This is a genomic window from uncultured Sulfitobacter sp., from assembly GCF_947500075.1.
Taxonomy (GTDB): domain Bacteria; phylum Pseudomonadota; class Alphaproteobacteria; order Rhodobacterales; family Rhodobacteraceae; genus Sulfitobacter.
This window is the reverse complement of record NZ_CANMQS010000002.1, coordinates 338,329-392,742: the sequence shown is the minus strand read 5'-3', so window position 1 is coordinate 392,742 and position 54,414 is coordinate 338,329. Positions and strand designations below refer to the sequence as shown.

Genomic DNA, 54,414 nt, shown 5'->3' with positions numbered 1-54,414 from the left:
TCAGCATGATGCGAGGCCGTGGGGCCAGTGCACGGGCCAATGCCACACGCTGTTGTTCACCGCCCGACAGCTGGTGCGGGTAGCCGTCGATGAAGCGCAGAAGGTCCACCCGGTCGAGCAATTCTGCAATGCGCTCGCGTTTCTGCCCTTTGGTGCCCTGGCGCAGGCCATAGCCGACGTTGTCCGCCACGCTCAGGTGCGGAAAAAGCGCAAAGTCCTGAAACATCAACCCGATTTCGCGCTGCTCCGGCGGCAGCCGGAAAATGGTGTCGCAAATCAGCTTGCCATCCACGTGGATGGTGCCGCTGTCCTGCATCTCAACCCCGGCGATCATCCGCAAGGTGGTGGATTTGCCGCAGCCCGAGGGGCCCAGCAGACAGGTCACCTGCCCCGGCATGATCCGCAGCGATACGCCGTCGACCACGGTACGCCCCGCAAAGCTGCGGCGCAGGTCCTTGATTTCGAGCCGGGGCGTGGGGGCGTGCATGGGTTTCCGAGTAAATGACTTGGGAATGCAGCTATCAGCCCGGGACTATGCCCGCAAGTATCGGCAGGTGTATCCAGCTGCAATCGCAGTGCAGGGATATTTTTGGCCAAAAAGAGGAGCCAGGACAGTGGTAAGGCGGCAAGCGTGATTGCGCGCGGCCGTGTGGAGGGCACCGGCGGAGAAGGGGTGAGGCCATTTCTGGGCGGTCTGCGGAAGCGGGGTCAGGGGATCAGGGTGAAATCGCTGTGCGCCACGTCGACACCATTGACCTGCAACACCACCTCATGTCGGCCGGGGTGGAGCGTGAAGGTGGTCGCATCCCCTTTGAGCTTATGTGCCTTGCCGAGGGTCAGGGGTTTGCCTGCTGTGATTTTGGCCACCTTCAGTTTGAAGACTTTTTCAGCCGTCTTGCCATCGGGGCGGGCGAAGCGGATGCGGTAGTCCACGATCACCGGCAGGTCCTGATCTGCGGTGAGCGTGCAGGACAGCGGCAGTGCCGTGCCAATCGCGATGTCTGCGGGACCGGTATCAAGGCTGGCCGTGACCGGCACATCGCCACGGTACCCCAGATGCGCCAATGCGCCCTGATGCCCGACCTTGATCAAGGTGCGCAGCGCGTGGCGGGACATCCAGTCCAGTTCCTTGGGCGTTTGCCTGCCCTGCGCGTGCCAGTCTTGCAGCAGGTCCAGCACCACATCGGGGTCGGTCTTGGTGATATCATTCAGGTGGTTGGCGACAGATCTTGTCACATAGCGGGTCGGGTCCGCGTGCAGTATCCTGATCAGCGGCACACGCTGTTCGGTCGCCAGCGTCACCGCACTGGCCCATGGCAGGCGGGGGCGTGTGCCTTCGCTGACCAGTCGGCGGACATGGTAGTTGTCGTCCGTGGCCCATTGGTTGAGCCGCGCCAGCGTCTCGCGCGGCCAGCGGTTGAGGAAGGGGCGGATGTAGAACTCCATCGAGAACCGCTGCGTGCCTGCGTAGAGCAGGTCAAGCGCGCGATCACGGTGGTCCTCCAACCCGTGCCGCACGGCGAGGATGCCGGGAAGCGCGTGGATGAAATGGCCGAAGTCATCGTCTGTCAGCGTGGGATCGAGGGGCGCAGGCATGGCCGCTTCAAGCTGGGCGGCCATGGTGGGAAAATCCGCCGACAACTGCGGCTCCAGACAATCGGCCATCCAGTCAAGCCGCCCCATCAATTCCCGGTCGGGAAAGCCCGACAGCGCCTCTGACACGAAACGCTCTGCGTCAAAATCGGGCAGGCCAGCGGCATATTCTGCCGCCAGTTGCGCCACCGTGTCCGCGTTGAAGAGATGATCCTTCAGCAGAAATTTCTCAGCCATCGTAACACCTTACATGGTGATGTTGGTGCCGCCGCCATCCAGCAGGATGTTCTGGCCCACGATGAAGCCCGCATGCACCGAACACAGGAAAGCGCACGCCTGGCCAAACTCCTGCCGCGTGCCGTAGCGGCCTGCGGGGATTGTGGCCTGGCGGGCCTGGCGTGCTTCATCCAGCGTGATGCCCTGGGCTTTGACCACAGCCCCGTCCAGCGCATCGGCACGGTCGGTGGCGTGGATGCCGGGCAGCAGGTTGTTGATCGTCACGCCCTTGCCTGCCACCTGCCGCGACGTCCCCGCGACATAGCCCGTGAGCCCGGTGCGCGCGGCGTTGGACAGGCCCAGCACCCCGATGGGCGCGCGCACGGATTGGGAGGTGATGTTCACCACCCGGCCCCAGCCGCGATCCATCATCGCGGGCACCAGCCCTTTGATCATCGCGATGGGGGCCAGCATGTTGGCGTCCAGCGCTGCAATGAAGTTTGAACGATCCCAGTCATGCCACATGCCGGGAGGGGGGCCGCCTGCGTTATTGACAAGGATATCAACGCCCTCTGCGGCTTTGAGGACCAGCGCCTGCCCCTCTTGCGTGGCGATGTCGGCGGCGACTGTGGTGATGGTGACGTCATATTCCTGACGCAGCCGGTCGGCGGAGGCGTCCAGCGCCTCGGCCCCGCGTGCATTCAGGACGAGGTCCACCCCCGCTGCCGCCAGCGCCTCTGCGCAGCCCAGCCCGAGGCCTTTGGAGCCTGCACAGACAAGCGCTTTTTTCCCTTTGATGCCGAGATCCATCAGACGATTCCTTTTGCTGTTTGCCAATTGGTATCACGGGTCTGCCCAGATGCCAGCAGAAGGCCGCATTGTTGACCGAGACGGGCCATCTTCATAGGCTATCCCGTGGCGCAGCCACAGCCATACGGAGAGATCATGGCCCACACCCGCCCTGCCCCTGCTCAAAGCGTGCCGGTTTTCCGGGCGTCGGATATGGTTGCCACGGATGGGGCGAATATGGGCGATACGTTGTCCTTTGCGGCTGAGCTGATGCTGGACGATATTTACGAGCTGCAAAGCGGTGCGGCGCAGGCGCGGCTGTCCCTGCTGCCGTTAGGCCCCACTCGGTTCCGGGTGGCGGATGACACGCTGATCAGCACACCGGGCGCGGAGATTTTTCTGGACAGTGCCTTGATGTTCATGTCGCCCGACGGGCAGACGCAAGAGGCGCTGTTGCTGGTCGAGGTCGATGATCAGGGCGATGTGGCCGATATTTTCCTGCTGCCGCTGGCCGGGTTGGAGACAAAGACGGAATACCGGATTGTCGGCATTGATACGGAAACGGCGGAGCAGAAGTTCGGGCAGGTTGCCTGCGTGTCCTTCACCCGTGGGACGCATATCACGCTGGCTTCCGGCGAACAGCGGCTGATTGAGGATCTGGTTGTCGGTGACCGGGTGCTGACCCGTGATGATGGCGTGCAGCAGATCCGCTGGATCGGGCAGAGCACGGTGCGCGCGGTCGGGGCCTTTGCGCCCATTGTGATCGAGGCCGGGACGCTCAACAACGATCAGGACCTGATCGTCAGCCCGACGCACCGGTTGTTTATCTATCAGCGTTCCGATGAGGTTGGCGCGGGGCGGTCGGAGCTGCTGGTGCAGGCCAGCCATCTGGTGAATGGCGACACGGTGCGCGTTCAGGATGGCGGGTTTGTGGATTACTTCCAACTTCTGTTTGACAGCCATCAGATTATCTATGCCGAAGGGATTGCCGCGGAATCCATGCTGATCGACACCCGCACGCGGGTTGTGTTGCCGCAGGATGTGTCGGCGGCGATGGGAGAGGTCATTCCCGGCCATTCAGATCTGCCGCATGCCGGGCTTGAGGTGTCGGAGAGCCTGCTGGACCGGCCCGATGCAGCGGAATTGCTGCGCAAGGCCAGCGCGCGGTGATGGTGGCCACAGCGGTGGGATAAATCCCACCCTACGCTTGCCGCATCAGACTGCCCCGGATATACGCGCCTCATGTTGGATACCCCGAATAACCGCCCGCCTTTGCCGCCTGAAATTGCGCGCCGCAGGACTTTTGCGATCATCAGCCACCCGGACGCCGGCAAGACCACGCTGACGGAGAAATTCCTGCTGTTTGGCGGCGCTATTCAGATGGCCGGACAGGTGCGCGCCAAGGGCGAAGCGCGGCGCACACGGTCGGATTTCATGGCGATGGAGAAGGATCGCGGCATTTCCGTTTCAGCCTCCGCCATGTCGTTTGATTTCTTGAGCGGGCCCACGAACTACCGGTTCAATCTGGTGGATACGCCGGGCCACTCGGATTTTTCCGAAGACACCTATCGCACGCTGACCGCCGTAGACGCCGCCGTGATGGTGATTGACGGGGCCAAGGGTGTGGAAAGCCAGACGCAGAAGCTGTTTGAAGTCTGCCGGATGCGGGACCTGCCGATCCTGACGTTTTGTAACAAGATGGACCGCGAAAGCCGCGATGTGTTTGAGATCATTGACGAGATTCAGGAGAACCTCGCCATTGACGTCACCCCCGCAAGCTGGCCCATCGGCATCGGGCGCGACTTTATCGGGTGTTATGACATCCTGCGCGACCGGCTGGAACTGATGGACCGCGCGGACCGCAACAAGGTGGCTGAGAGCATCGAGATCAACGGGCTGGACGACCCGAAACTGGCTGAACATGTGCCAGCGGCCCTGTTGGAGAAGTTGCAGGAAGATCTGGAGATGGTGCGCGAATTGATGCCGCCACTGGATGCGGAACTGATGGCGGAAGGGTCTTTGACGCCCATTTGGTTCGGCTCTGCGATCAATTCCTTCGGTGTGAAGGAACTGATGGAAGGCATCGCGCGCTTCGGGCCAGAGCCGCAGATCCAATCCGCAGAACCACGTCAAATTCTGCCCGAGGAAACAAAGGTTTCCGGCTTTGTCTTCAAGGTGCAGGCGAACATGGACCCCAAGCACCGCGACCGGGTGGCGTTTGTGCGTCTGGCGTCGGGACACTTTCAGCGCGGCATGAAAATGACCCATGTGCGGTCGAAAAAGCCGATGACGATCAGCAGCCCGGTGATGTTTCTGGCCTCAGACCGGGAGTTGGCGGAAGAAGCCTGGGCCGGTGACATCATCGGCATTCCCAACCACGGGCAGTTGCGCATTGGCGACACGCTGACCGAAGGCGAGGCATTGCGGGTGACGGGTATTCCATCGTTTGCGCCGGAATTGCTGCAAGGGGTGCGCGCGGGCGATCCGTTGAAGGCGAAACACCTTGAAAAGGCGCTGATGCAGTTTGCCGAGGAAGGTGCTGCGAAAGTGTTCAAACCCTCCATCGGGTCGGGGTTTGTCGTGGGCGTTGTGGGGCAGTTGCAGTTTGAAGTGCTGGCCAGCCGGATAGAGCTGGAATACGGGCTGCCGGTGCGCTTCGAAGCCTCGCAGTTCACCTCCGCCCGGTGGGTGAACGGTGAGCGGCAAGCGGTTGATAAATTTACCGAAAGCAACAAGCAGCATATCGCCCATGACCATGACGGGGACATTGTTTACCTGACGCGGCTCCAGTGGGACATTGACCGGGTGGAGCGGGATTACCCGGATGTGCGCCTGACGGCGACGAAGGAAATGATGGTGTGAGCGCCGCGCCTGACCTCCATCAGGGCGGTTTTGCAGGTCTGCTGAAAGCGCTGGAGAAACGCCAGCGGCGGTTTGATGGTATTGGTGATGTTTTGCCTGCGCCCGAATGCGATCTGCGGGGCATGTTTGACCAGAAAACGGCACCGCCCCTGTCACCGCCCGGCATGATGCCGCGCTATTCGGCGGCGCGCAAATGGGTCAAATTGCAGGAGGAATTCGAAGGGCAGCCAGAGATATTGCACCTGCATGCAATGCTGATTGCCATCGCGCGGCGGGCTGATCCACCCGCCGAAGCGCTGACACTGTTTTTTCGGATCTGGGAAGAACATGGCGCGCGCCTGACCCCGCTGTTAACCGTGCGTTGGCTGATTTCCAGCGCGACGACCTTTGCCGACATCGGCAAGACGGGCGATCAGCGGGCTTGCGGCATGGCCCTGTCGGTGATGTTTGACATGATCAAACTACACGACAGTGAACGCAGGCTGTCCGGGCAACCGGGACGCAAACCTTTCCAACATGTGCGGGCGCGGAAGGTGTTTCCGGTCGCCTTCGGCATGCCGGCCTATTCCTTTACCGGCGGCGATCTGGATCAGAACATGCTCGCCCGGATCTGGCAGCTGTGCGAACGCGATGCGACGATTGAACCGCTTGGCAAGGCGATGCTGCATCATGTCATGACCGACCCCCGCAGCATTTTCGCGCGGGTTCAAGAACTTAAGCGACAGCGCATGGAACGCGGTAAATGAGCGACCGGGGTGTTACTTGGGGCCTCAGCGCCACGATCCTTGCGCCCGCCCAGGACATCCTCGCCTTTGCCGCCTACCATCTGGATGCGGGCGCACATCGCCTCTACCTCTACCTTGATGCCCCCTGCCCGGAGGCCATGGCGCATTTGCAGGCCCATCCCAAGGTGCGCGTCACGCTGTGTGATGCGGCCCATTGGCAAAAGGTGAACGGCGGGCGGCCGGCCAAACACCAGGTCCGCCAGACTGTGAATGCCACCCATGCCTACAACAGGCGGGCGGAGGTGGATTGGCTGATCCATATGGATGTGGATGAGTTTCTGGTCTCTGACCGGCCGGTCGCGGCGCATCTGGCAGGCCTGCCTGCCGATGTCCCCATACTGCGCGTGCGGCCGATGGAGCAGCTTTCCGGTGATGGCACTGTTTTCAAGGGGTTTATCCCAGCCGATGGGCAGCGCGCGGCGATTGTCAGAACGCTTTACCCGAGGTTCGGGGCGCATCTCAAAGGCGGGTTTCTGAGCCATCTGGCAGGCAAGGTGTTTACCCGCACGGGTCTGGACGATGTCACGGTCAAGATCCACAACGCCTTTCAGGACGGGGTGGAATTGAAGGGCGCGGATGTGGTCGCGGGTCTCGATCTGGCCCATTGCCACGCCAAAAGCTGGGACGACTGGCATGCCGCCTACCGCTACCGGCTGGAGAAAGGCGCATACCGCGCGGAACTGGGCCCCAACAAGCCACGCAATCAGGGCGGGATGAGCCTGCATGAGGTGTTTGCCGCCATCGAGGCGAAGGATGGCACGGCGGGCCTGCGCGCGTTTTTTGATGAGGTTTGCGCCGATACGCCCAGCCTCCGCGAGAAATTGGAGGCGAAAGGGTTGCTGAGACGGATCAATCTGGACCTAAATGCAACACTGTCCACGCATTTCCCAAACTGGCGCGGCTGACACGGCATCCATTTGACCGATCAGCATAATCTTGCTATGCCGCGCCATTGTGGAGCGGGTTCTGTCCCGCTGTGAGCCATGCGGGTTCCCACGTGTTGCTGCCGCGGGCCGAGATGTGTCCGCTTCTTACCGGACATATATGACCAAATTTACCGATCTGAAACTGAATCCCAAAGTACTCAAAGCCGTTGAAGAGGCGGGGTACGAAAGCCCAACTCCCATTCAGGCGGGTGCCATTCCGCCTGCCCTTGAAGGGCGCGACGTGTTGGGCATTGCCCAGACAGGCACGGGCAAGACGGCAAGCTTTACGCTGCCGATGATCACCCAGCTGGCACGCGGACGTGCGCGGGCGCGGATGCCGCGGTCACTGGTGCTCTGCCCCACGCGCGAACTCGCCGCACAGGTGGCGGAGAACTTTGATACCTATTCCAAATACGTAAAGCTGACCAAGGCGCTGCTGATCGGGGGCGTGTCGTTCAAGGAACAGGACACGCTGATCGACAAGGGCGTGGACGTGCTGATCGCCACGCCGGGCCGCCTGCTGGACCATTTCGAACGCGGCAAGCTGATCCTCAATGACGTGAAAGTCATGGTGGTGGATGAAGCCGACCGGATGCTCGACATGGGCTTTATCCCTGATATTGAACGGATTTTCGGCCTCACGCCGTTTACGCGCCAGACGCTGTTCTTCTCTGCCACCATGGCGCCTGAGATTGAGCGGATCACCAATACCTTCCTGAGCAATCCTGAGCGTATCGAAGTGGCCCGTCAGGCCACGACGAGCGAGAACATCACCCAAGGCGTGGTGATGTTCAAAGCCTCCCGCAAGGACCGCGAAGGGTCGGAGAAGCGCAAATTGCTGCGCACGATCATCGACGCTGAGGGCGAAAAATGCACTAACGCGATCATCTTCTGCAATCGGAAGACGGATGTGGATGTGGTGGCGAAATCGCTCAAGAAATACGGCTATGACGCTGCACCGATCCATGGCGATCTGGATCAGAGCCAGCGGACACGGACCCTGGACGGTTTCCGGGGCGGTGATCTGCGCTTTCTTGTCGCCTCTGACGTGGCGGCGCGGGGGTTGGATGTGCCTGCGGTGAGCCATGTGTTCAACTTCGACGTGCCCAGCCATGCGGAAGATTATGTCCACCGGATTGGCCGGACGGGTCGCGCGGGCCGCGATGGCACCGCGATCATGATTTGTGTGCCACGGGATGAAAGGAATCTCGAAGACGTGGAACGTCTGGTGCAAAACGCGATTCCCCGGCTCGACAATCCATTGGGTGGTGGGAAGAGGGCCGAGGAAGCTGCGGTTGAGGCGGATGAAAAGCCCAAGACCCGCAGCCGGTCGCGGAAAGCCAAGGTTGAAGAGGTTCCTGCGGTGGAAGATGCTGTGGTTGAAGAAGCCGCGCCAGAGGACAAACCCAAGCGAACCCGCCGCAGCCGCAAAAAAGACGATGCGCCTGCGGAGGCTCCCGTTGTGGAAGCGGAAGCTGAGGCACCCGTGGAGGAGGCTGAGAAGCCGCGCGGTGAGGAGAAGCGCCGGTCACGCGGTGGCCGTGGTCGGGGCCGCGATGGTGGCGGCGGTGGACGCGACAACAAGGTTGTCGGTCTGGGCGATCACACGCCGGAGTTTATCGGGCTGAGTTTTGCGGAGCGGCCGAGCTGAGCAAGCGGTTGATTTAGGGTTTGAAAGGGAGCGGTTTCGCTCCCTTTTTTGTTTTGAACTTTGCCAGCAAACCGATTTTGGCCCCGCAACCCACGCACCGCGCCCCGGGATATCGTCTGCCCCGGGAAGGCGATCTATCTTGTGTTCTCTGCCACTTTATCTTGCAGCGTTTGCGTGTCCTCTCAATGACCCACCCAGCCTATCGAAATCGCCTGCCGTCACGCCAAAGGCGTGCCACCATTCATGGCGCACCTTTGGTGCGACGCGGGGGGCAGACGATGGCCCGGCGGCCACAAGGGCCTTGTTCCGGGCTGGGGTGGTATTCGGGAATGTCTGGTTCGAGCCCTGGCCTGTCGTTAGAACTCCCCCGAGATGCTGTGAGCAAATTCGGCAGGTTGCAGGATTTTACTAAGGTGTTCCACAAAATGTTCTATCTGGTCAGAATCTTAGCCGTTACCGCGGCAATGTTATTGTCGTAACCGCCTTTAGCAATCAGCAATAACCGATCTTTCAGCCATGCTTCGTCCCATAATAGCCACCCCATCTTATCAAAGTGCTCACTGAGAGCATCCCGGGACCGACTCGCTACCTTACCAGCAGCCAAGACCAATCTAATCTTTGGGTTTTCCTGTATCAATCCTCGCTCTGCGAGTTGCTCAATCAGCCTATTGCTAACTACGGAGAATGTTGTTGGCTCATTGAACAGCTTGTATCGGTTTGCATCCTTCTCACTTTGGCCATTGAATGCTGAGACTTTGACACCGTTGCTGTCCAAATAGGATTTGCACTCGACCATCAAGAGTTCGTTGTCCCGACCATTATAGGCAACAACATCAAGCTCCCAGCGCGGACTAGATGGCCGTCCAATTTCAGCCTTCTCTTTCTTGGTCAGTTCGACCTTAAGCGACGGCCGCGTCCAGTATCCCTCTGCCCAGAGAATCTCGCTAATGACGTGTTCAAAGGCATCCATAGCTCAGCAACTCCATCGACCGACTTTCTGTAGATCTGTGATACTCTTTGTCTTGCTCAATAGATTTCAGGCGCACCAACGGCAGCAAAGTCCGCAAAACCGCCAGCCCGCCCCCTCAACTCAACCGACTAACAACCACCGTCACCTCAGGCTTCTTGCCAATCTCATCCTGCGCCGACTGCCGCACCACTTTGCGCAAGCCATCGTTCAGCTTGTCGTCATCCCGCAGCGTCGCTGCTTTCGCGCGGCCCAGCCACTGGCTCAGGTCCGCCTCAAGCACATCGACCAGCGGCGCATTTGAGCGCCCCGTCTCGGCCAGACCCATCGCATCGACCCAAGGCTCGCCCAGCGGCTCGTCCTCGTCATCCATGATCACCGTCACGGTCACATGACCGTTCAGCGCCATGCGGATGCGGTCGCGCACGATGCCGTCCATCGCGCCGATCTGCACAGAGCCATCCAGATACGTGCGCCCGGTCTCGATATACTCAGCCACGGTTGGCGCGTTGCCCGACAGATCAATCATCATGCCGTTCACGGCCAGCACCCCTGCCCGGCCATTGCTTTCGGCCAGTTTCACATGGGCGCGCAGGTGGCGGTGTTCGCCGTGCATGGGGATCACCACCTGTGGTTTGACCACCGCGTGCAGCGTCTCCAGATCGGGGCGGTTGGCGTGGCCTGAGACGTGGTATTTGCCGGAACTGTCATCCACCACATCCACGCCCATTTCACTGAGGTTGTTGATGATGCGGATCACGGATTTCTCGTTGCCGGGGATGGTTTTGGAGGAAAAGAGGAACATGTCCCCTTCCTTCAGCTCAATCCCCTGATACTTGCCCCGGCTCAGCTGCGCGGAGGCCGCGCGGCGTTCGCCCTGGCTGCCGGTGACCAGCAGCATCAGGTTTTCACGCGGGATGCCGCGGGCGTCTTCGGGGCTGACGGTATGGGGGAAATCTTTCATCACGCCGGTCTCAAGGGAGGCTTCGACCATGCGTTTCATCGCACGGCCCAGCAGCACCACCGACCGGCCCGCCTTGTCGGCGGCCATTGCCAGTGTCTGCACCCGTGCCACGTTGGAGGCAAAGGTGGTTGCCACCACCATGCCTTCCGCACTGCTGATCAACGCCTCGATGGGAGCGGCCAAGGTCGCTTCTGACCGGCCCGGCTCCAGCGAGAAGACATTGGTGCTGTCGCAGATCAGCGCTTTGACGCCGTCCTTGCAGACCTCTGCCCACAACTCCGGGTCATAGGCTTCGCCCACGCCCGGTGTCAGGTCAATCTTGAAGTCACCTGAGTGGATCACCCGGCCTTCGGGCGTGTCGATCACCAAAGCAGAGCTTTCCGGGATCGAGTGGCTGATCGGCAGGAAGCCCACCGTAAAGGGGCCGACAGTGGTCTGGTGCGGCCATGCGCTGACCACGTTCAGCGCCTCTTCGGGATGGTGGTGTTCGGCCATCTTGCGCGCGGCGATGTTGGCGGTGAAGCGGCGGGCATAGATCGGTGCCTGTAGCTGTTCATAGGTATGGGCCACCGCGCCCACGTGGTCTTCGTGGGCGTGGGTGATGAACACCGCTTCGATCTGGTCGCGCCGTTCAATCAGCCAGCTGATGTCGGCGATGATCAGATCGACGCCGGGGCTGCCGTCCATGTCGGGAAAGGCCACGCCGAGGTCAACGACGATCAGCCGCTCCTTGCCGGGTTTGCCGTAGCCGTAGACATAGGCGTTCATGCCAATTTCGCCCGCCCCACCGAGGGGCAGATAGATAAGTCGTTCGTTACTCATATGAGTTATGTATTTTCCTTGTTATACCTGTGGATCACGGTCAGCCCGTGCATCGTCAGGTCATCTTCGATCACATCGAAGAGATTTTCGGTTTGCGCAAAGAGCGGGGCCAGCCCGCCGGTTGCGATGATTTTCATGTCTTGATCGCGCTCCGCCTTGATGCGGGCGCAGATTTCCTTGATCAGCCCGACGTATCCCCAGAAGATCCCGGATTGGATACAGGCGACCGTGTTGGTGCCTACTACACCCTGCGGCTTGGTAATGTCCACATGTGGCAAAGCTGCGGCGGCCATATGGAGCGCCTCAAGGCTGAGGTTGACGCCGGGGGCGATCACGCCGCCGACATAGGCGCCGTCGCGGCCTGCCACGTCAAAGGTGGTGGCGGTGCCGAAATCGACCACGATCAGGTTGCCGCCGTGGCGGTCATAGGCGCCTGCGGTATTCACCAGCCGGTCCGGGCCCACGCTTGTGCCTGCATCGACCCGTGGATCGGCCGGCAGCAGGCAATCCGGTTTGCCCACCACAATGGGGCGACAGCCGAAGTATTGATCCGAGAAAACCCGCAGGTTGAACACCACCCGCGGCACGGTGGAGGAAATGATCACATCCGTGATCGCGGGTTCGATCTTGTGGTGGCCAAGCAATGTCGAGAACCACGTGAAATAGGCATCCGACGTGCGTGCATGGTGGGTCGAGGTGCGCATCGAGATCAGCTGTTCCTCTCCATCGTAGATGGAGAAAACCGTGTTTGTGTTGCCGCAATCAATCGCCAGAAGCATGTCTTGTCTCCCTCAGGTGTCGTCGAAATACACATCTGCCGCTGCGATGGCCAGACGCCCCTGCGCAGTGGTCAGCACCAGATTGCCACTTTCGTCCACATCCTCGAAGGTGCCGCGCCAGGTGTCGCGCATGGTGCGGGCGGTGATGATTTCGCCCCGCCGTGCAGCCTTGTCCATCCAGGCAGCCCGGATGGGGGCAAAGCCGTATGTCTGGAATTGCATTTCCAGCGGGGCGTAGGCACTGGCGAGGGCGGCGAGGAAGTCTTCGGGGCCGACGGTGATCCCGAAGGCGGATGTGAGGCTGACGGGACGGACTGCGCCGGGTTCGACTTCGTCCGCACCGGGGGCGGCGATGAGGTTGACGCCGATGCCGATGATCAGGTGAGGGCCTGCGGTTTCCAGCAGGATGCCTGCGACCTTGCCCCCGTTGAGCAACACATCATTGGGCCACTTCAGCGCAAAGGCGTTTGGTTTGCCCGTGACGGCCACAAAGGCTTCGTAGAGCGCGAGGGAGGCGACAAAAGACCTGAGTGCAGCTGTCTGCGGCGGCGCGTTCAGCGGCAGGATCAGGGTGCCCGCGAAGTTCCCGCGCGGCGTAGACCACGCCCGGCCGCGCCTGCCCCGCGCGGCGGTCTGTTCATGCGCCAGCAGCCAGGTGGGGCCGGTGAGCGTCGGCAGCATCTCATGTGCTTCGGAAAGTGTTGATCCGACAGAGTCCCAGACATGCCGCCCGTAACCGTCTGGCCAAATGCTCATGCGGCACCTCGGTGCTTAGTTGACAAGCGCACCCGCCGCTGCTGCTGCCGCGCTCTCCACCCCGAACATATTGGCAATGCCCAGCACCATCACAATGGCCGAGGCCATCAGGAAGCCCGCCAGCACGCCACCGCCGCCGGAGCGGTCAATCTGGTCTGCATTGTCCGAGCCGAAGTACATGAAGAACACGATCCGCAGGTAGTAGTATGCCCCGATCACCGAGGCAATCATGCCTGCCACCACCAGCCACACAAGGCCCGCGTCATAGGCCGCTTGCAGCACATAGAGCTTGCCGAAGAAGCCCAGCATTGGCGGCACACCCGCAAGGCTGAAGAGCAGCACCAGCATCGCCAGCGCACGGCCCGGATTGTTCTTGGCGTAGGAGTTCAGCGCACCGATGTCGGTGACGGGCGCGCCGTCCTTCTGCATCAGCAGGATAAACGCGAAGGTGCCCACGTTCATGGTCACATAGATCGCCATATAGACCAGCATCGCCTGCACACCCAGTGCGGTGCCTGCGGCCAGGCCCATCAGGGCGTAGCCCATGTGTGCGATGGAGGAAAACGCCATCAGACGTTTGATATTCGTCTGGCCGATGGCGGCAATCGCGCCAAGGAACATCGACAGCACCGACAGCAGCGCGATGATCTGCTGCCAGTCGCTGACCGCATTGCCGAAGGCGTCATGCAGCACACGGGCAAAGAGCGCCATCGCCGCGATCTTGGGGGCGGTGGCAAAGAAGGCGGTGACCGGCGTGGGCGAGCCTTCGTAGACGTCCGGTGTCCACATATGGAACGGCACGGCAGAGACTTTGAACGCAAGGCCGGAGATCAAAAAGACCAGTCCGAACAGCAGGCCAACGGACGTCTCTCCCGCCTGAGCCACGGTGATGATGCCCGAAAACAGCGTCGTGCCTGCGTAGCCATAGACCAGCGATGCGCCATAGAGCAGCAAGCCAGAGGAGAGCGCGCCGAGGAAGAAGTATTTCAGGCCAGCCTCAGTCGATTTGACCGAGTCGCGGCGCAGGGAGGCAACCACATACAAAGCCAGGGATTGCAGCTCCAACCCCATGTAGAGCGCCATCAGATCGCCTGCGCTGACCATGATCATCATGCCAACAGCGCTCAGCGCCACCAGCATCGGGTATTCGAACCGCAACAACCCGCGCGCCTGCATATACCCTTCGGACATGATCAGGATGGCCGCTGCCGACAGCAGGATGGCAACTTTGGCAAAGCGGGCAAAGCTGTCTTCGATGATCATGCCGTTGAAGGCAGTCTTGGTACTGCCATCGCCGCTGGTGCCGATCCAGAAGGCCAGTGCGACCATCACGGCCGCCGTGACCCAGACGAGCAAGCCGCCCAGTTTGTCCTTGGTGGTATAGACCGCCGCCAGCAATGCGATCATGGCATAGAGCGCCAGGACGATCTCAGGCAGGACTATGTTCAGGTCTGCGGTGATCATTGCCCCACCCCTCAATTCGCAGCTTCGGCGGTTTGGGTCGCCATATCGGCTGCCTCCACCGCAGAAGCGTAATTATCAACCAGCGCGGAGACGGATGGCCCGATGATGTCCAGCACCAGTGCCGGGTAAACCCCCAGCAGCAGTGTCATGGCCACCAGCGGCGCGAAGATCCATTTTTCACGCGGGGTCATGTCCGTGATGGCTTTCAGGCTTTCCTTGATCAGATCGCCCATCACCACCCGGCGATAAAGCCACAGCGCATAAGCGGCGGAGAAGATCACCCCCGTGGTCGCGATCGCCGCGACCCATGTGTTGACCTGGAAGACGGCCATCAGCGTCAGGAATTCACCGATAAACCCGGAGGTGCCCGGAAGGCCGACGTTGGCCATGGTGAACAGCATGAAGATCAGCGCATAGACCGGCATCCGGTTCACGAGGCCGCCGTAGGCGTCAATCTCCCGCGTGTGCATCCGGTCATAGATCACGCCGACGCAGAGGAAGAGCGCGCCGGAGATAAACCCGTGGCTGATCATCTGGAAGATCGCGCCATCAATGCCCTGCTGGTTGGCCGCAAAGATGCCCATGGTCACAAAGCCCATGTGGGCAACCGATGAATAGGCGATGAGCTTTTTCATGTCCTCCTGCACCAGTGCCACCAGAGAGGTGTAGACAATCGCAATCGCGGACATCCACAGCACCAGCGGCGCCATCACGTCCGACCCCACCGGGAACATCGGCAGGGAGAAGCGCAGGAAGCCATAACCGCCCAGTTTCAACAGGATCGCCGCCAGCACCACGGAACCCGCTGTGGGGGCCTGCACGTGGGCGTCAGGCAGCCAGGTGTGCACGGGCCACATCGGCATTTTCACCGCAAAGCTGGCAAAGAACGCGAGGAACATCAGTGTCTGCGCGCCGCCTACGATCTGGATGCCGAGCAGGGAGAAGCTTTCGGACCCGAACTGGTGGTTCATCAGCGTGGGGATGTCAGCTGTGCCTGCGTCCGCGTACATCGCGACCATCGCCACCAACATCAGCACCGAGCCGAGGAAGGTGTAGAGGAAGAACTTGAAGCTTGCGTAGATGCGGTTCGCCCCGCCCCAGATGCCGATGATCAGGAACATCGGGATCAGACCCGCCTCGAAGAACAGGTAGAACAGGATCAGGTCGAGCGCCAGGAAGACGCCCAGCATCATCGTTTCCAGCACGAGGAAGGCGATCATGTATTCCTTCACGCGGCTTTCCACGTTCCATGAGGCGGCAATGACCAGCGGCATCATGAAGGTGGTCAGCATCACAAAGAGGATGGAGATGCCATCGACGCCCATCTTGTATTGCAGGCCCATGATCCATTCAGACTGGGTCACGAACTGGAACCCGGTGTCATTGCGGTCAAACTCGAACAGCACAAACAGCGAGATGATGAAGGTTGCTGTGGTCGCAAAGAGCGCCAGATACTTGGCGTTGCGGGCCGCAGCTTCATCATTGCCGCGCAGGAAAACGGCGAGGATCAGTGCCGCCACCGCGGGCAGAAAGGTGATGATGGAAAGCAGATGCGTGTCCATTATTTCGCCCCCCCGGTCATCGTCATCCAGGTGATCAGCACCGCAATCCCGATCACCATCGCAAAGGCATAGGTGAAGATGTAGCCAGACTGCGCCTTACCGGCCAGACGGGTGAAGAAGGGGATGATCGTCATGGAAACACCATTGAGGATGCCGTCAATCACGCTGCCGTCCCCGCGTTTCCACAGGAAGCGGCCAATCGCCTTGGCGGGACGCACGAAGAGGACGTCGTAGATCTCATCAAAGTACCATTTGTTCAGCAGGAACTGATAGAGCGGCTGCTGGTTTGCAGCCAGACGGCCTGGCAGGGTCGGGTTCCAGATGTAGAACCACATCGCCATGATGAAGCCCCCCAGCATGGCGATGAAAGGGCTCATCTTGACCCACTTGGGCGCATCATGGGCGTCTTCCAGCACTGTGTTGTCCTTGCCGAAATAGAGCGCGCCATCGCCGGGATTGCCGCCAAAGGCGTCGTGATGCTTGCCACCATGGCCATCGTCGCTGTGGTCATCGCCGTGGCTGTCTTCGGCCCCGTCTGCATGGGTGTCACCCTCGGAGGCTTCGGTGGCCAGCGGGATGTCATAGAAAGCCGCGACGTATTTCGCATCGCCAAAGAATGGCTTGAACCAGATCATGCCCGCAAGGATCGCGCCAACCGCCAGCACACCAAGCGGTGCCAGCATGACCATCGGGCTTTCATGCGCGTGCTCATGGGTGTGTTTGTCCCCGCGCGGCGTGCCGTAAAAGGTCAGGAACATCAGGCGCCAGCTGTAAAAGCTCGTCATCGCCGCGGCGATCACCAGCAGCCAGAAGCCATACATGGATCCACCACCCCAGGCGCTTTCGATGATTGCGTCCTTGGAGACAAAACCGGCAAAGCCAATCGGCATGCCAAACATGTCATAGCTGAGCGGAATACCGACGCCCGTGATGGCCAGCGTGCCGATCATCATCGCCCAGAAAGTATAGGGGATCTTTTTGCGCAGACCGCCATAGTTGGTCATGTCCTGCTCATGGTGCATCGCATGAATGACAGAACCCGCGCCAAGGAACAGCATCGCCTTGAAGAACGCGTGGGTGAAAAGGTGGAACATCGCAGCGGAATACATGCCCACGCCTGCGGCGACGAACATGTAGCCCAACTGTGAACAGGTGGAATAGGCAATCACACGTTTGATGTCGGTCTGCACCAGACCAACGGTGGCCGCGAAAAAGGCGGTGGTGGCCCCCAGCACAGTCACGAACGTCATCGCTTCGGGCGCGAATTCCATGATTGGCGACATGCGGCAGACGAGGAACACACCCGCTGTCACCATGGTCGCCGCGTGGATCAGCGCCGACACAGGCGTCGGGCCCTCCATCGCGTCGGGCAGCCATGTGTGCAGGATCAACTGCGCCGATTTACCCATCGCACCAACAAACAGAAGGAAGGCGATCAGATTGGCCGCGTTCCAGTCGGTCCAGAGGAAAGAGATGCTCTGGTTTGCCAGGTCGGGCGCGGCGGCAAAGATGTCGTCGAACCGGATGCTGTCGGTCATCAGGAACAGGGCGAAGATGCCAAGCGCGAAGCCGAAGTCGCCCACACGGTTGACCACAAAGGCCTTGATGGCCGCGGCATTGGCGCTGGGTTTCTTGTAGTAAAACCCGATCAGAAGGTAGGAGGCGACGCCCACACCCTCCCAGCCAAAGAACATCTGTACGAGGTTGTCGGCGGTCACCAGCATCAACATCGCGAAGGTGAAGAACGACAGATACGCAAAGAAGCGCGCTTTGTAGTGCTCGCCTTCTTTGAAATTCTCGTCATGCGCCATGTAGCCAAAGGAATAGAGGTGCACGAGGGCGGAGACGGAGGTCACCACGATCAGCATGATCGCGGTCAGACGGTCCATGCGGATCGACCAATCGGTGCTGAGCGAGCCGCTTTCGATAAAGCGCAGGATCTGGATATGCTCGGTCGGGCCATCAAACGTCAGGAAGACGACCCATGACAGGATCGCAGCAAGAAACAGGAGGCCCGTGGTGAGCCACTGCGCTGCCGTCTCACCAATGATTTTCCAACCGAAGCCTGCAATGAGCGCGCCCAACAGCGGGGCGAAGAGGATTGTGGTTTCCATCTGCCCTACCCCTTCATCACGTTGACGTCTTCAACCGCGATGGTGCCGCGGTTTCGGAAGAAGCAGACAAGGATCGCAAGGCCAATCGCGGCCTCCGCCGCAGCCACCGTCAGCACAAAGAGCGTGAACACCTGCCCCACCAGGTCCCCCAGAAAGCTGGAGAAGGCGACCAGATTGATGTTCACCGCCAGCAGCATCAATTCGATGCTCATAAGCAGGATGATGACGTTCTTGCGGTTCAGGAAGAGCCCAAAGATGCCAATGACAAACAGCGTCGCTGCGACTGTCAGGTAGTGTTCAAGTCCGATCATGTCGTCCCTCGGTTCTCCCCTTGCGGGGCGGTCTTGCTGCGCCCGGCAAAGGCGGCTGGCGTGTGCCCGTATGATCGGGCTTTTAGTCTGTGTTTCTACCGGTTTCCACCGGTAATCCGGCGTGACACCGGTTCTTTTCTGTCTCCGTTTTCTTCGAAGAAAACGGTCCGAATTTTTCGAAAAATTCGGCTCCTACAACCCCTGCCCCGGCTTGATGTCCTTCAGCTCCATCGCCGTGGCCGGATCGCGCATCATCTGGTCGATCACATTCTGGCGCTTCACATCCACACGGTGACGCAGGGTCAGCACAATCGCGCCAATCATCGCCACCAGCAGGATCAGACCTGCAAGCTGGAACAACAGGAAGTATTCGTCATAAAGGATCAGACCCAGCGCCGCCGTGTTGCTGACGTTTGGATCCAGCGCCTGCATACGCAGGCTTTCCGCCGCCGCGTTGCTTTCCCAGGCGCCAAAGGCCATCACGAATTGCATCAGGATCACGAGGGCGATCAGCAGCGCCAGTGGCATGTATTTTGCCATCTCCGCCTTCAGTTCGGCAAAATCCACGTCCAGCATCATCACCACGAACAGGAACAACACCGCGACCGCGCCGACGTAGACGATGATCAGCAGCATCGCGACAAATTCCGCGCCCAACAGGACGAACAGCCCGGCCGAGGACAGGAACGCGAGGATCAGCCAGAGCACCGAATGCACCGGATTGCGGCTGATCACGGTGAACAATCCGCCTGCAATCACGCAAGTGGCGAACAGATAAAACGAAAAGACGATCATGCCTTGCCTTCCTTCTCGTCAAACACTTGGCTCGCCAGTTCCAGCGCGCGGGTCATGGAGGGCAGACCCGCAAAGACGGAGGTCTGCGCAATGGTTTCCTTGATGTGCTGCTCGGTCGCGCCTGCCTCCAGCGCGTGGCGCACGGTCTGGCGGAACACGGTATCGACCTGCGCGCCCTGCGTGGTCATGCCCGCAATGGTCAGCAAAAGCCGCGTCCGCGCGTCCAGCCCGTCTTTGTTGACGGTGTTGCCGAACATCATTTCCATCATGTCCTTGGGCATCGTGCCCATCATCGCTTCAAACACCTTGGGTGAGAAAGCGTCGGCCATGGGGACGGCTTTGGTCAGTTCCTGCGCCTGTTTGAACAACGCCTCGAAGGGGTTTTTGTCACTCATGTTTCGGACTTCTCTTCCAGCGTCTCAACGCGCTCGGTGACGTGATGGACATGGCCCGCCAGCATCGTGAGCATGATCGCCATGCCGTCGACCTTTTGATCGACATCAGCCACATCCGATTTGATCTCGGACACATCGCTGCGCAACGCTCCAATCTCATCATGGATATCACGCAACGGCTTGAGGATCATGTTGTCGACGTTTTCACTCATCTGTAGGGCGCATCCAGCTCAAGGTTCCGCGCGATCTCGGCTTCCCAACGCTCGCCGTTGTCCAAGAGCTTTGCCTTGTCGTAGTACAACTCTTCGCGGGTCTCGGTGGAGAATTCGAAATTCGGGCCTTCGACAATCGCATCCACCGGGCAGGCTTCCTGACAGAAGCCGCAGTAGATGCATTTGGTCATGTCGATGTCATAGCGCGTGGTGCGGCGGGAGCCGTCTTCGCGGGGCTCTGCGTCAATCGTGATCGCCTGCGCCGGGCAGACCGCTTCGCACAGCTTACACGCGATGCAGCGTTCTTCCCCATTGGGATAGCGGCGCAGGGCGTGTTCACCGCGGAAACGCGGAGAGAGATAGCCCTTCTCATGCGGGTAGTTCACGGTCGCCTTGGGGCGGAACATGTGTTTGAAACCAAGGGCAAAGCCTTTGGCGAAATCCGCCAGCAGGAAGTATTTTGCGGCGCGGGTGTAGTCGATCTGGGTCATACTGTCCTCGCTTCAACATCAGTATTCGAGAGATACTCTAACGACATCTCCATCATGCCGTTTGCGTAGTCGCTCCAATCTAAATCACAGTCTGAGGCCCTTTCAGCTTCAATTTCGAGATCGCTGATTAGCCTCAGCAACCCAGCCGTGAAATCCATAATCTCAGTTCCAGTAGCGTCAGCAATTGCGCTGTAAATTCTATTGCTCATCAAAACCGCCCCTTAAATCGGCCAGCGGGCATAAACGCCCCAGAACCACTCGAACTTCGCGGCAAAGGCTACGAACACCACCCACGCCAAGGACAGCGGCAGGAAGACTTTCCAGCCCAGACGCATCAGTTGGTCATAGCGGTAGCGCGGGGTGATCGCCTTCACCATGGAGAACATGAAGAAGACGAACAGCATCTTGATGAACATCCACAGGAAGCCATCGGGCAGGAACGGAATGGGCGACAGCCAGCCACCCAAGAACAGCAGCGACACCAGCGCGCACATCAGCACCACGGCGACCAGTTCACCGATCATGAACAGCAGGAACGGGGTGGAGGAATATTCAACCTGATAACCCGCCACCAGCTCTGATTCCGCTTCGGGAAGGTCAAAGGGTGGGCGGTTGGTTTCGGCCAAGGCACTGATAAAGAACAGGATCAGCATCGGGAAGTGGATGAGCCAGTTCCAGTTGAAGATGCCCCCCGCCCCGTCTTGGGCATGTACGATGGAGGTAAAGTTCATCGATCCGGTGGAGATGATCACCCCGATGATGATCAGGCCAATCGACACTTCATAAGAAATCATCTGCGCGGCAGAGCGCAGCGAGCCGAGGAATGGATATTTGGAGTTCGACGCCCAGCCGCCCATGATCACGCCGTAAACCTCAAGCGAGGAAATCGCGAAGACATAGAGGATCGCCACATTGATGTCGGCCAAGACCCAGCCTTCGTTGAAGGGGATCACCGCCCAGGCGATCAGCGCCATGACCAGCGACACCATGGGGGCCAGCAGGAACACCGTGCGGTCAGCACCTGCGGGGATCACGACCTCTTTGACGACGTATTTCAGCAGGTCCGCGAAGGATTGCATCAGGCCAAAGACACCCACCACGTTCGGCCCCCGGCGCATCTGCACCGCGGCCCAGATCTTGCGGTCGGCGTACATCAGGAAGGCAAGGCACAGCAGCAAGGGCAGCATGATCAGCAACACCTGCCCCAGTGTCAGCAGGCCAATACCCAATCCGGTATTTGTAAAGAAGTCAGACATTGTCCCTCACACTGTCGGAATGCCGCGTTCCACGCACTCAGACGCGGTCACCTCAGCATCAATCGTCTTTATGCCACGTGGCAAGCTTGGCGAGATTGTGTAAACAGCATCTGCCCGCCAGATGCTACCCTCTTGGGCCACATTTGTGCGCAGATGTCTTGCAAAACCGTAACCCCGTATTAACGCGTATTGCGCAGCCGCACATTCAGCGTAATCCTCCACGTCCTGCGTGGATTGCGCCTTGGTCATGGCCACATTGAATTGCACCAGATCCCCATCCAGCAACTTGGTCTCTACCCCTTTGTATTCCGGGATAAAATCCTCAGCCACCGGCACCTGTGGTCCGCAGGCAGCCAGTGCCGACAGGGCGAGGCACATGATCAACCTCACTCAGCCGCCATGGGCTCAGCGCGCCGGGCGGCGGCATTGGCAGAAAGTTCCGCCATCAACTGGCTGGCGCGGGCAATCGGGTTGGACAGATAGAAATCCGCCACTGCCGTGCCAAAAGGTGCGTCCGCTATCTTGCCGCGCGGCAGGGGTTGCCAGTCATTCGCGGCCACCTGATCGACGCTGCCCAGATGCGGCACATCCGAAATCAATGCGCGCCGCAGGGCTGCAATTGAATCGTAAGGCAGTGTTTCGCCCAACTCCGCGCTCAAGGCGCGCAGGATGGCCCAGTTTTCCTTGGCCTGACCGGGCGCGAAACTGGCGCGGGCGGCAACCTGCGGACGGCCTTCGGTGTTGACAAACAGGCCTGGCTCTTCGGTATAGGCCGCGCCCGGCAGGATGATGTCGGCGCGGTGTGCGCCCCGGTCGCCGTGGGAGCCTTGGTAGATCACGAATGGCCCTGCGGGAATGTCGCCCTCATCCGCGCCGAGGTTATAGATCACCTCAGCAGAAGTCACATCGCTGATGCCGTTTTCAGACACAGCGCCAATGTCCATCGCGCCGACGCGCGCAGCGGCAGTGTGCAGAACCATGAAGGTGGATTTGGTACTTTCGGCCAGCGCCATGGCTTCGGCCAACACCGCCGCACCGTCTTCGCGGCACAAGGCAGCCTGACCGATGATAATCACCGATGGCTTTTCGCCCACATCTGTATGGTCCCGCTCCATCAGAGCGGACATGATCGCCGGGCTTTCGCCGATGTGGTTGTATTCATAAGTCAGATCGACTTTTGGTCCGATCACGCCCACATTCGCGCCGCGCGTCCAGGCTTTGCGGATGCGTGCGTTCAGCACCGGCGCTTCCACAGCAGGGTTCGCGCCGATCAGCATGATGGCTTCCGCTGTGTCCAACTCCTCAACTGTCGCCGTCCCGACATAGCCGGATCGGTTGCCCGCAGGCAGCTTCGCCCCATCGGTGCGGCATTCGACAGAACCGCCCTGCCCTTCGATCATCTGCTTGAGCGCATAGGCCGCTTCAACCGGCACCAGATCACCGATCAAGCCGCCGACCTTCTTGCCCTTCATCGCCGCCGCCGCAGCGGCCAGTGCTTCGGGCCACTCCGCTTTGCGCAGCTTGCCGTTCTCGCGAATGTAGGGCGTGTCCAACCGTTGACGGCGCAGCCCGTCCCAGACAAAGCGCGTCTTGTCGGAAATCCATTCCTCGTTCACGCCATCATGGTTGCGCGGCAGGAACCGCATGACTTCGCGGCCCTTGGTGTCCACGCGGATGTTGGACCCAAGCGCATCCATCACGTCGATGGATTCGGTCTTGGTCAGTTCCCAAGGACGCGCCGTAAAGGCGTAGGGTTTCGACACCAGTGCCCCCACGGGGCACAGGTCAATGATGTTACCCTGCATGTTCGAATCCAGCGTTTCCCCCAGATAGGAGGTGATCTCCGCATCCTCACCTCGGCCTGTCTGCCCCATCTTGTGGATGCCAGCCACTTCGGTGGTGAAACGCACGCAGCGGGTGCAGGAAATGCAGCGGGTCATGTGGGTTTCGACCAGCGGCCCCAGATCCAGATCCTCGGTCGCGCGTTTGGGTTCGCGGTAGCGGGAGAAATCCACGCCATAGGCCATCGCCTGATCCTGCAAATCACACTCGCCACCCTGATCGCAGATCGGGCAATCCAGCGGGTGGTTGATCAGCAAGAATTCCATCACGCCCTCGCGGGCCTTCTTGACCATGGGCGAGTTCGTCTTGACCACCGGGGGCTGCCCTTCGGGACCGGGGCGCAGATCGCGCACCTGCATCGCGCAGGAGGCGGCAGGCTTGGGCGGGCCGCCCACAACTTCGACCAGACACATCCGGCAGTTGCCGGCAATCGACAGCCGCTCGTGATAGCAGAAGCGCGGAATTTCCACGCCCGCTTCTTCACAGGCCTGAATGAGGGTCATCGCCCCATCGACCTCGATCTCGTTGCCATCAATGACGATCTTGCGGTTGTCGCTCATAGGTTCACTTCGCTCTCAGTAACGAACCGATACGGCTCGATTTTTGAATCTCTTCCAGCCCTACCGCACAATAGCTTTCCGGCTTGGAAGGATCGACCCCCCGTGCCGCGAAATATTTGGCAGCTTTGGCGCGCAAACGGTTCTTGTCAGCTTCGCTGTCGGTATAGGCATCAATCTCCGCCTGGGTATAGCCCATGGCGCGTGCTTTTTTCTCTAATCCGCGCACATATCCGATGGCTTTGAACATCCGCGCATTGATCGTCGGGCAATTCTTGCGGATGCGGTCCGCCAGCCCCAGATCAAAGAGCGCGTCATCAATCGCGGCAACCTCGCGCAGCGGCGGCTTGGCCTGTGCCTGCGCGGCCCACATCGGGGTGAGTGTCAGTGTGGCGACGGCAAGAACTTTCATCAGTGATCGCATGTTCGTGTTCCTCAATAAGACGCGGTCTGGGCCGCATCCCTAAAAGGAAAGATGGTGTAGGCTGATATGCAATAACACGGCCCATCAGACGCTGCGCCTACGCGATATGTCGCGCAGGGGGCGCTCACTGAGGACAGGTCCCGCGGAAGGTCATGGTGTTGTCGGTGATGCGGATCTGGCCGGGATCGGTGTCAGGGCCAACAAGCCACTCAATATCGGAACTGCCATAGAGCCCCACGCAATAGGACACAGCCGCATAGCGGCCTGCGGCCAAGGCCCCTTCGGGGGATTGCGCGACTTCGCGCACCGTTACCACGATCTGATCGCGTTGGCCATCAACTTTGCTGACCTTGGTGGGGAAATACTTCCCGTCAAACAGGATGCGGTCGTTGTCGTCCGAACACCCCGCCATCACCATCACTGCACCCAAAAGAGCTGCTGCACCGAATTTCATTCTCTCACTCCGCCGCTTGTGGGCTGCACCCGTGGCTGCGCCACATCTGTGCGTCTTTCAACCAGGACCAGCCAAAGGCATGATCGCTATCGCCATTGTCGCGCAAATGGTCAAGACGTGCCAGTGCTTCCTCCAGCGATGGGCGGTGCCCCTGTGGCACCCACCACATCACAAAGTGCATCGTCCCCAGCACTTCGAACCATTCGGCACGGCGGGCATAGAACTGTTTGTGGATGGTGCCCCAGACGAACTTTTCCAGGGTGGCGGCATCCGACCAGACGCTGAGATTGGGGATATAAAGGTCATCGCCCTCGATCTTCGCTTCCGTATTGCCCGCCCCTTCGGCACCGCCTTCCATCATCCACTGAAACCCCGGCATGCGCTTGGCCAGCCCGTTGATGCGGTCAAGGTTGTCCATGAACTCCGCCACACGCGGATCATCGGTGGGTGCGATCAAGCGACCAACGTTGAGTTCAGCCAGGTGCATGCCGTTCATCGCCGCTTCCTTTCGCGCAAAGGTGCCACACCGTCGAACGCCTTGCGCAGAAAGGCAATCGCCAGATTGCCGCCGACAAAGACGAGGCCGACGACAGCAATATAGACCCACGCAGGGGCCAAGCCATAGGTGATCGCCTGATGGGAGGCCCAGATCGGCAAGCCGAAAACGGCCAGTGTCGCCAGTGCGGCCAGCAGGCTCAGGATGCCGTCCCAGATATTCTTGAAGAAGCCCATAGGCTCCTTCTAGTTCTTTTTGAGCAGACGTCCAACCGCTGTTCCGGCCGCCATTTCGCGGCGGCCAACCGCACAGATTGATGCAGGGTCATTCTGGCGCGCGCCTTTGGCCTTCAGACGCGCCACAGCCGCTTTGGCAAGCTGCTAGTTTCCTGTGGCCCGCTTTGCTGCCTTGTCCAACTCAGGCAGCGTAAAACCCTGCTGGTTGAGATTGCGAACATCCCGTGTCAGCGCCGCACGATAGTTCGTATCGCGCAGGGTGATCCCCCGCTTGTTACAGACGGCTGCAATAAAGAGCGCCTCTGCACGGGTTATGAGGACAGCGTTCACGGCCCCTTGCGCGGTCGAGCCGGGTGCGGCACGCAAGCTGGTCTGGCTTGGCGCGTCACAGGCTGCAAGCGCCAGCATGGCGAGCATCGGCAGGGTGATTTTCTTGAACATGGTACTTCCTCAATCTTATGTGCGGCTGGACAGGTGTTTCGTCTCCAACCGACCGCAGGTGAACGAAGAAGGACGTGGCCGTCCAAGGTGGCGATAGCGTGACGTTGCTTCGGCAAAACCGGGCCATTGCCCCCGGCCTTAGCTCATCTTGTGCTGCGCCCCGAAGGCTGGTTTGGGCGCGACCGTCTTTGCGCCCATTGGCCTTACCCACACTGTTTTTGCTGCCACAGCTTGGCCTGCGCCAGATGTTTCCAGCCAAACGCATGATCGCTATCACCATGCGCTTCCAGATGCTGAAACCGCGCCATGGCTTCGGCCATATCAGGGCGGTGCCCCGCAGGCACCCACCACATCGCAAGGCGCAGGACAGCGTCCATGTCATACCATTCGCCTTTGCGGTCATAGAACTGCTTGTGAACGGTGTTCCAGACGAAATGCTCAAGGCTTTCCACGTCTTCCCAGACACTGAGAGTAGAAGCCGTGCGGGGATCGCCCCCCATCGGCCCGTCGGGGTCGTTTTGTGCGGCTTCCATCTCCGCCTCGGACATCATCCAGACGAAACCGGGGCTGCGCATTGCGACACCATTGACCAGGTCGAGGCCATTGACGAAGTCCTGCACCCGCGGGTCGTCCCAGTCGTATTTGAGGATGCCAAGGTTGAGTTCGGCGAGGTGGACCGCCCCAGCCACGTCAGACAAACACGGCATAGAGCGCGCAGAGCGCCATAAAGATGATCATCAGCCAGCCAAAGCCGAAACAGGCAGAGCGCAGCGGCTGGTTTTCCGTGCGGATGTGGACAAAGGCCATTGCAAGCCGCGCCAGCAGGAAGGCGCTGGCAAAGATGTTGACCAAGAGCGGCGATGTGCCTGCAAGGATCGCGGCCAGCGTGGTCGTGATGAATGCAGGCGAGGTTTCGATGGCGTTTTGAAATGCGCGGTAGCGCCGGTAAGACGGCACGACATAGTCCCGCTTGGGCACCCCGCTGTCCGTGCGGTCCTCCGGTTTCATGCCCCGGGTAGAGATCATCGACAGTGCGATCATCAAAAGCCCCCAAAGCGCAAGGGAGGCGATGGCGTGGCTGTAGGGGGCGAACTGTTCCATCGGCGACTTCCTTTCCTGGCAAATCGCAATTTCGGCTCAGGTGGCGACCAGCATCATCCCAAGCAAGGTGTTGGAGCGCGCCTCGGACAGGACAGCCGCACAAAGCGCGTCACTTGGTTTGCCGCGCCGGGTATCGAGGCGAAATGCACGCTGATGGGTGACATCAAACTGGTTGGAGATGCGCCGCCCCGCCGCTGCAACAGGCGTCGATGTGATTGCCGCAAACTCCGCCGGTCGGATCTGGCGCAGGCCCGAGATGCGCGGTTCAACAAACGGGTGCAAGACAACGCCGTCACACCCCCGGGCAAGCATCCGCGCGATCACCCGCGCCGCCAGCAAATCCGCCACGGGGGTCTCAACCAGAGCACGCTCAAACAGGGCAGAAGAATTTGCGGGCGTTTCGGGCGGGGCTGCAGGGGTGCAGCCAAAACCAACCACCACAGCAAGCGCTGCAAGGGCAGTCCTCATTCCGCCGCCACAGCACTCACCCGGCCTGTGCGCTTGTGTTTGATACGGTCCTCGATCTCGTCCCGGAAATGGCGGATCAGGCCCTGAATGGGCCAGGCCGCCGCATCACCCAAGGCACAAATCGTATGCCCCTCCACCTGCTTGGTCACGTCCAGCAGCATGTCGATCTCTTCGGGTTCCGCGTCGCCTGTCACCAGACGGTCCATCACCCGCATCATCCAGCCAGTGCCTTCACGGCAGGGCGTACACTGGCCACAGCTTTCGTGTTTGTAGAACTTCGACAGCCGCCAGATCGCCTTGATCACATCTGTTGAATTGTCCATCACAATGACCGCCGCCGTGCCCAGACCCGACCGCTGCTCGCGCAGGTAATCGAAATCCATGATCGCGTCTTTCATCTGGGCGCCGGGGATCATCGGCACGGAGGATCCACCGGGGATGACCGCCTTGAGGTTGTCCCAGCCGCCCCGGATGCCGCCGCAATGGGTTTCGATCAGCTCCTCGAAGGTGATCGACATCGCCTCTTCCACAACACAGGGGTTGTTCACATGGCCCGAGATCGCGAACAGCTTCGTGCCCGCGTTGTTCGCCCGACCAAAGCCCGCGAACCATTCCGGACCGCGCCGCAGGATCGTGGGCACCACCGCGATGCTCTCCACGTTGTTCACCGTGGTCGGGCAGCCATAGAGCCCCGCGCCCGCCGGGAATGGCGGCTTCATGCGGGGCATGCCTTTCTTGCCTTCAAGGCTTTCGAGCAGCGCGGTTTCCTCACCACAGATATAGGCCCCTGCCCCGTGGTGCAGATAGAGGTCGAAATCCCAACCGGATTTGCAGGCGTTCTTGCCGATCAGGCCTGCGTCATAGGCTTCATCAATGGCAGCCTGTAGCGCTTCTTTCTCGCGGATGTATTCGCCACGGATGTAGATATAGCAGGCATGCGCGTTCATCGCGAAAGACGCAATCAGGCAGCCTTCGATCAGCGTATGGGGATCATGGCGCATGATCTCCCGGTCTTTGCAGGTGCCGGGTTCGGATTCGTCGGCGTTGATCACCAGATAGGCGGGACGGCCATCGCTTTCCTTGGGCATGAAGGACCACTTCAACCCCGTGGGGAAGCCCGCGCCCCCGCGACCGCGCAGGCCGGAGGCTTTCATCTGGTCCACGATCCAGTCGCGGCCTTTCTTGAGGATACCGGCCGTACCGTCCCAATGGCCGCGGGACTGCGCGCCCTTCAGGGTGCGGTCATGCATCCCGTAGATGTTGGTGAAAATGCGGTCCTGATCCTGCAACATCGCAGCTTTCCTTACGTTTTGGCAGGCCTTGATCGGCCCGCCTGTCCCTTGCGCCCTTTAGCGCCTGTCTGTCATCCGGGGTGGCGACCCCGTCGTGTTCTACTTGTCAGCCTGACGCGCTTGCCAGATCTGATAGATATTCACCATCGCCCAAATCATCGCAGCCAGTGCCGCAAAATCAAAGAGCAGCGCATAGCGGCCGGGCAGACCCAAGGCAGGCCCGGCAAAGTTCGCAAGGATCCACAGAAGCATCGTACCGGCAATGACCAGACCCACGGTCTGGCCCTTGCGCGCAATGGCTTGCTGTCGCTCCTCGCTCACGCGCTACTTCTTTTTCTTCTTGGAGAACTCGGTCTCCCCGCCTTCGGCCAAGATCTTGGCCTGGCTCATCCAGTCGTCCCGCTCGATCCGGCCCTTGAAACGCAGGCGGTCGTCCACCCAGGCAATGTCCGATGGTCCCCAGGCGGCAACCTGTTTGAAGTACCAGATGCCCATCTCGTTCAGGGTCTGCTCCAGCTTGGGACCCACGCCGCTGATCAGCTTGAGGTCATCCGCAGCGCCTTCGCTGGCGCTGGTATAAAGCGTTGGCGCATCGCCTGCGGCGGCAGGGGCCGCTTCGGCTTTCTTCGCAGGGGCGGCTTTCTTCTTGGCGGCGGGTTTTTTCGGCTCTGGTGCAGGCGCGGCTGGCGCATCGGCGTCCGGCACGCTGGCGAAGGACGACGGTGTGGTGTTGTCCGCGCCGTAAGACCATTCGCCCTTGCGTTCGGACAATTCCGCCTGTCCGGGCAGATCCTGAGAAGGCTTCATCGCAAACGACGGGTTCGGGTTGGCCCCCGTCGCAGCGCTGGCGCTTGCACTTGCCGGGGCAGCCATGGGTGTGCCTTCGCGGCGCGCCCTGTCCTCATCCGCCTCACGCGCATAGCGCTGCGCGGGCTTCTCTTCGGCGGCCAGATCATGCGCGGCTTTCTGGCCACGGCAGACAAAAATGCTCAGCACCAGGCCCAGCAGCGTGCCCAGCAGGCCGCCAGTAAAGATCGCCTGTAGCGCACCGAAGTCTGCCAACATGTACAACATGACCATGGCGACAAGGCCAACAACGGCCGCAATACCCCAACAGATCGCGTTGCACTCAAGGCTGTTTTGATTATCCGACATAACTCTTCATATCCCCTCTGGTGGTGCGGCGCGCCGATCAGGACTCGCCGTCGTAGCGCCCGTCTTTACGGGCCTTTGCAGCAAAGGCGGTTTCTTCGCCCGCGGCAAGTTTTTGCGCCTGATCCACCCAATTGTCGCGGGACACCCGGCCTTTGAAGCCTTCAAGGTTTTCATCGACCCAGGCCACTTCGGCAGCACCCCATTTCGCGATCTGGTCGAAATGGAAAAAGCCCATCCCCTGTAGCATGGTTTCCAGTTTCGGCCCAACACCCTTGATCAGCTTGAGATCATCCGCGCCGGATTTGCGCGGGGCCTTCATGGTGCGGGGTTTCTTGCCGGGGCCCTTGGCCGGGGTTTCCGCTGCGGCTGCCGCAGCTTTCGCCGGTGTTTTTGCGGGAGCAGCCTTCTTCGGTTTTGCCGCTGCATTCGCCGCCTTACCGGGTTTGCCCTGCCACGGAGCCAGCAGCGGCACTTCGGTCCCGTCAATGCGTTTGACGGTATCGCCGATGTCCACGGCCAGTTGCGCGCTGGCATTGTAGCGTGTTTTGCCGCTGTCATGCTGCGTGAGGCTGGTCAGCCCGGAGGCAGGCTCCGCCGCATAGCGCCCTTGCTGAGGTCCCGGCACCGGCACGTCGCCTTTTGCCAGCGCGTCCAGCAGTTTGCCGAAGTTTTCGGCCGTCAGGTCTTCGTAATAGTCCTTGCCGATCTGCGCCATGGGGGCATTGGCGCAAGCGCCGAGGCATTCCACCTCTTCCCATGAGAATTTGCCATCCGCTGACAATTCATGCGGGTTTTGCGCAATGCGCTCCTTGCAGACAGACACGAGATCTTCGGCGCCGCAGATCATGCAGGTGGTGGTGCCGCAAATCTGGATATGTGCCACGGAACCAACCGGTTGCAGCTGGAACATGAAGTAGAACGTGGCGACTTCGAGACCCCGGATATAAGCGAGGCCGAGCATCTCGGACACATGTTCAATCGCCGGACGGGAGAGCCACCCCTCCTGCTCCTGCGCACGCCACAAGAGCGGAATGATGGCCGAGGCTTGGCGGCCTTTGGGGTACTTGGTCATCTGCGCTTCGGCCCATGCCTGATTGGCGGGGGTGAAGGCGAAGGTGTCAGGTTGTTCGGGGTGGAGACGGCGTAGCATTAGTTCGACTTTCTGTTCGCATGAACGGCGCAGGAGCCTCTGAAGGAAGTGTTATCTGAAACTCGAAGACAGCGAATTCTTTCCATGGTTATTGGCCTCTAATATGCTTGTCCGGATGGGATCCAAGCCATAAACCAAGCGAGGGACGCTACTAGTACACAGGTAATCGCCAAAAATAATTTCCACCTACGCAAGAAAGCGGAGATAAGTGCGGCGACAACCAACAAGGGCATCACATAGAAGATCCAACCCAAAACTGCTCCTTCGAGAGACGTTTGCGCAGCACTCACCGATCAATCTCCCCAAACACCACGTCCATCGTGCCAATGATCGCCGCCACATCCGCCAGTTGGTGCCCTTTGGAGATATGATCCATCGCCTGCAAATGCAGGAACCCCGGTGCGCGGATCTTGGCGCGGTAGGGTTTGTTCGATCCATCGGCCACCAGATAGACGCCGAATTCGCCCTTGGGGGCCTCAACGGCGCAGTAAACCTCACCGGCAGGCACGTGGAAGCCTTCGGTGTAGAGTTTGAAGTGGTGGATCAGGCTTTCCATATCCGTCTTCATCGCGGTGCGGCTGGGCGGCGTGATCTTGCCCCGCGCCAGCACATCACCCTTGCCGTCCGGCGCGCGCAGCTTGGCTATCGCCTGATGGATGATGTGCACCGCCTGGCGCATCTCTTCCATGCGGCAGAGGTAGCGATCAAAGCAATCGCCATTCTTGCCCACAGGCACCTGAAACTCGAATTCGTCATAACATTCATAGGGTTGCGCGCGACGCAAATCCCAAGCCAGACCCGATCCGCGTACCATCACGCCAGAAAATCCGTAGTCGAGGATTTCCTGCTCGTTCACCACGCCGATGTCGACGTTGCGCTGTTTGAAAATCCGGTTTTCCGTGAGCAGCCCGTCGATGTCGTCCAACAAATCGGGGAATTCATTGGCCCAGGTCTCGATATCGTCGATCAATTCCTCGGGCAGGTCCTGATGCACACCACCGGGGCGGAAGTAGGCCGCGTGCAGACGCGCACCGCATGCCCGTTCATAGAACACCATCAGCTTTTCACGCTCTTCAAAGCCCCAGAGCGGCGGGGTCAGCGCGCCCACGTCCAAAGCCTGCGTCGTGACATTCAGCAGGTGGTTGAGCACCCGGCCAATCTCACAAAACAGCACCCGGATGAGGCTGGCGCGGCGCGGCACGACCGTGCCCGTCAGCTTCTCAATCGCCAGACACCATGCGTGTTCCTGATTCATCGGGGCCACGTAATCCAGCCGGTCGAAATACGGCAGGTTTTGCAGATACGTGCGGCTTTCCATCAACTTCTCGGTGCCCCGGTGCAGCAGGCCGATGTGCGGATCGCAGCGCTCCACGATCTCACCGTCCAGCTCAAGCACCAGACGCAAAACACCATGCGCGGCAGGGTGTTGCGGGCCGAAGTTGATGTTGAAATTGCGGATCTTCTGCTCACCCGTCACCGCGTCGGTGGAGCCGTCATCATAGGTGTTGGTGCGAATATCGCCGTCCATCATTTACGCTCCCCAAACGGGTTTCTCTTGTCGTCCTCGTCCACGCGGACGCGAATGGGCTGCTCTTGGCGCTTGCCAAACAGACCGGCAATCAACTCTTCCAGAAGCCCAATCATCACAACCTCTCCAATTCTTGCAGCTTGAGGCCCATCCACCACAGCAGGACAACCGGACCAAGGGGCACCAGACACAGCGCCGCCCAATATTTGTTGATGCCGAAGTGCGGCAGCAATTTGATCATCGGAATGGCCGTCAATGCGGTCAGCAGCCAAACAAATCCACCCATCACGTCCCCTCCGCGCCAGATGCAAACATCGCCATCACTTCCGCTTCGGTCATCGTCTTGCGATCCCCTGCAAGAGCATAGTTTGACGGTTTGCGATCAATGAAAATCTCAACACCCAGATCGAAAGACGCGGGGTTTTCAAAGCACTGGATCGACACGTGCTGATTGTTACCGTCCTGCGTCTGCCACAGGATCGACGATCCGCAGGTCTTGCAAAACACCCGCTCGCCCCAGTCGGAGCCTTTGTATGACCCCACAGGTGCGCCTTCGCCAAAGACAACAGAGTTGCCGCAGTCGACCGACAGGTACACACCGCCGCTCCACTTGCGGCACATGCCGCAATGGCAGATGCCAGCGCCTTCAGACCCCAGCTCAGCGGTAAAGCTACAGGCCCCGCAAAGACATGTGCCTTGCATCGCCATCAGCCCTTGGCCTCCTCGGCCTTGTCGTCACCGGGCAGGATGTACTCCGCCCCCTCCCAGGGGGACATGAAGTCAAACTGGCGGTATTCCTGCACCAAGGATACAGGTTCATACACCACGCGCTTTTGCGCCTCATCATAGCGGACTTCGGTGTAGCCTGTGGTCGGGAAATCCTTGCGCAGCGGATAGCCGCGGAAACCATAGTCGGTGAGGATCCGCCGCAGGTCGGGGTGGCCCGAAAACAGGATGCCGAACATGTCGAAGACTTCCCGTTCGAACCAGTTGGCAGAGGGGTGCACATCCACGAGCGAGGGCACCATGTCCTTTTCCCGCGTGGCGACCCGGATGCGGATGCGATGGTTTTGGTACATGCTCAGCAGGTGATAGACGACGTCAAAGCGTTTCGCGCGGCCTGCGTAATCCACCGCCGTGATGTCCACCAGCGTGGAAAACCGGCAGGTCGGATCGCCCTTGAGAAACTCCACCAGCCCCGCGATGTTGCCCAAGGTCACATCAAGGTTCAGCTCATCCTGCGTCACATCCCAGCCCAGCACGCAATCGGGGCGTTTGGCTTCGATGTAGGCACCAAGCTCTTGCAGTTGTTCGGTCATATTTGTCCCTTACGCGCTTTAGCGCACAATCGTTCCGGTCCGCCGCATCTTGCGTTGAAGCTGCAAGATACCATAGAGCAGCGCCTCCGCCGTGGGTGGGCAGCCGGGCACATAGACGTCCACCGGCACAATCCGGTCACAGCCGCGCACCACGGAATAGCTGTAGTGATAATACCCGCCCCCATTGGCGCAGGAGCCCATGGAGATCACATAGCGCGGCTCCGGCATCTGGTCGTAGACCTTGCGCAGCGCAGGCGCCATCTTGTTGGTCAGCGTGCCGGCCACGATCATCAGATCCGACTGGCGCGGAGAGGCGCGCGGGGCCGTGCCGAAGCGTTCCAGATCATAGCGCGGCATCGAGGTGTGCATCATTTCAACCGCGCAACAGGCCAACCCGAAGGTCATCCAGTGCAGCGACCCGGTGCGGGCCCAGTTGATGATGTCGGCGGTCGAGGTGACAAGGAAACCCTTGTCCTGCAAGGCCGCGTTCAGCTCCTGCGTGGCGACATCGCGGTCGGCACCAGCAGCATTGGGGGAAGTGGCTACGGACATATGTGCCTTGGCTCCAAGGTTTTTGTCATCTGCGGGGCCCCACAGCGGGACCGCGCGGGTCGGAACGGGTGTAGCCCAGCGCAGCCCAAGGGTCAACGCGACAAGATTGCCCTGACCCGTGAAAACGCAGGGATTTCAGCGATGCTGATCCGATGTGATGCGCGCCCCTCAAACGCGGGGCCCAAAACACAAAAAAACCGCCCCGAGGGACGGTTTTTCAATGAAATGCACGGCGTGGCCTATTGCCACTCAAGCGCGCCTTTTTTCCACTCATAGGCAAATCCAGCCGTCAACACGGCGAGGAACACCATCATCGACCAGAACCCCACCATGGAGATGTCCTTGAAAGCGACGGCGAAGGGGAAGAGGAATGCAATCTCCAGATCGAAGATGATGAACAGGATCGACACCAGATAAAACCGCACGTCGAACTTCATGCGCGCATCGTCAAAGGCGTTGAACCCGCACTCATAGGCAGACACCTTTTCGGGGTCCGGGTTGCGCACGGCCACCACAACGGCGGCAAGGATCAGGATCAGGCCAAATCCAATGGCCACGGCCAGAAATACAAGGATCGGCAGATATTCTCGTAGCATGTCGTCCAAAGGGAGGCTCCTTTTGTGCAGGGTTGCCCGCGCATCGCGTTGGGACGGGTTTATCGCCGGCCGCAGGCGGGGTCAACGGGAACCGAACGGCGCGCGGCGCGCTCTCCCCCCTGGGTCAGAGGTCAAATCTGAGTTGTGTCAAGGTAAGTTCACACGATGCGCGCCTTAAATCTCAAACACACGGGGAGAGAAGTCCATGCGCATCTTGTTTGTTCACCCCAATTACCGCTCCGGCGGGGCAGAGATCGCAGGCACCTGGCCCCTCCCTTTCACGCTTACCCGACCACGGACCACCGGCGCTCAGGCCTGACACCTTTCCCGATCCGGCCGGGCGCATTGTGATCGGCATCCGGTTCGCGATTCAGACTGTCCCACGCGCCAAAGACAAGCGCGCATCCACAGTGAAAAACCTCCGCCATTTTTCACGCATGACGCGAATCGCTGAACCGGCACCCGGCGTCATGCCCGCGTGTCGTTTCCAATTCCGCAATGATTACGGTTTGTTCCCCGCGATTGGTCGCGGAATGAGAAAATCTAGGGCAAAATTGCGGCAGAGATAAGGAAAGAATTTGCATTTATGCCCCTCAATGGCGATGCTCTTCATCACATCGGGGGATGGTTGCCAAAATGACTGAAAAACCAGTAATTTCATCGGCTCTTTTGGGCCTGCACGCCTATCAGCGCGCACAGGGACGGCCTGTGGGCAAGTTGTCAGATGCCAAAGGCATCCGCGTCCGGCGGCCTGAACCGTCCGAGGCCCCTTTGAGCCCGCCTGTGGACCGCTCTGCGCGGGAAATGAAAGTGTCGATGCTGCGCACGCTGCAAGCGCAGTCGAATGCCGGTCTTGTCAACATCCGCGATGTGTCTTCGGCGCTGGACAAGATGCTGAAATCCACCTGAACCAACCTGCGTTCCGCGCCCCTCTTTTTCCGCTGGCCCCATGACTGCATGCCCTGCGCGGGCCATCGCAGGCGCTGAACGCCGCGCGCCTATGCCCCGACCGCCTGCTCAACAAGATGACGCCGCAATTTCCGCCAATTGATCCTCCATACAGAGGCCATGAATAGCGCTTTTGCATCCTTCACCGCCCTGTCCCCGCGCGTTGCCGCCTTGTCAGGGGCAGCCTATCTCACATCGCGGTTCCTGCGCTTTTGGTTGTCGCAGCGGTTCATTCTCGACACGGTGGTTGAGCTGTCAGGCGGTCTCTGTCTGCTTGTTTTTCTCATCAGCGCACCCTTTACGATGTTTCACCTGTGGCGCAAACACGCATCCATCCTGCGTCAGTTTAAACGGCTACAGGCCGTGAAAGCCATCGAGTGGAAAACTGCCGCCGCCGGGGCCGTCCGCTCGGGTGCTGCGATCTTCACGGCGGGAGGTGCTGGAATGATGCGCATCTTCCGCTCAGGCGCGCGCCGTTTACGCCCCGGCGTGGCCTCTGCCGCCACCGCAGCCCGGTCCGTCGAGTGGCGCACGAAAAGCCGCGCACCCCTGCGGGTCGCCGGCGGTCTCAGCCTTACAGCGCTGCAGATTGTGGTTGCATTGGCGGGTCTGACCTGTGCGGCAATCGCGATCCCATCCACGCAATCATGGGATAAGAGCGATCTTGTGCTGCTGGCAGGCGCGCTTGCCTGGCCCTTTGTGATCCTGGCGCTTGTCGCGGTACAGACGCGGTTCAACCTCTACCGGCTCAGCACTTACTCCGCCGCCTTGATCCACAGATTTGCGACCCGGCTGTTCAAAGCCTCCCCCTTGATCGCGCTTGCCTGCGTGGTCATGCTGGGGGTGGCGATGGGGCCGGAAAGCTGGGGGTGGATGATCCTTATCGCGCCGGTGTTGAGCGTTCAGATCGTCCTTTATGGTGGCGCCTTGTGGGCGCTCCTTATGATCTTCAAGGCGCTGACCAGCCGATGGCAAAAGCCCCCCAGCGATCCGCCAAACCGGAGCGCGCCACCCGTCACATCACAGCCCGCAGCCTGACACGCAGCGCTCACACCACCCAGTTCGCCTTGCGTTTGTCGAAAAACGCGCCGATCCCTTCGGCGGCTTCATCGGTCTCCCACCGCGCGGCCAGTGCGTCAATCGACATCGCCACAGCCTCTTGGTTGGCCATGCCGCCCAGATCCTGCGCCAGCTTCTTGGCCGCCGCCACAGCCCCCGGCGCGCAGGCCAGATAGGGAGCCACTTCGGCCTCCACCGCCGCATCCAGCGCGTCAGCCGCGACAGCCCGCGCCAGCAGTCCCAGATCGACCGCTTCAGCAGCACCAAAGACCCGGCCAGACATGAACACCCGCCGCGCGCGCCCTTCACCCATACGGGCAATCACGTAAGGTCCGATGGTGGCGGGAATGATGCCCAGCTTCGTCTCCGTCAGCGCCATCTTCAGGCTGTCCACCCCGATCGCCACATCGCAGACCGACGCCATGCCGACCCCACCCCCGAAAGCATTGCCCTGCAACCGCCCAATCAGCGGCTTGGGCAGGCGGTTCAGCGCCCCCAGCATGGTGGCAAGTTTACCTGCCTCCGCTGCCCGCGTGGCCGCGTCCATCCCCATCTGGTCACGCATCCAGCCCAGATCGCCCCCCGCGCAGAACGTGCGCCCGGCAGCGGCCAGGATCACCACCCGCACCGCTTCATCCGCCCCCAGATCACCCGCCGCCTGCGTCAGCTCCGCGAGCATCTGCGCCGACATCGCGTTGTGTTTGTCCGCGCGGTCCAGCGTCAGGGTGGCCACCCCGCGCGAATCCACGGCAATCGAGATCGTTTCAAACATCCGCCTCAAGCTCCCAAATTTCTTCCAAGGATTTTAACCGGAATTTTCGAAAATTCCGTCTACCCCCGCATCGCGCGCGCCATCTCTGCCGCTTCCTCCAGCACCGCCTGATCCAGCCCGGTCTCATAGGTGAGCGCGTTCAGATGCGCATTGACCGCCTCCGTGGCGACATTCCCCGCCGCACCTGGCGCAAAGGGACATCCGCCCAAGCCGCCCACAGCTGCATCAAACACCCGCACGCCCAGCGCCAGAGAAGCATCAATGTTGTCCATCGCCCGGCCATGGGTGTCATGGTAATGGCCTGCCAGCCGCCCCACCGGCACCACATCCCGCACCGCCAGCAGCATCCGCGCAATGCTGTCGGGCGTACCCGCTCCGATGGTATCGCCCAGCGACACCTCATAGCAGCCCATCGCAAAGAGCTTATCCGCCACCTCTGCCACTGCGCTCGGCGCCACGGCCCCATCATAAGGGCATTCAATCACACAGGACACATAGCCGCGCACCGGAATATCCAGATGCCGCGCGGCTTCCAGAATTGGCTCAAACCGCGCCAGGGATTCGGCAATGGAGGCGTTGATGTTCTTCTGGCTGAACCCTTCCGAGGCTGAGCCGAACACCGCGATCTCATCGGCCCTGGCCGCCAGCGCGTCATCATACCCGCGCATGTTGGGCGTCAATGCCGCATAGCGCACGCCGCTCGCACGCCGGATGCCTGTCAGCACCTCCGCCGATCCCGCCATCTGCGGCACCCACTTGGGGCTGACGAAAGAGGCGCATTCAATCCGCCGAAAGCCTGCGTCCGACAGTTTGTCCACCAGCGCGATCTTCTCCGCCACCGGGATTTCCCGCGCCTCGTTCTGCAACCCGTCACGCGGGCCGACCTCGAAAATCTCACATGGTCCCAAACTCATCGCATCCGCCCTTTTGTGTTCTGAAAATTCCTGCGCTGCAGCAGATCACATAATGGGCCAGGGCGCATAGAAGTCCTTGTCATATATCCCCCCGTCCTGCGGCAGGCTCTGCTGAAAGCCCGCCCGCTCGGTGATCCGCGCATACCACTCGGCCAGCGCCGGGTGCCGGTCCAAGGTGACGAAAAACCGCGACATGTAAACCGCCTGCCCCACAGAAATATCCGCCGCCGAAAACCCCGAGGTCAGCAGATAGTCGCGATTCTCCACCGGTGTGCTCAGCCGCGCCTCGATGGCGTCAAAGCATTTGCCCACCCGTGCCGCTTCCAGCTTCATCACGATGGGGCTGCGCTGATGGTCCTCGCGCAGCGCCACGTGCTGCTGGGTCAGGGCCGCCGTATGCTGGCTGAGCGTCTCGGCGAAATGCACCCAGACAAGCCAGGCCATCCGGTCCGGGCTGCCGGGCATCCGACCCAACCGCTCCGGGCTGAAGCGTTCACACAGATACGCGGTGATCGCCCCCGTCTCGAACATCCGCTCGCCGTCGATTTCCAAGGCAGGCACGCGGCCCGCAGGCGACAGGCTCAGGTATTCAGGATCGCGCAGGGAGCGGTCAAAGGAATGCAGATGGATGCGAAAGGCCACGTCCAGCTCATGCAGCAACCACAAGGTCCGCATGGACCGCGTCTGCGGACAATGATGCAGCGTGATCATGCGTCAGCCTCCGTAGGATGGGTGATTTCACCCATCACACGCCCCATCATCATCCCGGTCACGCTCACGCCGCCACCCCCTGCTCTTCCGCCTCAAGCCGCACCAGTGCGGCACCCGCTTCCACCTGATCGCCAGCCACCGCCAGCACTTCCGCCACAACCCCGTCGCGCGCGGCCAGCAAGGCGTGTTCCATCTTCATCGCCTCCAGCACCGCCAACCGGTCGCCCTTGGCCACCGCCTGCCCCACAACGGCATCCACGGACCGTACCAGCCCCGGCATCGGCGCCTCGATCACATTGCCATCTCCCACAGCACCCGCAGCCCGGTCCAGCGGATCCACGACGTCGAACACAAGGCCATAGCGTTCAAACACAGTCACAACACCGTTCACCGCCGCAACGGTTGCGGCTTTCTGACCCCCAATGATCCACGCCGCCCCCTGCCGCACCGCTTCAACTTCTGCCTCGCCCACCGACCAGACCTGCCGCATGGGTCCCACAACACGCACCTTGACCCCATGCTCCGCGCCCCCATAGCGCAGGACCACCGACCGCACCAACGGCGCCCAGAGCGCAAAGCCCGTCTGACCGTGCGGCTCCAGCAGATCCAACGCCGCCATCCCGGCCAGCGCCACATGGCGCGGCTCAATCTCTGGCACCACGGTCAAAGCCTCGATGTCCCGCGCGATCAACCCCGTGTCGACCGCGCCCCGGCCAAACCCCGCATGGGCGGCCAGCGCCCCCAGAAACGCCAGATTGGTCACCGTGCCGCCAACCTGACAGCCGTTCAGCGCCGCGCGCAGCTTGGCCAGGGCCACGTCCCGCGTGGGGCCATGCACGATGACCTTGGCGATCATCGGATCGTAAAAGGGCGAAATCACATCACCCGCCCGCACCCCGGCATCGGCCCGTGTGCCAGGGGCAAAGGACAAATCGGTCAAAGTCCCGGTCGCAGGCAAGAACCCCGCAGGGACATCTTCGGCATAGAGCCGCGCCTCAAACGCATGCCCCGCAATGCTCAAATCCTCCTGCGCGCAGGGCAGCGCCTCTCCGGCGGCAACCCGCAGCTGCCACTCAACCAGATCGACCCCCGTGATCGCTTCGGTCACCGGATGCTCCACCTGCAACCGCGTGTTCATCTCCATGAAGAAGAACCCATCCGGTTTCAGCCCGTCCGAGCCATCGACGATAAACTCAACCGTGCCCGCCCCTTTGTAGCCAATCGCCTCCGCCGCGCGGACTGCCGCCTCCCCCATGGCGCTGCGCATCTCTTCGGTCATACCGGGTGCGGGCGCTTCCTCGATCACTTTCTGATGCCGCCGCTGCAACGAACAATCCCGCTCAAACAGATGCACGGCCTGTTCCCCGTCTCCAAACACCTGCACCTCAATGTGCCTCGGGCTGGAAACAAACTTCTCCACCAACACATCCCGATTGCCAAAGGCCGTCTGCGCCTCCGACCGCGCAGAATCCAAGGCCGCCTGAAAGCCATCCGCCTCCTCGACCAACCGCATCCCCTTGCCGCCGCCCCCGGCCACCGCCTTGATCAACACCGGATAGCCAATCTTGCCCGCCTCCCCGGCCAGCAACGCATCGTCCTGATCGCTCCCATGATACCCCGGCACCACCGGCACACCCGCCTCGACCATCAACGCCTTGGCCGCGTCTTTCAGACCCATCGCCCGGATCGCATCCGCCGATGGCCCGATAAACACCAACCCCGCCTGCTCCACCGCGTCGACAAAATCCGGATTCTCCGACAAGAATCCATAGCCTGGATGGATCGCCTGCGCGCCTGTGTCCAAGGCCGCCTGAAGGATCACATCCCCCCGCAGATACGAATCCGACGGCGCCGACCCGCCAATATGCACCGCCATATCCGCCATGGCGACGTGCTTGGCGTCCCGATCCGCATCCGAATACACCGCCACACAAGACACCCCCATGCCCCGTGCCGTCTCCATCACCCGACAGGCAATCTCGCCCCTATTGGCAATCAAAATCCGTTCAAACATCCCTCACCCCCATCTTTTCTCCAAAAATATCCCGGGGTCCGGGGCAGAGCCCCGAATTCCCCGACGCCTGCAAAACAAGCCGCACGCCGATCACATCCGAAACACCCCAAACTTCGTCTCCTCAATCGGCGCATTCAAACTCGCCCGCAGGCTCAGGCTCAGCACATCCCGCGATTTGCGTGGATCAATCACCCCGTCGTCCCACAACCGCGAAGACGCATACAGCGGATGAGACTGCTCTTCGAACATATCAATCGTCGGCTGCTTGAAGGCCGCTTCCTCCTCGGCACTCCAACTCTCGCCCGCCCGTTCCAGCGCGTCGCGTTTGACCGTGGCCAACACGCCCGCCGCCTGCGGCCCGCCCATCACCGAAATCCGGGAGTTTGGCCAGGTCCACATGAACCGCGGCTGATAGGCCCGCCCCGCCATGCCATAGTTTCCAGCCCCGAAAGAGCCGCCCACCAGCATCGTGATCTTGGGCACATTGGTGCAAGCCACCGCCGTGACCATCTTGGCCCCGTGCCGCGCAATGCCTTCGTTTTCATACTTCTGCCCCACCATGAACCCGCTGATATTCTGCAAGAAAACCAAAGGGATATTGCGCTGTGAACAGAGTTCCACAAAATGCGCACCCTTCTGCGCGCTCTCGGAAAAGAGCACGCCGTTGTTGGCCACGATCCCCACCGGGCAGCCCTTCACATGGGCAAACCCCGTCACCAAGGTCTCCCCGAACCGTGGCTTGAATTCATCAAAGTACGACCCATCCACCAGCCGCGCGATCACCTCGCGGATGTCATAGGGCGTGCGCAGATCGCTGGGCACCACGCCCAAGATCTCTGCCGGATCATAGGCAGGCTCCTGCGACGGCTGCCACTGCACCGTGCTCGGCTTCGCCCGGTTCAAAGCCCCTACAGCACGCCGCGCCAAGGCCAGCGCATGGGCATCATCCTCCGCCAGATAATCCGCCACCCCCGACAGGCGCGTGTGCACATCCCCGCCGCCCAGATCTTCGGCCGAGACGACTTCCCCCGTCGCCGCTTTCACCAGCGGCGGCCCGGCCAGAAAAATCGTCCCCTGTTCCTTCACGATGATCGTCACATCCGACATCGCAGGCACGTAGGCCCCGCCTGCCGTACAGGACCCCATCACGACCGCAATCTGCGGGATGCCCTTGGCGCTCATCCGCGCCTGATTGTAGAAAATCCGGCCAAAGTGATCGCGGTCCGGAAAGACCTCATCCTGATTGGGCAGGTTGGCGCCGCCACTGTCCACAAGATAGACGCAGGGCAGATTGTTCTCCTCAGCAATCTCCTGCGCCCGTAAGTGTTTCTTTACCGTCATGGGGTAGTAGGTGCCGCCTTTGACCGTGGCATCGTTGCAGATGACCATCACGTCCTGCCCCGCGACGCAGCCAACGCCCGCAATCACACCCGCACAGGGCGCCGCCCCGCCATAAAGCCCGTGCGCCGCGACAGCCCCCACTTCCAGAAACGGCGATCCGGGATCCAGCAGGTTCGCCACCCGCTCCCGCGGCAGCATCTTGCCGCGGCTTTCATGCCGCGCGCGGGATTTCTCGCCCCCGCCCAGCGCCGCTGCCTGCGCAGCCGCGTCGATCTCTGCCAGTGCGTCGAGATGGGCCGCTTCGTTGGCCTTGAAGGCTTCGGAAGACGGAAGGGCCTGTGAATGCAGTTTCATAAACGTCCTTTCACGCCGCACCTGCAGCGTTGTTACCGAGTGTCTGATTTTTTTGAAGAAACGACGACCAGTCTTGATACATATCAAATCGCTGCGCTGCGGCGTAGCCTATCATGGCGCTGTCAATCTGAACTGGAGCAGACCCATGAAATCCACCCTTCTCGCCCTCTTCCTCGCCGCCGCTGCCGCAACCTCGGCCACCGCGCAGTCGCAAGGCGATCTGACCTTCGGTTTCGGGCTCGGGTCGGTCATGCCGAAGTCCGGCAATGGGACCTTGGCAGGCGGTCGGGCCAGCATCGGCGATGATCTGAGGCCCACCATCACCGCAGAATACTTCATCCGCGACAATCTCGGCATCGAATTGCTCGCCGCCACCCCGTTCGAGCACAGCATCAACATCGCCGGTGTGGGCTATGCCGGGACAACCAAACATCTGCCGCCAACCCTGTCGCTGAACTATCACTTCCCGACCAACAGCCCGTGGAAGCCCTATGTCGGTGCCGGGCTGAACTACACCGCCTTCTTTGAGGAGGAATCGCCCCTTGGCACTCTTGAACTCGATGACAGCTTTGGCGTGTCCCTTCAGATCGGACTGGATTACGAATTCGAGAACGGCTCTGCCCTGCGCGCCAACCTGCGCTGGATCGACATCGACTCTGACGTCTCCCTGAACGGTGCGCCCATCGGCAAGGCCGAGATTGATCCCTATGTCGTCAACCTGGCCTATGTGGTGCGATTCTGACACCTGCCCGGCGTGCCGGGGAAGCCGCATCGCCATGCGGCTTCCCCGATGGCCTCCGGCCCGCAGCCGGATTTCAAGCGGCCCATCAAATACTTGATCTTGCGGATTTTTCGTTATAGCACGCGCATTCCGTACACCGCCGTTTCGAGGCTGACATGTTTTTCTTTGCACTGACCACCGGCTGAAACCTGATCTGAACCGCACCGCGTGTTCAGCCCAATCCCGTTTCGTCTTTTGTCTGCAAAGAAAGGTCTGCGCCCCGCGCAGAACATCCCTATGTATATCCGATTTGAATCGACCGTCCGCGATGCGGAGGCGCGGTGCAACCAAGGCGTCTTTTGCGCCGCGCTTGATGTCTGGTACGACCGCCCCGACCTGCACGCCCTGTGGCAGGTGCATGAAATGCGGCGTGTCCTTGACTGGTTCAACATCACGCTGAACCCGCCGATGCGGACGCAGTATCGGCCTGACCGGAAGGCCCGGATCAGCGGCGTTTGCTGGTTTCGCGCGACGGCATGTCGGCCTGTGTCTCAAGGGCGCTACCTGGCTTGGCTGCTCAACGATATTGGCCTGCCAATTTCCGAACGGCGCGCCACTGATCCAGGTCGCGTGTTGTGGTCGGACGCCCATCAGGTTGTCGCGTCCGCGCACCTGTGATCGCAGCTTTGTGGAGGGCATGGTCATTCTGGGCCCTCCGCCACGGCCATTGCTTTCAACTCCCGCCGTATCACTTTCCCCGTCACCGTCATCGGCAGTGCCTCCAGAAACGCAATTTCCCTTGGATAAGAATAACTTGCCAGCCGATCCTTCACCCAATCCTGCAAGTCTTTCGCGCGCACCGAAGCCCCCGGTTTGCGCACTACATAGGCCTTCACCACTTCTGTGCGCAAAGCATCCGGCTTGCCCACAACCCCGCAGGTCGCCACGCCCGGATGGGTCAGCAGGCAATCCTCAATCTCTGCCGGGCCAATGCGATACCCCGCCGACGTAATCACATCATCCTTGCGCCCCACAAAGCGCAGGAAATCCCCCTCCCACACACCGCGATCCCCGGTCACCATCCAGTCCCCGCGAAACTTCTGCGCTGTCTCTTCGGGGCGGTTCCAATACCGCAGCATCATCGACGCTGATCCCCGGCGCACGGCGACATCACCTTCGGCCTGCGTGGGTTGACCCGCCGCATCCACCACCGCCACGTCATGCCCCGGCACCGCCTTGCCGATGCAGCCCGCCTTTGCGGCAAAATCCACGCCGCAGGACGAGGCCACCATATTGCACTCCGTCTGCCCATAGAACTCGTTGATATCCAACCCAAACGCCTGACGTCCCCAGGCCAGCATCTCGGCCCCCAAAGGCTCCCCTCCGCTGGCCACAGACCGCAATCCGGGGATCACCGCACTTTCGGCTTTCAGCATCCTGAGCGCGGTTGGCGGGAAGAACACATTCCGCACCCCGCCCTCCACAACCAAAAGTTGACAGCTGTCAACTTTGAATTTCGCCATACGTGCAGCCACCACCGGCACACCCAACGCCAGCCCGGGCATCAGCACGTCAAACAACCCGCCAATCCAGGCCCAATCCGCGGGCGTCCACAGACAATCACCGGGCTGGCCCAGATGGTCATGGCTCATCGCCACGCCGGGCAAATGCCCGGTCAATACCCGGTGGCCATGCAACGCGCCCTTAGGACTGCCCGTGGTGCCAGAGGTATAAATCAGCACCGCAGGATCATCGGCAGCAGTATCGGCAAAGGGCACGTCTGGTCCGTCCAAGCCAACCTCATCCGCAAGCCAGGCCTCCGCCAGATCGCCCAGCAGTGCCGCCCCTTCCGCGTCGGTCAACACAATCCCGCAGCCCGCATCGCCCACCCGCGATGACAGCGCGTCGCGCTTGAAGAGCTTGAACAAAGGCACTGAAATGCAACCGATTTTCCAGATCGCCAGATGGGCCGCCGCACACCATGGCGACTGGCTCAGCAAAACCCCGACCCGGTCGCCACGCGCCACCCGCGCCATCAGTGCCCGCGCAATCCCATCAGCCATCCGGTGCAGCGCACCATAGGTCACATCCCGCCGCACCCCTCCGGTCAGATCACTCACCGCAACCTGATCCACCGGATGCGCCAGACATTGCGCCGCCATGTTCAGCCGCGCAGGCACGTCCCAAGCCCCCGTTGCTGTCAGACCCGGCAGTGATGTCATTGCGCGTCCTCCTCAGGTCTGCGGCGCGGTCCGGTTGGGTGCCGGACGGTCCCGGTATTCCAACCCGCCAAAACGGTTCACGTGATAGCTCTGCCGCCCTTCAGACCCGACACAGACCACCACAATCCAAATCCCCGGCTCGTCCTCTGCAGGGCGGGCATGGCAATCCTCAAACGCGGCCCCGGCACCTGCACCCTCTACATAGTCCTGCGCATAGCGGTTGATCACATCCGTCTCCGTGATCGTCGCGGCAATCAGCCCCAACCGAAACACGTAGATCGCCCCCGCCAGCGTCAGCAGCGCAAAGGGCGCCCACCACAGCCAGCGCGGCACGGCCCTCAGCCCATCGCCGCCATCATCTCACGGCCCACCAGCATGCGCCGGATTTCCGACGTGCCCGCTCCGATCTCCATCAGCTTGGCATCGCGGAACATCCGGCCGACGGGATTGTCGTTCAGATACCCCGCACCACCCATCGCCTGCACCGCCTGATGGGCCACTTTCATCCCTTCCTCGCTGGCGTAAAGTACACAAGCCGCCGCATCCGCCCGCGTCACGTCCCCCCGGTCGCAGGCCTTGGCCACTTCATAGGCATAGGCCCGCGCGGAATTGAGCGAGGTATACATGTCCGCCATCTTGCCCTGCATCAGCTGGAAATTCCCGACCGGCTCGCCAAACTGACGCCGCTCGGCCATGTAGGGCATGATTTCATCCAGACAGCCCGCCATGATGCCGATGTTCACCCCCGACAGCACAACCCGCTCATAATCCAGACCGGACATCAGCACCGCAACCCCGCGCCCTTCTTCGCCCAGCACGTTCTCAAAGGGCACTTCACAATCGTCAAAGATCAACTCTGCGGTGTTCGACCCGCGCATCCCCAGCTTGTCGAAATGGGGCGAGGTGGAGAATCCCTTCATCTCTTTCTCAATCAAGAACGCGGTGATCCCCTTGGAGCCCGCATCCGGATCAGTCTTGGCATAGACCACCAGCGTATCGGCATCCGGCCCATTGGTGATCCAGTATTTGTTGCCGTTCAGGCGGTAATGATCATTACGCTTTTCGGCGTTCAGCTTCATCGACACCACATCACTGCCAGCGCCCGCCTCTGACATGGCCAGCGCGCCGACATGTTCGCCCGAACACAGGCGCGGCAGGTATTTTTCCTTCTGCTCCTGGGTGCCGTTCAGCTTGATCTGGTTCACACAAAGGTTGGAATGCGCCCCGTACGACAAAGAGACCGAAGCCGACACCCGGCCGATTTCCTCCACTGCCACCAAATGGGCCACATAGCCCATGCCGGAGCCGCCGAATTCCTCCTCAACAGTCATGCCCAGCAGACCAAGTTCGCCCATCTCTTTCCACAGCTCTGACGGAAACTCATTCTTCGCGTCCAGCTCGGCTGCCAACGGCTTCACCCGCTCCTGCGCCCAGCGGTGCACCATCTCGCGCATCGCCTCGACATCTTCGCCCAGATCAAATTTCATGCTGGCGGTGAACATGGCATCCCCTCCCCGGTCAATTTATTGAACACTTGTTCATTACTTAACGCCACCCCCGCCACCGGTCAAGCGTCCTGTCTGTCATCTCTGGTCTGACGCTGCCCTTGCTTGAGCACATGGCGGGCATGTGGATGGCATCTTGCCAAGAAGAATCGTGGAGGGACCCGCTTGCGGGAGACCACTATTCTTCTTGGGAAGATGGCAGGCATATGCCAGACAAGGGATCACGCAAGGGCAGCGTCAGACCCTCTGGGATGATGAGCCCGCAGCGCCAAACAAATAATGTAATGCGGCGCAGCCGCTCCTTCAGATCACGCCCGCCACATCACGCTGCCGCCTGATAGACCGCACTGACCTCCGCCCGAATGATCCGCGCAATCAACGCGCAATCCTCCAGCGAGAATGTCAACGGCACGCGCATGTCGATAATGCCACCCAAAACCCGGTCGCTCGCTGGCATCCGGGGGGCATCCACATAGCGCCAGCTGTCATAGCGGCTGGTGAAGCCCACCGGCTCCGCGCCGCCGAACCATTTCAACTCCACGCCCCTTGCCGCACAACGGGCCAGCACCTCTGCCACCTTGGTCTCCCCCCAATCCAGCAAAAGGAATTGGATCGAAGACCCCACGATGGTCTCCTCCTCGGGCCGCTCGATCACCCGCAGACCGGGTGTGTCCCTCAAGCCCTTTTCAATCTCGTAATATCGCGCATTCCAGCGCTCACACTGCGTCTGCAAATCCTGCAACTGCGGGCGCAGAATGGCGGCGCGCAAGTTGTCCATACGGCCTGAAATATTGGGTGTCTCATAGCGGATCTTGGCAAAGGCTTCCGGGGGCGGCCCGGCCGCGTGACGCGCGTACAGCATATATGACCCCGACAGGATGATCGCGCGCGCCGCCACCTCCGCATCATCGGTGACAAACAACCCTCCCTCGCCGGAGTTCACATGTTTGTACGTCTGGCAGGAGTAACACCCCACCTTCCCCTGCGTCCCCGACGGCACGCCCTTCCACGCGGCCCCCATGGTATGCGCGCAATCCTCGATCACGGTCACACCTGCCGCATCACAGATCGCCATCAGCGCCTCCATGTCGGCCAGATGACCGCGCATATGGCTCAAGAGCAGCACATCGGCCTGATCCGCCTTGGCGCGCAGATCGTCCAGATCAATCACAAGATTTTCCGTGACGCCAACAAACACCGGGACGGCCCCCACGGCCGCAATCGCGCCGGGCACCGGGGCCAGCGTAAACGTGTTGGTCAGCACCTTATCGCCCGGCTTCACCCCCACCGCGCGCAGCGCCGTGGCCATCGCATAGCCGCCCGAGGCCACTGCAAGGCAGTATTTCGACCCCACCATCGCGGCGAATTCCTGCTCCAGCAAGGCGGTCTGCGCCATCTCGCCCTCAGCGGTGTTATAGCGGTGCAACCGGCCTGAACGCATCACCTCCACGGCGGCTGCAATGGCCGCCTCCGGGATGGGCTCTTGCTGGGTGAAACTACCTTTGAATACGTCCGACATCACGCAACCTTTCCGATCAAATCTTCCACAAGCCCCGGCAGGTCCGCATAGTCCTGCAACAGCGCCTCCGGCTCCAGTGCCGCCATATCGCCCCCCGCAGGGCCAAAGGTGACCAGCACGCAGGGCACGCCTGCGGCTTTTGCCGTGTCCCTGTCTGTAAGGGTATCGCCCACCAGCAGGCAAGACGCCGGATCCCCGCCCGCGCGGCGGGCTGTCTCGAACAAGTGCTCCGGGTCAGGTTTGCGCACCGGCAACGTATCCGCCCCCAGCATCGCATCAAAAGCAGTGCGCACCCCCAACCGGGTCAGCAACAGTTCCGCCAGCCCTTCGGGCTTGTTGGTGCAGATCGCCACGCGGTAGCGCGCCGCCTTCAACACCTCCACCGCTGCCATCGCACCGGGGTACATGACGGTGTGGGTGTCAATGTCGCGCGCATAGGCCTCCAGCAACCTGGGGTAATAGGCATCAAGCGTCGCCACATCCCGCGCGCGGTCCAGCCGCTCCAACCCCAGCGTCAGCATTGCCCGCCCACCGCGCAGGGCGGTTGCGGCATCGGTGGCCGGGTCCAGCATGTCGCCCACGCCCATGTCCTGAAAACAGGCGTTGGCCGCCGCGATCAAATCGCCGCTGGTGTCGGCCAGCGTGCCGTCCAGATCGAATACAACCGTCTTTCCCATCTCACCCTTTCGGCGGAACCCCGCCACCTTGCACACGCCCGATGTTGCAACCCGCAACCATGTTTGATGGGCGCGCGCCTTGCGCCTTTGTGCGAAGGGCGTAAAGAGAAAGCAAGACTGAGCAGAAGAGAACAGACATGAAAACGGCACTTATCATCCTGGCCGCAGGCAAAGGCACGCGGATGAACTCGGACCTGCCCAAGGTTCTGCATCCCATCGCAGGCGAAGCGATGCTGGTGCACGCGATGGCCTCGGGCGCGCCACTGACGCCTGAGCGTACCATCGTGGTCGCAGGCCACGGCGTCGATCAGGTGCGCGCCGCCGCCCTCGAACATGACCCTGAGACAATCGTGGTCGAGCAGACCGAACAGCTGGGCACCGCCCATGCGGTTGCCCAGGCCGCCCCGGCGCTGGCGGGATTTGATGGCATGGCGGTGGTGCTTTATGGCGACACGCCCTTCATTCAGGCCGAAACGCTCAACCGCATGGCGGAGGCGTTGACGGACAACGATGTGGTGGTTCTGGGGTTTGAAGCCGCAGACCCTGCGCGCTATGGCCGTTTGATCCTGCAAGGCGCCTCGCTGGAGCGGATTGTGGAATACAAGGACGCCTCAGAAGCCGAACGTGCGATCACCCTGTGCAATTCCGGCGTGGTGGCGGCCCGCGCGGATCTGCTGTTCGATCTGATCTCTGACGTGGGCAACGACAATGCCTCTTCTGAGTATTACCTCACCGACATCATCGGCATTGCCCGCGACCGCGGCCTGTCCGCCACCGCCGTGACCTGCGCGGAGGAAGAAACGATGGGCGTGAACTCCCGCGCGGATCTGGCACAAGCGGATGCGGCGTTTCAGGCCCGCGCCCGCGCCACGCTGATGGAGGACGGTGTGACGCTCACCGCGCCCGAAACGGTGTTCCTCTGCCGTGACACGGTCATAGGCCGCGATACGCTGGTTGAGCCCAACGTGGTTTTCGGCCCCGGCGTCACGGTGGAAAGCGGTGCCACGATCCGCGCCTTTTCGCATCTGGAAGGCTGCCATGTCTCACGTGGCGGGATTGTCGGGCCCTACGCCCGCCTGCGCCCCGGTGCGGAACTGGCCGAAGACGTGCGGATCGGCAATTTCGTCGAAGTCAAGAATGCCCAGATCGCCGAAGGGGCCAAGGTCAACCACCTGAGCTACATTGGCGACGCGCATATCGGCGCGCGCAGCAATATCGGTGCGGGCACGATCACCTGCAACTACGACGGCGTGATGAAACATCACACCCACATCGGAGAGCGGGTTTTCATCGGCTCCAACACCATGCTGGTGGCCCCTGTTTCAGTGGGCGATGGCGCGATGACCGGCAGCGGGTCGGTGATCACTTCGGACGTGGAGCCGGACGCGCTGGCGCTGGCGCGCGCGCCACAGGTGGAAAAACCGGGCATGGCCCGCAAATTGTTCGAAATGTTAAAGGCCAAAAAGGCCAGAGCACAAAGAGGCAGCTGAAAATGTGTGGAATTATCGGGGTCCTGGGCAACAACGAAGTGGCTCCCATCCTTGTTGAGGCGCTCAAACGGCTCGAATATCGGGGCTATGACAGCGCCGGAATTGCGACGGTCAACAACGGCGCGCTGGACCGGCGGCGGGCCGTGGGCAAGCTGGTGAACCTCAGCGATCTGCTGGTGCATGAACCGCTGGCGGGCAAGGCCGGGATCGGCCACACCCGCTGGGCCACCCATGGCGCGCCCACGATTGGCAACGCGCACCCGCACAAGGCGGGCCCGGTGGCCGTGGTGCACAACGGGATCATCGAAAACTTCCGGGAATTGCGGGAGGAGCTTGCCGACAACGGCGTTGCCTTCGAGACGGAGACAGACACCGAAACCGTCGCCCTGCTGACGCATTACTATATGTCGCAGGGGTCCTCTGCGGTGGAGGCCGCACGCCAGACCGTGGCGCGGCTGGACGGTGCCTTTGCCTTGGCGTTCCTCTTTGACGGGGAAGAAGACCTGATGATCGCGGCGCGCAAAGGCTCCCCCCTGGCCATCGGCTATGGCGCGGGAGAGATGTTCATCGGCAGCGACGCGATTGCGCTGTCGCCCCTCACGGACCGGATCAGCTATCTGGAGGAAGGCGACATGGCCGTGATCACCCGCACTGATGTGGAGATCACGGATGCGCGCGGCGCCATCGCCAACCGCGAAGTGCGCACCATCCAGATCGACGCCACCCGGATCGACAAAGGCGGCCACAAACACTTCATGGCCAAGGAGATCGCCGAACAGCCCGGCGTGATTGGGCAGGCCCTGCAACACTACATTGGCACCTCTGACGACATTACCCTGCCCGGCGGCGGCATGGATTTCAGCAAGATCGACCGGATCACCATGGTCGCCTGCGGCACGGCCTTCTATGCCTGCCTGACAGCGAAATACTGGTTTGAACAGATCGCGCGTCTGCCGGTTGAGGTCGATGTGGCCTCCGAATTCCGCTACCGTGAGCCGCCGATCCCTGAGCGCACGCTGGCCATCTTCGTCAGCCAATCGGGGGAAACGGCGGATACGCTGGCCGCATTGCGCTATTGCGAAGGCAAGGCCAGCAGCATCGCATCGGTGGTCAATGTGCCCGAAAGCTCCATCGCGCGGGAAAGCGATCTGACGCTGCCAATCTATGCGGGTGTCGAAGTGGGCGTTGCCTCCACCAAGGCGTTCACCTGCCAGTTGACGGTGCTGTTCCTGCTGGTGCTGAAAGCCGCGCGGGACCGGGGCACGCTGGATGACGCAGCCTTTGCCGATCACCTCAGCGCACTGCGCAGCCTGCCGGGGGTGATCAACGCAGCGCTTGGCAAGAACGACGCGATGCGCGCCGCCGCCCGCAAGCTGTCCACAGCGCGGGACGTGCTTTTCCTGGGACGCGGGCAGATGTATCCGCTGGCGTTGGAAGGTGCGCTTAAACTAAAGGAAATCAGCTATATACACGCCGAAGCTTACGCATCTGGAGAGTTGAAACACGGCCCCATCGCGCTGGTGGATGACGCGGTGCCGGTGATCGTCATGGCCCCGCGCGATGTGCTGTTCGACAAGACCGTCAGCAATATGCAGGAGGTGATGGCACGCAAGGGCAAGGTGATCCTGATCTCCGACAGCGAAGGGTTGGGCGAAGCCAGCGAAGGGGTCTGGACCACGATCGAGATGCCGCGCATCTCTGACGCGCTGACCCCGATCCTCTATGCGATCCCGGCGCAATTGCTGGCCTATCACACGGCGGTGGCCAAGGGCACGGACGTCGACCAGCCCCGCAACCTCGCCAAATCCGTGACGGTGGAGTAACCGATGGCCAAGCAGTTCGACAGCCTCAGCGACGATCACATCGGTTTCATCACCGCGCAGCATATCTTCTTTGTCGGTACTGCCGCGGACCAAGGCAAGGTGAACATCTCACCCAAAGGCATGGATTCGCTGCGTATTCTCGGACCCAATCGCATCATCTGGCGCAACTGGACCGGTTCAGGCAATGAAACGGCGGCGCATCTGGCGCTGAAAAACCGCATGACGCTGATGTGGTGCGGGTTTGAGAAACGCCCGATGATCATGCGCGCCTATGGCAGCGCGCAGACGCTGCATCCCCGTGATGCGGATTTCGACGGGCTGAATGCCGATTTTCCGCCCACTGAAGGCGCGCGCCAGATCTATGACATGCGCGTTGAGATGGTGCAGACCAGCTGCGGCTTTGCGGTGCCCTTTTTTGAGCATGCAGGCCCGCGCGCGGTGCTGGAGGAGTGGACCAGAGGCAAAGGGCCCGACGGCATTGCCACCTATTGGGATGAGCGCAACCAGCACAGCATCGACGGGCTGCCCACACATATCCTGAATGCCGCAGATGATTGAGCTGTACCTTGCGCAGCTGGAAGCCTTGGCTGACCCCGCCCGGGCCGAAGGGATGCAGGGCTATCACAAAGTCAAACGCCGCTACCTGGGCCTGTCCAATCCGCAGATCAACGACTTGACCAAAGCCTGGCGGGCTGAGACCGATGCCGCGATGCGCGTGGCGATTGCGGATGGGCTGTGGCAAACCGACATTTATGAAGCCCGACTTGCTGCCGCCAAACTCCTTACTCAGGCGCGCATTCGGCCGGATGACACAGCTGCATGGCGGCTGATCGCCTCATGGTGCCCGGATTTTGACAGCTGGGCGATTGCCGATCACGCCTGCATGGCGGGGCAAAAGCGCCTCGTCGCGGATCCCACGCGGCTGGATGAAGTCGAAGGCTGGATCAGCTCCGATCACATGTGGACCCGCCGCGCGGCCCTTGTGTCCACCCTGCCCTGGACCAAACAGAACCACCCCAAGCC

Annotated in this window: 60 protein-coding genes and 1 pseudogene (2 of these 61 cut by a window edge); 13 read left to right on the top strand and 48 right to left on the bottom strand. The window is 61.0% G+C overall.

All coding sequences use genetic code 11. From position 1 onward, the window contains the following. The 3 genes from Q1A91_RS06850 to Q1A91_RS06840 form a co-directional block, all read right to left on the bottom strand. Positions 1–487 carry the beginning of an ABC transporter ATP-binding protein gene (locus Q1A91_RS06850; RefSeq protein ID WP_299874785.1) on the bottom strand. Its footprint begins 617 nt before the window's first position, so only the first 487 of its 1,104 coding nucleotides appear in the window; it begins with the start codon at positions 485–487; the stop codon falls past the left edge of the window. Positions 488–708: 221 nt separating this feature from the next. Then, positions 709–1,830 carry a hypothetical protein gene (locus Q1A91_RS06845; RefSeq protein ID WP_299874782.1) on the bottom strand — a complete coding sequence of 374 codons (1,122 nt, stop codon included), beginning with the start codon at positions 1,828–1,830 and terminating at the stop codon, positions 709–711. Between the two features lie 9 nt (positions 1,831–1,839). After that, a complete protein-coding gene (locus Q1A91_RS06840; protein ID WP_299874780.1) occupies positions 1,840–2,619 on the bottom strand; it encodes an SDR family oxidoreductase in 780 nt (259 codons plus the stop codon). Positions 2,620–2,754: 135 nt separating this feature from the next. Here Q1A91_RS06840 and Q1A91_RS06835 point away from each other — a divergent pair, with 135 nt between their 5' ends. The 5 genes from Q1A91_RS06835 (at position 2,755) to Q1A91_RS06815 (ending at position 8,822) form a co-directional block, all read left to right on the top strand. Next, complete coding sequence (locus Q1A91_RS06835) at positions 2,755–3,768, top strand: Hint domain-containing protein (RefSeq protein ID WP_299874777.1); 1,014 nt, start codon at positions 2,755–2,757, stop codon at positions 3,766–3,768. Positions 3,769–3,840: 72 nt separating this feature from the next. Next, positions 3,841–5,460, top strand: a complete 1,620-nt coding sequence (locus tag Q1A91_RS06830) for a peptide chain release factor 3 (RefSeq protein ID WP_299874774.1) — start codon at positions 3,841–3,843, stop codon at positions 5,458–5,460. Next, entirely contained in the window at positions 5,457–6,206 is a 750-nt protein-coding gene (locus tag Q1A91_RS06825; RefSeq protein WP_299874771.1) for a hypothetical protein, read from the top strand. Before Q1A91_RS06830 ends, Q1A91_RS06825 begins: the two co-directional genes overlap by 4 nt. Further along, on the top strand, positions 6,203–7,150 hold the full coding sequence (locus tag Q1A91_RS06820; RefSeq protein ID WP_299874769.1) for a glycosyltransferase family 2 protein: 948 nt from the start codon (positions 6,203–6,205) through the stop codon (positions 7,148–7,150). Before Q1A91_RS06825 ends, Q1A91_RS06820 begins: the two co-directional genes overlap by 4 nt. A gap of 139 nt (positions 7,151–7,289) precedes the next feature. Then, positions 7,290–8,822, top strand: coding sequence for a DEAD/DEAH box helicase (locus tag Q1A91_RS06815; protein ID WP_299874766.1), 1,533 nt, complete (start codon positions 7,290–7,292; stop codon positions 8,820–8,822). 430 nt (positions 8,823–9,252) lie between these two features. Here the strand turns inward: Q1A91_RS06815 and Q1A91_RS06810 are convergent, their stop codons facing one another. The 35 genes and pseudogenes from Q1A91_RS06810 to Q1A91_RS06645 form a co-directional block, all read right to left on the bottom strand. After that, the gene (locus tag Q1A91_RS06810) at positions 9,253–9,792 is read right to left on the bottom strand and encodes a hypothetical protein (RefSeq protein WP_299874763.1); all 540 of its coding nucleotides are present in this window, start codon (positions 9,790–9,792) and stop codon (positions 9,253–9,255) included. Positions 9,793–9,907: 115 nt separating this feature from the next. Then, a complete protein-coding gene (locus Q1A91_RS06805; protein ID WP_299874760.1) occupies positions 9,908–11,575 on the bottom strand; it encodes a ribonuclease J in 1,668 nt (555 codons plus the stop codon). 5 nt (positions 11,576–11,580) lie between these two features. Beyond that, positions 11,581–12,354 carry a type III pantothenate kinase gene (locus Q1A91_RS06800; protein WP_299874755.1) on the bottom strand — a complete coding sequence of 258 codons (774 nt, stop codon included), beginning with the start codon at positions 12,352–12,354 and terminating at the stop codon, positions 11,581–11,583. Between the two features lie 12 nt (positions 12,355–12,366). Further along, the gene (locus Q1A91_RS06795; protein ID WP_299874752.1) at positions 12,367–13,110 is read right to left on the bottom strand and encodes a biotin--[acetyl-CoA-carboxylase] ligase; all 744 of its coding nucleotides are present in this window, start codon (positions 13,108–13,110) and stop codon (positions 12,367–12,369) included. A gap of 15 nt (positions 13,111–13,125) precedes the next feature. Beyond that, a complete protein-coding gene (nuoN, locus tag Q1A91_RS06790; RefSeq protein WP_299874750.1) occupies positions 13,126–14,574 on the bottom strand; it encodes an NADH-quinone oxidoreductase subunit NuoN in 1,449 nt (482 codons plus the stop codon). An 11-nt stretch (positions 14,575–14,585) separates the two neighbouring features. Beyond that, positions 14,586–16,136 (bottom strand): NADH-quinone oxidoreductase subunit M, encoded by a 1,551-nt coding sequence (locus Q1A91_RS06785; protein ID WP_299874747.1) that lies wholly within the window; start codon positions 16,134–16,136, stop codon positions 14,586–14,588. Beyond that, entirely contained in the window at positions 16,136–18,250 is a 2,115-nt protein-coding gene (nuoL, locus tag Q1A91_RS06780; RefSeq protein ID WP_299874744.1) for an NADH-quinone oxidoreductase subunit L, read from the bottom strand. The genes Q1A91_RS06785 and nuoL overlap by 1 nt, the downstream gene beginning before the upstream one ends. A gap of 5 nt (positions 18,251–18,255) precedes the next feature. After that, entirely contained in the window at positions 18,256–18,561 is a 306-nt protein-coding gene (nuoK, locus tag Q1A91_RS06775) for an NADH-quinone oxidoreductase subunit NuoK (RefSeq protein ID WP_008553673.1), read from the bottom strand. 192 nt (positions 18,562–18,753) lie between these two features. After that, positions 18,754–19,356, bottom strand: coding sequence for an NADH-quinone oxidoreductase subunit J (locus tag Q1A91_RS06770; protein ID WP_299874742.1), 603 nt, complete (start codon positions 19,354–19,356; stop codon positions 18,754–18,756). Beyond that, positions 19,353–19,751, bottom strand: coding sequence for a carboxymuconolactone decarboxylase family protein (locus tag Q1A91_RS06765; protein ID WP_299874741.1), 399 nt, complete (start codon positions 19,749–19,751; stop codon positions 19,353–19,355). Before Q1A91_RS06765 ends, Q1A91_RS06770 begins: the two co-directional genes overlap by 4 nt. Next, positions 19,748–19,963 carry a hypothetical protein gene (locus Q1A91_RS06760; protein ID WP_299874738.1) on the bottom strand — a complete coding sequence of 72 codons (216 nt, stop codon included), beginning with the start codon at positions 19,961–19,963 and terminating at the stop codon, positions 19,748–19,750. The genes Q1A91_RS06765 and Q1A91_RS06760 overlap by 4 nt, the downstream gene beginning before the upstream one ends. Next, a complete protein-coding gene (gene nuoI, locus Q1A91_RS06755) occupies positions 19,960–20,454 on the bottom strand; it encodes an NADH-quinone oxidoreductase subunit NuoI (RefSeq protein ID WP_299874736.1) in 495 nt (164 codons plus the stop codon). The genes Q1A91_RS06760 and nuoI overlap by 4 nt, the downstream gene beginning before the upstream one ends. Further along, on the bottom strand, positions 20,451–20,663 hold the full coding sequence (locus Q1A91_RS06750) for a hypothetical protein (RefSeq protein WP_299874734.1): 213 nt from the start codon (positions 20,661–20,663) through the stop codon (positions 20,451–20,453). The genes nuoI and Q1A91_RS06750 overlap by 4 nt, the downstream gene beginning before the upstream one ends. A 12-nt stretch (positions 20,664–20,675) precedes the next feature. Continuing rightward, positions 20,676–21,710, bottom strand: coding sequence for an NADH-quinone oxidoreductase subunit NuoH (nuoH, locus tag Q1A91_RS06745; RefSeq protein ID WP_299874732.1), 1,035 nt, complete (start codon positions 21,708–21,710; stop codon positions 20,676–20,678). A 6-nt stretch (positions 21,711–21,716) separates the two neighbouring features. After that, positions 21,717–22,088: a hypothetical protein gene (locus tag Q1A91_RS06740; RefSeq protein ID WP_299876137.1), complete on the bottom strand. Its 372-nt coding sequence runs from the start codon at positions 22,086–22,088 to the stop codon at positions 21,717–21,719. 8 nt (positions 22,089–22,096) lie between these two features. After that, the gene (nuoG, locus tag Q1A91_RS06735; protein ID WP_299874730.1) at positions 22,097–24,112 is read right to left on the bottom strand and encodes an NADH-quinone oxidoreductase subunit NuoG; all 2,016 of its coding nucleotides are present in this window, start codon (positions 24,110–24,112) and stop codon (positions 22,097–22,099) included. 4 nt (positions 24,113–24,116) lie between these two features. Beyond that, positions 24,117–24,521, bottom strand: a complete 405-nt coding sequence (locus Q1A91_RS06730) for a DUF5333 domain-containing protein (RefSeq protein ID WP_299874728.1) — start codon at positions 24,519–24,521, stop codon at positions 24,117–24,119. A 136-nt stretch (positions 24,522–24,657) separates the two neighbouring features. After that, positions 24,658–24,987, bottom strand: a complete 330-nt coding sequence (locus tag Q1A91_RS06725; protein WP_299874727.1) for a hypothetical protein — start codon at positions 24,985–24,987, stop codon at positions 24,658–24,660. A 4-nt stretch (positions 24,988–24,991) separates the two neighbouring features. Continuing rightward, complete coding sequence (locus Q1A91_RS06720) at positions 24,992–25,483, bottom strand: DUF3291 domain-containing protein (RefSeq protein WP_299874725.1); 492 nt, start codon at positions 25,481–25,483, stop codon at positions 24,992–24,994. Further along, entirely contained in the window at positions 25,480–25,719 is a 240-nt protein-coding gene (locus tag Q1A91_RS06715; protein ID WP_299874723.1) for a hypothetical protein, read from the bottom strand. Before Q1A91_RS06715 ends, Q1A91_RS06720 begins: the two co-directional genes overlap by 4 nt. A gap of 9 nt (positions 25,720–25,728) precedes the next feature. Next, positions 25,729–25,848 (bottom strand): annotated as a pseudogene (locus Q1A91_RS23695) (DUF5333 family protein); the annotation flags it as partial. Between the two features lie 15 nt (positions 25,849–25,863). Next, the gene (locus Q1A91_RS06710) at positions 25,864–26,160 is read right to left on the bottom strand and encodes a hypothetical protein (protein WP_299874721.1); all 297 of its coding nucleotides are present in this window, start codon (positions 26,158–26,160) and stop codon (positions 25,864–25,866) included. Positions 26,161–26,363: 203 nt separating this feature from the next. After that, positions 26,364–26,849, bottom strand: a complete 486-nt coding sequence (locus Q1A91_RS06705; protein WP_299874719.1) for a DUF3291 domain-containing protein — start codon at positions 26,847–26,849, stop codon at positions 26,364–26,366. 1 nt (position 26,850) lies between these two features. Continuing rightward, positions 26,851–27,261, bottom strand: coding sequence for an MAPEG family protein (locus Q1A91_RS06700; protein WP_299874717.1), 411 nt, complete (start codon positions 27,259–27,261; stop codon positions 26,851–26,853). A gap of 36 nt (positions 27,262–27,297) precedes the next feature. Beyond that, positions 27,298–27,729, bottom strand: a complete 432-nt coding sequence (locus Q1A91_RS06695; RefSeq protein WP_299874715.1) for a hypothetical protein — start codon at positions 27,727–27,729, stop codon at positions 27,298–27,300. Then, the gene (nuoF, locus tag Q1A91_RS06690) at positions 27,726–29,021 is read right to left on the bottom strand and encodes an NADH-quinone oxidoreductase subunit NuoF (protein ID WP_299874713.1); all 1,296 of its coding nucleotides are present in this window, start codon (positions 29,019–29,021) and stop codon (positions 27,726–27,728) included. Before nuoF ends, Q1A91_RS06695 begins: the two co-directional genes overlap by 4 nt. A gap of 99 nt (positions 29,022–29,120) precedes the next feature. Then, on the bottom strand, positions 29,121–29,342 hold the full coding sequence (locus tag Q1A91_RS06685; RefSeq protein ID WP_299874711.1) for a DUF5337 domain-containing protein: 222 nt from the start codon (positions 29,340–29,342) through the stop codon (positions 29,121–29,123). Positions 29,343–29,345: 3 nt separating this feature from the next. Then, a complete protein-coding gene (locus Q1A91_RS06680) occupies positions 29,346–30,176 on the bottom strand; it encodes a hypothetical protein (RefSeq protein WP_299874710.1) in 831 nt (276 codons plus the stop codon). 37 nt (positions 30,177–30,213) lie between these two features. After that, positions 30,214–31,326, bottom strand: coding sequence for an NADH-quinone oxidoreductase subunit NuoE (gene nuoE, locus Q1A91_RS06675; protein ID WP_299874709.1), 1,113 nt, complete (start codon positions 31,324–31,326; stop codon positions 30,214–30,216). 286 nt (positions 31,327–31,612) lie between these two features. Continuing rightward, positions 31,613–32,857 (bottom strand): NADH-quinone oxidoreductase subunit D, encoded by a 1,245-nt coding sequence (locus tag Q1A91_RS06670; RefSeq protein WP_299874707.1) that lies wholly within the window; start codon positions 32,855–32,857, stop codon positions 31,613–31,615. 112 nt (positions 32,858–32,969) lie between these two features. Further along, on the bottom strand, positions 32,970–33,140 hold the full coding sequence (locus Q1A91_RS06665; protein WP_299874706.1) for a hypothetical protein: 171 nt from the start codon (positions 33,138–33,140) through the stop codon (positions 32,970–32,972). Continuing rightward, positions 33,140–33,562 (bottom strand): GFA family protein, encoded by a 423-nt coding sequence (locus Q1A91_RS06660; protein ID WP_299874703.1) that lies wholly within the window; start codon positions 33,560–33,562, stop codon positions 33,140–33,142. The genes Q1A91_RS06665 and Q1A91_RS06660 overlap by 1 nt, the downstream gene beginning before the upstream one ends. Further along, positions 33,562–34,173, bottom strand: a complete 612-nt coding sequence (locus Q1A91_RS06655; RefSeq protein ID WP_299874700.1) for an NADH-quinone oxidoreductase subunit C — start codon at positions 34,171–34,173, stop codon at positions 33,562–33,564. Before Q1A91_RS06655 ends, Q1A91_RS06660 begins: the two co-directional genes overlap by 1 nt. 18 nt (positions 34,174–34,191) lie before the next feature. Beyond that, positions 34,192–34,725, bottom strand: coding sequence for an NADH-quinone oxidoreductase subunit B family protein (locus tag Q1A91_RS06650; protein WP_299874697.1), 534 nt, complete (start codon positions 34,723–34,725; stop codon positions 34,192–34,194). Between the two features lie 239 nt (positions 34,726–34,964). Beyond that, positions 34,965–35,330, bottom strand: a complete 366-nt coding sequence (locus tag Q1A91_RS06645; protein WP_299874694.1) for an NADH-quinone oxidoreductase subunit A — start codon at positions 35,328–35,330, stop codon at positions 34,965–34,967. A 627-nt stretch (positions 35,331–35,957) separates the two neighbouring features. Here Q1A91_RS06645 and Q1A91_RS06640 point away from each other — a divergent pair. Together Q1A91_RS06640 and Q1A91_RS06635 are read left to right on the top strand one after the other, a co-directional pair. Beyond that, on the top strand, positions 35,958–36,230 hold the full coding sequence (locus Q1A91_RS06640) for a hypothetical protein (RefSeq protein WP_299874689.1): 273 nt from the start codon (positions 35,958–35,960) through the stop codon (positions 36,228–36,230). 159 nt (positions 36,231–36,389) lie between these two features. After that, positions 36,390–37,307, top strand: coding sequence for a hypothetical protein (locus tag Q1A91_RS06635; protein WP_299874687.1), 918 nt, complete (start codon positions 36,390–36,392; stop codon positions 37,305–37,307). 10 nt (positions 37,308–37,317) lie between these two features. On the opposite strand, the gene Q1A91_RS06630 is transcribed toward Q1A91_RS06635, so the two are convergent. The 5 genes from Q1A91_RS06630 to Q1A91_RS06610 form a co-directional block, all read right to left on the bottom strand. After that, on the bottom strand, positions 37,318–38,100 hold the full coding sequence (locus Q1A91_RS06630; RefSeq protein WP_299874684.1) for a crotonase/enoyl-CoA hydratase family protein: 783 nt from the start codon (positions 38,098–38,100) through the stop codon (positions 37,318–37,320). A gap of 59 nt (positions 38,101–38,159) precedes the next feature. Further along, on the bottom strand, positions 38,160–39,014 hold the full coding sequence (locus tag Q1A91_RS06625; RefSeq protein WP_299874681.1) for a hydroxymethylglutaryl-CoA lyase: 855 nt from the start codon (positions 39,012–39,014) through the stop codon (positions 38,160–38,162). Between the two features lie 45 nt (positions 39,015–39,059). After that, a complete protein-coding gene (locus tag Q1A91_RS06620) occupies positions 39,060–39,725 on the bottom strand; it encodes a glutathione S-transferase family protein (RefSeq protein ID WP_299874678.1) in 666 nt (221 codons plus the stop codon). Between the two features lie 64 nt (positions 39,726–39,789). Further along, positions 39,790–41,739, bottom strand: a complete 1,950-nt coding sequence (locus Q1A91_RS06615; RefSeq protein WP_299874675.1) for a biotin carboxylase N-terminal domain-containing protein — start codon at positions 41,737–41,739, stop codon at positions 39,790–39,792. A gap of 90 nt (positions 41,740–41,829) precedes the next feature. After that, a complete protein-coding gene (locus tag Q1A91_RS06610; RefSeq protein ID WP_299874672.1) occupies positions 41,830–43,434 on the bottom strand; it encodes a carboxyl transferase domain-containing protein in 1,605 nt (534 codons plus the stop codon). 145 nt (positions 43,435–43,579) lie between these two features. Between Q1A91_RS06610 and Q1A91_RS06605 the strand changes: the two genes are divergently transcribed. After that, complete coding sequence (locus Q1A91_RS06605; RefSeq protein WP_299874669.1) at positions 43,580–44,176, top strand: OmpW family outer membrane protein; 597 nt, start codon at positions 43,580–43,582, stop codon at positions 44,174–44,176. A gap of 276 nt (positions 44,177–44,452) precedes the next feature. Next, positions 44,453–44,833 carry a hypothetical protein gene (locus tag Q1A91_RS06600; protein WP_299874667.1) on the top strand — a complete coding sequence of 127 codons (381 nt, stop codon included), beginning with the start codon at positions 44,453–44,455 and terminating at the stop codon, positions 44,831–44,833. A gap of 23 nt (positions 44,834–44,856) precedes the next feature. Here the strand turns inward: Q1A91_RS06600 and Q1A91_RS06595 are convergent, their stop codons facing one another. From Q1A91_RS06595 to Q1A91_RS06575, 5 genes are all read right to left on the bottom strand, one after another. Next, entirely contained in the window at positions 44,857–46,377 is a 1,521-nt protein-coding gene (locus Q1A91_RS06595) for an AMP-binding protein (protein ID WP_299874664.1), read from the bottom strand. A gap of 12 nt (positions 46,378–46,389) precedes the next feature. Beyond that, entirely contained in the window at positions 46,390–46,710 is a 321-nt protein-coding gene (locus Q1A91_RS06590) for a hypothetical protein (RefSeq protein ID WP_299874661.1), read from the bottom strand. A 5-nt stretch (positions 46,711–46,715) separates the two neighbouring features. Beyond that, positions 46,716–47,879, bottom strand: coding sequence for an isovaleryl-CoA dehydrogenase (locus tag Q1A91_RS06585; RefSeq protein ID WP_299874658.1), 1,164 nt, complete (start codon positions 47,877–47,879; stop codon positions 46,716–46,718). Positions 47,880–48,204: 325 nt separating this feature from the next. Beyond that, a complete protein-coding gene (locus tag Q1A91_RS06580; RefSeq protein ID WP_299874655.1) occupies positions 48,205–49,401 on the bottom strand; it encodes an aminotransferase class I/II-fold pyridoxal phosphate-dependent enzyme in 1,197 nt (398 codons plus the stop codon). Beyond that, positions 49,401–50,078: an HAD-IA family hydrolase gene (locus tag Q1A91_RS06575; RefSeq protein WP_299874652.1), complete on the bottom strand. Its 678-nt coding sequence runs from the start codon at positions 50,076–50,078 to the stop codon at positions 49,401–49,403. Before Q1A91_RS06575 ends, Q1A91_RS06580 begins: the two co-directional genes overlap by 1 nt. Before the next feature lie 137 nt (positions 50,079–50,215). Between Q1A91_RS06575 and glmU the strand changes: the two genes are divergently transcribed. The 4 genes in view from glmU to Q1A91_RS06555 are tightly spaced (at most 3 nt apart) and all read left to right on the top strand, a layout consistent with a single transcriptional unit that may run on beyond the window. Then, positions 50,216–51,568: a bifunctional UDP-N-acetylglucosamine diphosphorylase/glucosamine-1-phosphate N-acetyltransferase GlmU gene (glmU, locus tag Q1A91_RS06570; protein ID WP_299874648.1), complete on the top strand. Its 1,353-nt coding sequence runs from the start codon at positions 50,216–50,218 to the stop codon at positions 51,566–51,568. Positions 51,569–51,570: 2 nt separating this feature from the next. Further along, positions 51,571–53,391, top strand: coding sequence for a glutamine--fructose-6-phosphate transaminase (isomerizing) (gene glmS, locus Q1A91_RS06565; RefSeq protein ID WP_299874645.1), 1,821 nt, complete (start codon positions 51,571–51,573; stop codon positions 53,389–53,391). Positions 53,392–53,394: 3 nt separating this feature from the next. Further along, a complete protein-coding gene (locus Q1A91_RS06560) occupies positions 53,395–53,949 on the top strand; it encodes a pyridoxamine 5'-phosphate oxidase family protein (protein WP_299874642.1) in 555 nt (184 codons plus the stop codon). Then, positions 53,933–54,414: the 5' portion of a DNA alkylation repair protein gene (locus Q1A91_RS06555; protein ID WP_299874639.1), read on the top strand. Its footprint extends 214 nt past the window's final position; only the first 482 of its 696 coding nucleotides appear in the window; its start codon is at positions 53,933–53,935; its stop codon lies beyond the right edge, outside the window. Before Q1A91_RS06560 ends, Q1A91_RS06555 begins: the two co-directional genes overlap by 17 nt.

What these genes read in the sequence shown, in the direction of transcription:
- Q1A91_RS06760 (WP_299874738.1), bottom strand. Translation starts at nt 19,963, where the DNA reads ATGAGTGAAAACGTCGACAACATGATCCTCAAGCCGTTGCGTGATATC.
- Q1A91_RS06635 (WP_299874687.1), top strand. Translation starts at nt 36,390, where the DNA reads ATGAATAGCGCTTTTGCATCCTTCACCGCCCTGTCCCCGCGCGTTGCC.
- Q1A91_RS06820 (WP_299874769.1), top strand. Translation starts at nt 6,203, where the DNA reads ATGAGCGACCGGGGTGTTACTTGGGGCCTCAGCGCCACGATCCTTGCG.
- Q1A91_RS06665 (WP_299874706.1), bottom strand. Translation starts at nt 33,140, where the DNA reads ATGGGTGGATTTGTTTGGCTGCTGACCGCATTGACGGCCATTCCGATG.
- nuoI (WP_299874736.1), bottom strand. Translation starts at nt 20,454, where the DNA reads ATGACCCAGATCGACTACACCCGCGCCGCAAAATACTTCCTGCTGGCG.
- Q1A91_RS06805 (WP_299874760.1), bottom strand. Translation starts at nt 11,575, where the DNA reads ATGAGTAACGAACGACTTATCTATCTGCCCCTCGGTGGGGCGGGCGAA.
- Q1A91_RS06680 (WP_299874710.1), bottom strand. Translation starts at nt 30,176, where the DNA reads ATGTCGGATAATCAAAACAGCCTTGAGTGCAACGCGATCTGTTGGGGT.
- Q1A91_RS06695 (WP_299874715.1), bottom strand. Translation starts at nt 27,729, where the DNA reads ATGAGGACTGCCCTTGCAGCGCTTGCTGTGGTGGTTGGTTTTGGCTGC.
- Q1A91_RS06615 (WP_299874675.1), bottom strand. Translation starts at nt 41,739, where the DNA reads ATGTTTGAACGGATTTTGATTGCCAATAGGGGCGAGATTGCCTGTCGG.
- Q1A91_RS06815 (WP_299874766.1), top strand. Translation starts at nt 7,290, where the DNA reads ATGACCAAATTTACCGATCTGAAACTGAATCCCAAAGTACTCAAAGCC.
- nuoF (WP_299874713.1), bottom strand. Translation starts at nt 29,021, where the DNA reads ATGTTGCAGGATCAGGACCGCATTTTCACCAACATCTACGGGATGCAT.
- Q1A91_RS06750 (WP_299874734.1), bottom strand. Translation starts at nt 20,663, where the DNA reads ATGAGCAATAGAATTTACAGCGCAATTGCTGACGCTACTGGAACTGAG.
- Q1A91_RS06600 (WP_299874667.1), top strand. Translation starts at nt 44,453, where the DNA reads ATGTATATCCGATTTGAATCGACCGTCCGCGATGCGGAGGCGCGGTGC.
- Q1A91_RS06840 (WP_299874780.1), bottom strand. Translation starts at nt 2,619, where the DNA reads ATGGATCTCGGCATCAAAGGGAAAAAAGCGCTTGTCTGTGCAGGCTCC.
- nuoN (WP_299874750.1), bottom strand. Translation starts at nt 14,574, where the DNA reads ATGATCACCGCAGACCTGAACATAGTCCTGCCTGAGATCGTCCTGGCG.
- Q1A91_RS06610 (WP_299874672.1), bottom strand. Translation starts at nt 43,434, where the DNA reads ATGAAACTGCATTCACAGGCCCTTCCGTCTTCCGAAGCCTTCAAGGCC.
- Q1A91_RS06810 (WP_299874763.1), bottom strand. Translation starts at nt 9,792, where the DNA reads ATGGATGCCTTTGAACACGTCATTAGCGAGATTCTCTGGGCAGAGGGA.
- glmS (WP_299874645.1), top strand. Translation starts at nt 51,571, where the DNA reads ATGTGTGGAATTATCGGGGTCCTGGGCAACAACGAAGTGGCTCCCATC.
- Q1A91_RS06580 (WP_299874655.1), bottom strand. Translation starts at nt 49,401, where the DNA reads ATGTCGGACGTATTCAAAGGTAGTTTCACCCAGCAAGAGCCCATCCCG.
- glmU (WP_299874648.1), top strand. Translation starts at nt 50,216, where the DNA reads ATGAAAACGGCACTTATCATCCTGGCCGCAGGCAAAGGCACGCGGATG.
- Q1A91_RS06740 (WP_299876137.1), bottom strand. Translation starts at nt 22,088, where the DNA reads ATGTGCCTCGCCCTGTCGGCACTGGCTGCCTGCGGACCACAGGTGCCG.
- Q1A91_RS06670 (WP_299874707.1), bottom strand. Translation starts at nt 32,857, where the DNA reads ATGATGGACGGCGATATTCGCACCAACACCTATGATGACGGCTCCACC.
- Q1A91_RS06620 (WP_299874678.1), bottom strand. Translation starts at nt 39,725, where the DNA reads ATGATCACGCTGCATCATTGTCCGCAGACGCGGTCCATGCGGACCTTG.
- Q1A91_RS06630 (WP_299874684.1), bottom strand. Translation starts at nt 38,100, where the DNA reads ATGTTTGAAACGATCTCGATTGCCGTGGATTCGCGCGGGGTGGCCACC.
- Q1A91_RS06650 (WP_299874697.1), bottom strand. Translation starts at nt 34,725, where the DNA reads ATGTCCGTAGCCACTTCCCCCAATGCTGCTGGTGCCGACCGCGATGTC.
- Q1A91_RS06830 (WP_299874774.1), top strand. Translation starts at nt 3,841, where the DNA reads ATGTTGGATACCCCGAATAACCGCCCGCCTTTGCCGCCTGAAATTGCG.
- Q1A91_RS06655 (WP_299874700.1), bottom strand. Translation starts at nt 34,173, where the DNA reads ATGACCGAACAACTGCAAGAGCTTGGTGCCTACATCGAAGCCAAACGC.
- Q1A91_RS06785 (WP_299874747.1), bottom strand. Translation starts at nt 16,136, where the DNA reads ATGGACACGCATCTGCTTTCCATCATCACCTTTCTGCCCGCGGTGGCG.
- Q1A91_RS06575 (WP_299874652.1), bottom strand. Translation starts at nt 50,078, where the DNA reads ATGGGAAAGACGGTTGTATTCGATCTGGACGGCACGCTGGCCGACACC.
- Q1A91_RS06730 (WP_299874728.1), bottom strand. Translation starts at nt 24,521, where the DNA reads ATGAAAGTTCTTGCCGTCGCCACACTGACACTCACCCCGATGTGGGCC.
- Q1A91_RS06725 (WP_299874727.1), bottom strand. Translation starts at nt 24,987, where the DNA reads ATGAAATTCGGTGCAGCAGCTCTTTTGGGTGCAGTGATGGTGATGGCG.
- Q1A91_RS06715 (WP_299874723.1), bottom strand. Translation starts at nt 25,719, where the DNA reads ATGGGCTTCTTCAAGAATATCTGGGACGGCATCCTGAGCCTGCTGGCC.
- Q1A91_RS06800 (WP_299874755.1), bottom strand. Translation starts at nt 12,354, where the DNA reads ATGCTTCTGGCGATTGATTGCGGCAACACAAACACGGTTTTCTCCATC.
- nuoH (WP_299874732.1), bottom strand. Translation starts at nt 21,710, where the DNA reads ATGTCTGACTTCTTTACAAATACCGGATTGGGTATTGGCCTGCTGACA.
- Q1A91_RS06835 (WP_299874777.1), top strand. Translation starts at nt 2,755, where the DNA reads ATGGCCCACACCCGCCCTGCCCCTGCTCAAAGCGTGCCGGTTTTCCGG.
- Q1A91_RS06560 (WP_299874642.1), top strand. Translation starts at nt 53,395, where the DNA reads ATGGCCAAGCAGTTCGACAGCCTCAGCGACGATCACATCGGTTTCATC.
- Q1A91_RS06765 (WP_299874741.1), bottom strand. Translation starts at nt 19,751, where the DNA reads ATGAGTGACAAAAACCCCTTCGAGGCGTTGTTCAAACAGGCGCAGGAA.
- Q1A91_RS06595 (WP_299874664.1), bottom strand. Translation starts at nt 46,377, where the DNA reads ATGACATCACTGCCGGGTCTGACAGCAACGGGGGCTTGGGACGTGCCT.
- Q1A91_RS06700 (WP_299874717.1), bottom strand. Translation starts at nt 27,261, where the DNA reads ATGGAACAGTTCGCCCCCTACAGCCACGCCATCGCCTCCCTTGCGCTT.
- Q1A91_RS06585 (WP_299874658.1), bottom strand. Translation starts at nt 47,879, where the DNA reads ATGTTCACCGCCAGCATGAAATTTGATCTGGGCGAAGATGTCGAGGCG.
- nuoE (WP_299874709.1), bottom strand. Translation starts at nt 31,326, where the DNA reads ATGCTACGCCGTCTCCACCCCGAACAACCTGACACCTTCGCCTTCACC.
- Q1A91_RS06795 (WP_299874752.1), bottom strand. Translation starts at nt 13,110, where the DNA reads ATGAGCATTTGGCCAGACGGTTACGGGCGGCATGTCTGGGACTCTGTC.
- Q1A91_RS06640 (WP_299874689.1), top strand. Translation starts at nt 35,958, where the DNA reads ATGACTGAAAAACCAGTAATTTCATCGGCTCTTTTGGGCCTGCACGCC.
- Q1A91_RS06625 (WP_299874681.1), bottom strand. Translation starts at nt 39,014, where the DNA reads ATGAGTTTGGGACCATGTGAGATTTTCGAGGTCGGCCCGCGTGACGGG.
- Q1A91_RS06845 (WP_299874782.1), bottom strand. Translation starts at nt 1,830, where the DNA reads ATGGCTGAGAAATTTCTGCTGAAGGATCATCTCTTCAACGCGGACACG.
- nuoK (WP_008553673.1), bottom strand. Translation starts at nt 18,561, where the DNA reads ATGATCGGACTTGAACACTACCTGACAGTCGCAGCGACGCTGTTTGTC.
- nuoL (WP_299874744.1), bottom strand. Translation starts at nt 18,250, where the DNA reads ATGGAAACCACAATCCTCTTCGCCCCGCTGTTGGGCGCGCTCATTGCA.
- Q1A91_RS06720 (WP_299874725.1), bottom strand. Translation starts at nt 25,483, where the DNA reads ATGAACGGCATGCACCTGGCTGAACTCAACGTTGGTCGCTTGATCGCA.
- Q1A91_RS06660 (WP_299874703.1), bottom strand. Translation starts at nt 33,562, where the DNA reads ATGGCGATGCAAGGCACATGTCTTTGCGGGGCCTGTAGCTTTACCGCT.
- Q1A91_RS06710 (WP_299874721.1), bottom strand. Translation starts at nt 26,160, where the DNA reads ATGTTCAAGAAAATCACCCTGCCGATGCTCGCCATGCTGGCGCTTGCA.
- Q1A91_RS06605 (WP_299874669.1), top strand. Translation starts at nt 43,580, where the DNA reads ATGAAATCCACCCTTCTCGCCCTCTTCCTCGCCGCCGCTGCCGCAACC.
- nuoG (WP_299874730.1), bottom strand. Translation starts at nt 24,112, where the DNA reads ATGAGCGACAACCGCAAGATCGTCATTGATGGCAACGAGATCGAGGTC.
- Q1A91_RS06770 (WP_299874742.1), bottom strand. Translation starts at nt 19,356, where the DNA reads ATGATCGTCTTTTCGTTTTATCTGTTCGCCACTTGCGTGATTGCAGGC.